The 55,426-nt window shown below is 70.8% G+C and carries 55 protein-coding genes and 2 rRNA genes (1 of these 57 cut by a window edge); 25 read left to right on the forward strand and 32 right to left on the reverse strand.

The features are described from left to right. Both DP939_RS35200 and rrf read left to right on the forward strand, forming a co-directional pair. Positions 1 to 241, forward strand: a 23S ribosomal RNA gene (locus DP939_RS35200); the annotation flags it as partial. Positions 242 to 355: 114 nt separating this feature from the next. Then, positions 356 to 472 (forward strand): 5S ribosomal RNA (gene rrf, locus DP939_RS35205). A 90-nt stretch (positions 473 to 562) separates the two neighbouring features. On the opposite strand, the gene DP939_RS35210 is transcribed toward rrf, so the two are convergent. After that, positions 563 to 2,101, reverse strand: a complete 1,539-nt coding sequence (locus tag DP939_RS35210; protein ID WP_225878692.1) for an alpha/beta hydrolase — start codon at positions 2,099 to 2,101, stop codon at positions 563 to 565. Between the two features lie 195 nt (positions 2,102 to 2,296). On the opposite strand from DP939_RS35210, the gene DP939_RS35215 reads away from it, so the two are divergent. Next, complete coding sequence (locus DP939_RS35215) at positions 2,297 to 3,223, forward strand: ABC transporter ATP-binding protein (RefSeq protein WP_113985173.1); 927 nt, start codon at positions 2,297 to 2,299, stop codon at positions 3,221 to 3,223. Next, on the forward strand, positions 3,220 to 3,993 hold the full coding sequence (locus DP939_RS35220) for a hypothetical protein (protein ID WP_113985174.1): 774 nt from the start codon (positions 3,220 to 3,222) through the stop codon (positions 3,991 to 3,993). Before DP939_RS35215 ends, DP939_RS35220 begins: the two co-directional genes overlap by 4 nt. Before the next feature lie 30 nt (positions 3,994 to 4,023). Here the strand turns inward: DP939_RS35220 and DP939_RS35225 are convergent, their stop codons facing one another. From DP939_RS35225 to DP939_RS35235, 3 genes are read right to left on the reverse strand one after another with little or no spacing between them, the layout of a single operon-like run. Beyond that, positions 4,024 to 4,620 (reverse strand): response regulator transcription factor, encoded by a 597-nt coding sequence (locus tag DP939_RS35225; protein ID WP_113985175.1) that lies wholly within the window; start codon positions 4,618 to 4,620, stop codon positions 4,024 to 4,026. Beyond that, positions 4,617 to 5,468, reverse strand: a complete 852-nt coding sequence (locus DP939_RS35230; protein ID WP_113985176.1) for a sensor histidine kinase — start codon at positions 5,466 to 5,468, stop codon at positions 4,617 to 4,619. The genes DP939_RS35225 and DP939_RS35230 overlap by 4 nt, the downstream gene beginning before the upstream one ends. After that, complete coding sequence (locus DP939_RS35235; RefSeq protein WP_113985177.1) at positions 5,465 to 5,761, reverse strand: hypothetical protein; 297 nt, start codon at positions 5,759 to 5,761, stop codon at positions 5,465 to 5,467. Before DP939_RS35235 ends, DP939_RS35230 begins: the two co-directional genes overlap by 4 nt. A gap of 150 nt (positions 5,762 to 5,911) precedes the next feature. Here DP939_RS35235 and DP939_RS35240 point away from each other — a divergent pair, with 150 nt between their 5' ends. Then, on the forward strand, positions 5,912 to 7,663 hold the full coding sequence (locus DP939_RS35240) for a substrate-binding and VWA domain-containing protein (RefSeq protein WP_158578882.1): 1,752 nt from the start codon (positions 5,912 to 5,914) through the stop codon (positions 7,661 to 7,663). 162 nt (positions 7,664 to 7,825) lie between these two features. Here DP939_RS35240 and DP939_RS35245 read toward each other — a convergent pair whose 3' ends face one another. From DP939_RS35245 to DP939_RS35265, 5 genes are read right to left on the reverse strand one after another with little or no spacing between them, the layout of a single operon-like run. Continuing rightward, entirely contained in the window at positions 7,826 to 8,557 is a 732-nt protein-coding gene (locus DP939_RS35245; RefSeq protein ID WP_113985179.1) for a response regulator transcription factor, read from the reverse strand. Between the two features lie 26 nt (positions 8,558 to 8,583). After that, positions 8,584 to 9,411, reverse strand: a complete 828-nt coding sequence (gene pstB, locus DP939_RS35250) for a phosphate ABC transporter ATP-binding protein PstB (protein WP_199565628.1) — start codon at positions 9,409 to 9,411, stop codon at positions 8,584 to 8,586. Positions 9,412 to 9,438: 27 nt separating this feature from the next. Then, positions 9,439 to 10,344 carry a phosphate ABC transporter permease PstA gene (pstA, locus tag DP939_RS35255; RefSeq protein ID WP_113985181.1) on the reverse strand — a complete coding sequence of 302 codons (906 nt, stop codon included), beginning with the start codon at positions 10,342 to 10,344 and terminating at the stop codon, positions 9,439 to 9,441. Next, positions 10,341 to 11,276, reverse strand: coding sequence for a phosphate ABC transporter permease subunit PstC (pstC, locus tag DP939_RS35260; protein ID WP_113985182.1), 936 nt, complete (start codon positions 11,274 to 11,276; stop codon positions 10,341 to 10,343). Before pstC ends, pstA begins: the two co-directional genes overlap by 4 nt. Positions 11,277 to 11,282: 6 nt before the next feature. After that, positions 11,283 to 12,281 carry a PstS family phosphate ABC transporter substrate-binding protein gene (locus DP939_RS35265; protein WP_199565629.1) on the reverse strand — a complete coding sequence of 333 codons (999 nt, stop codon included), beginning with the start codon at positions 12,279 to 12,281 and terminating at the stop codon, positions 11,283 to 11,285. 245 nt (positions 12,282 to 12,526) lie between these two features. On the opposite strand from DP939_RS35265, the gene DP939_RS35270 reads away from it, so the two are divergent. Both DP939_RS35270 and DP939_RS35275 read left to right on the forward strand, forming a co-directional pair. Further along, on the forward strand, positions 12,527 to 13,000 hold the full coding sequence (locus DP939_RS35270; protein WP_113985278.1) for a low molecular weight protein-tyrosine-phosphatase: 474 nt from the start codon (positions 12,527 to 12,529) through the stop codon (positions 12,998 to 13,000). Next, the gene (locus DP939_RS35275; RefSeq protein WP_113985183.1) at positions 12,997 to 13,812 is read left to right on the forward strand and encodes a fructosamine kinase family protein; all 816 of its coding nucleotides are present in this window, start codon (positions 12,997 to 12,999) and stop codon (positions 13,810 to 13,812) included. The genes DP939_RS35270 and DP939_RS35275 overlap by 4 nt, the downstream gene beginning before the upstream one ends. Before the next feature lie 4 nt (positions 13,813 to 13,816). Here the strand turns inward: DP939_RS35275 and hisN are convergent, their stop codons facing one another. From hisN to aroA, 3 genes are read right to left on the reverse strand one after another with little or no spacing between them, the layout of a single operon-like run. Further along, complete coding sequence (gene hisN, locus DP939_RS35280; protein WP_113985184.1) at positions 13,817 to 14,620, reverse strand: histidinol-phosphatase; 804 nt, start codon at positions 14,618 to 14,620, stop codon at positions 13,817 to 13,819. A gap of 57 nt (positions 14,621 to 14,677) precedes the next feature. Next, positions 14,678 to 15,694, reverse strand: a complete 1,017-nt coding sequence (gene rsgA, locus DP939_RS35285; RefSeq protein ID WP_113985279.1) for a ribosome small subunit-dependent GTPase A — start codon at positions 15,692 to 15,694, stop codon at positions 14,678 to 14,680. Further along, positions 15,691 to 16,977 carry a 3-phosphoshikimate 1-carboxyvinyltransferase gene (gene aroA / locus DP939_RS35290; protein ID WP_113985185.1) on the reverse strand — a complete coding sequence of 429 codons (1,287 nt, stop codon included), beginning with the start codon at positions 16,975 to 16,977 and terminating at the stop codon, positions 15,691 to 15,693. The genes rsgA and aroA overlap by 4 nt, the downstream gene beginning before the upstream one ends. 117 nt (positions 16,978 to 17,094) lie before the next feature. Between aroA and DP939_RS35295 the strand changes: the two genes are divergently transcribed. Together DP939_RS35295 and DP939_RS35300 are read left to right on the forward strand one after the other, a co-directional pair. Then, positions 17,095 to 17,835, forward strand: coding sequence for an SOS response-associated peptidase (locus tag DP939_RS35295; protein ID WP_113985186.1), 741 nt, complete (start codon positions 17,095 to 17,097; stop codon positions 17,833 to 17,835). A 214-nt stretch (positions 17,836 to 18,049) separates the two neighbouring features. Next, positions 18,050 to 18,382, forward strand: coding sequence for a TraR/DksA family transcriptional regulator (locus DP939_RS35300; RefSeq protein WP_113985187.1), 333 nt, complete (start codon positions 18,050 to 18,052; stop codon positions 18,380 to 18,382). On the opposite strand, the gene DP939_RS35305 is transcribed toward DP939_RS35300, so the two are convergent. Continuing rightward, complete coding sequence (locus tag DP939_RS35305; protein ID WP_111169441.1) at positions 18,379 to 19,125, reverse strand: class I SAM-dependent methyltransferase; 747 nt, start codon at positions 19,123 to 19,125, stop codon at positions 18,379 to 18,381. The two genes, DP939_RS35300 and DP939_RS35305, sit on opposite strands and share 4 nt — an antisense overlap. A gap of 293 nt (positions 19,126 to 19,418) precedes the next feature. Here DP939_RS35305 and DP939_RS35310 point away from each other — a divergent pair, with 293 nt between their 5' ends. The 7 genes from DP939_RS35310 (at position 19,419) to DP939_RS35340 (ending at position 26,433) form a co-directional block, all read left to right on the forward strand. Beyond that, positions 19,419 to 20,024, forward strand: coding sequence for a sigma-70 family RNA polymerase sigma factor (locus tag DP939_RS35310; RefSeq protein ID WP_113985188.1), 606 nt, complete (start codon positions 19,419 to 19,421; stop codon positions 20,022 to 20,024). Further along, a complete protein-coding gene (gene rsrA / locus DP939_RS35315) occupies positions 20,021 to 20,287 on the forward strand; it encodes a mycothiol system anti-sigma-R factor (protein ID WP_113985189.1) in 267 nt (88 codons plus the stop codon). The genes DP939_RS35310 and rsrA overlap by 4 nt, the downstream gene beginning before the upstream one ends. A 57-nt stretch (positions 20,288 to 20,344) precedes the next feature. Continuing rightward, complete coding sequence (locus DP939_RS35320; protein ID WP_113985190.1) at positions 20,345 to 21,286, forward strand: NAD-dependent epimerase/dehydratase family protein; 942 nt, start codon at positions 20,345 to 20,347, stop codon at positions 21,284 to 21,286. Positions 21,287 to 21,632: 346 nt separating this feature from the next. Then, complete coding sequence (locus tag DP939_RS35325) at positions 21,633 to 22,979, forward strand: HD-GYP domain-containing protein (protein WP_113985191.1); 1,347 nt, start codon at positions 21,633 to 21,635, stop codon at positions 22,977 to 22,979. Continuing rightward, entirely contained in the window at positions 22,976 to 24,259 is a 1,284-nt protein-coding gene (locus tag DP939_RS35330) for an HD-GYP domain-containing protein (protein WP_113985192.1), read from the forward strand. The genes DP939_RS35325 and DP939_RS35330 overlap by 4 nt, the downstream gene beginning before the upstream one ends. Positions 24,260 to 24,850: 591 nt before the next feature. Next, a complete protein-coding gene (locus tag DP939_RS35335) occupies positions 24,851 to 26,179 on the forward strand; it encodes an acetyl-CoA carboxylase biotin carboxylase subunit (RefSeq protein WP_113985193.1) in 1,329 nt (442 codons plus the stop codon). A 38-nt stretch (positions 26,180 to 26,217) separates the two neighbouring features. Then, positions 26,218 to 26,433, forward strand: a complete 216-nt coding sequence (locus tag DP939_RS35340) for a biotin/lipoyl-binding carrier protein (protein ID WP_146607828.1) — start codon at positions 26,218 to 26,220, stop codon at positions 26,431 to 26,433. Positions 26,434 to 26,442: 9 nt separating this feature from the next. Here the strand turns inward: DP939_RS35340 and DP939_RS35345 are convergent, their stop codons facing one another. After that, complete coding sequence (locus DP939_RS35345) at positions 26,443 to 26,832, reverse strand: thioesterase family protein (RefSeq protein ID WP_225878693.1); 390 nt, start codon at positions 26,830 to 26,832, stop codon at positions 26,443 to 26,445. A gap of 250 nt (positions 26,833 to 27,082) precedes the next feature. On the opposite strand from DP939_RS35345, the gene DP939_RS35350 reads away from it, so the two are divergent. Further along, positions 27,083 to 28,792: a serine/threonine-protein kinase gene (locus DP939_RS35350; protein WP_113985195.1), complete on the forward strand. Its 1,710-nt coding sequence runs from the start codon at positions 27,083 to 27,085 to the stop codon at positions 28,790 to 28,792. Positions 28,793 to 28,809: 17 nt separating this feature from the next. Here the strand turns inward: DP939_RS35350 and DP939_RS35355 are convergent, their stop codons facing one another. The 4 genes from DP939_RS35355 to DP939_RS35370 are packed head-to-tail and all read right to left on the reverse strand — an operon-like array spanning position 28,810 to position 33,093. After that, positions 28,810 to 30,456: an acetolactate synthase gene (locus DP939_RS35355; RefSeq protein ID WP_113985196.1), complete on the reverse strand. Its 1,647-nt coding sequence runs from the start codon at positions 30,454 to 30,456 to the stop codon at positions 28,810 to 28,812. A gap of 38 nt (positions 30,457 to 30,494) precedes the next feature. Next, positions 30,495 to 31,211 (reverse strand): dethiobiotin synthase, encoded by a 717-nt coding sequence (bioD, locus tag DP939_RS35360; protein ID WP_113985197.1) that lies wholly within the window; start codon positions 31,209 to 31,211, stop codon positions 30,495 to 30,497. After that, positions 31,211 to 31,930: a GntR family transcriptional regulator gene (locus tag DP939_RS35365; protein WP_113985198.1), complete on the reverse strand. Its 720-nt coding sequence runs from the start codon at positions 31,928 to 31,930 to the stop codon at positions 31,211 to 31,213. Before DP939_RS35365 ends, bioD begins: the two co-directional genes overlap by 1 nt. Then, entirely contained in the window at positions 31,927 to 33,093 is a 1,167-nt protein-coding gene (locus DP939_RS35370) for an 8-amino-7-oxononanoate synthase (protein WP_113985199.1), read from the reverse strand. Before DP939_RS35370 ends, DP939_RS35365 begins: the two co-directional genes overlap by 4 nt. A 104-nt stretch (positions 33,094 to 33,197) precedes the next feature. On the opposite strand from DP939_RS35370, the gene DP939_RS35375 reads away from it, so the two are divergent. Next, positions 33,198 to 34,703, forward strand: coding sequence for a sensor histidine kinase (locus DP939_RS35375; protein ID WP_113985200.1), 1,506 nt, complete (start codon positions 33,198 to 33,200; stop codon positions 34,701 to 34,703). 177 nt (positions 34,704 to 34,880) lie between these two features. Here DP939_RS35375 and DP939_RS35380 read toward each other — a convergent pair whose 3' ends face one another. After that, complete coding sequence (locus DP939_RS35380) at positions 34,881 to 35,135, reverse strand: WhiB family transcriptional regulator (protein ID WP_113985280.1); 255 nt, start codon at positions 35,133 to 35,135, stop codon at positions 34,881 to 34,883. A gap of 285 nt (positions 35,136 to 35,420) precedes the next feature. Further along, complete coding sequence (locus DP939_RS35385) at positions 35,421 to 36,374, reverse strand: diacylglycerol/lipid kinase family protein (protein WP_318656337.1); 954 nt, start codon at positions 36,372 to 36,374, stop codon at positions 35,421 to 35,423. A gap of 111 nt (positions 36,375 to 36,485) precedes the next feature. Here DP939_RS35385 and DP939_RS35390 point away from each other — a divergent pair, with 111 nt between their 5' ends. From DP939_RS35390 to DP939_RS35400, 3 genes are read left to right on the forward strand one after another with little or no spacing between them, the layout of a single operon-like run. Next, a complete protein-coding gene (locus tag DP939_RS35390; RefSeq protein WP_199565630.1) occupies positions 36,486 to 37,076 on the forward strand; it encodes an ArsR/SmtB family transcription factor in 591 nt (196 codons plus the stop codon). Further along, positions 37,073 to 37,813, forward strand: coding sequence for an SRPBCC family protein (locus tag DP939_RS35395; protein WP_113985203.1), 741 nt, complete (start codon positions 37,073 to 37,075; stop codon positions 37,811 to 37,813). The genes DP939_RS35390 and DP939_RS35395 overlap by 4 nt, the downstream gene beginning before the upstream one ends. Positions 37,814 to 37,822: 9 nt before the next feature. Continuing rightward, complete coding sequence (locus DP939_RS35400) at positions 37,823 to 38,206, forward strand: hypothetical protein (RefSeq protein ID WP_113985204.1); 384 nt, start codon at positions 37,823 to 37,825, stop codon at positions 38,204 to 38,206. Positions 38,207 to 38,242: 36 nt separating this feature from the next. Here the strand turns inward: DP939_RS35400 and DP939_RS35405 are convergent, their stop codons facing one another. The 3 genes from DP939_RS35405 to sodN form a co-directional block, all read right to left on the reverse strand. Next, positions 38,243 to 39,022, reverse strand: a complete 780-nt coding sequence (locus DP939_RS35405; protein ID WP_199537174.1) for an RNA polymerase sigma factor SigF — start codon at positions 39,020 to 39,022, stop codon at positions 38,243 to 38,245. Between the two features lie 17 nt (positions 39,023 to 39,039). Continuing rightward, on the reverse strand, positions 39,040 to 39,465 hold the full coding sequence (locus tag DP939_RS35410; RefSeq protein WP_113985281.1) for an ATP-binding protein: 426 nt from the start codon (positions 39,463 to 39,465) through the stop codon (positions 39,040 to 39,042). A gap of 175 nt (positions 39,466 to 39,640) precedes the next feature. Next, entirely contained in the window at positions 39,641 to 40,042 is a 402-nt protein-coding gene (gene sodN / locus DP939_RS35415) for a superoxide dismutase, Ni (RefSeq protein ID WP_111169730.1), read from the reverse strand. A 97-nt stretch (positions 40,043 to 40,139) separates the two neighbouring features. Here sodN and DP939_RS35420 point away from each other — a divergent pair, with 97 nt between their 5' ends. Then, positions 40,140 to 40,433 (forward strand): S24/S26 family peptidase, encoded by a 294-nt coding sequence (locus DP939_RS35420; RefSeq protein WP_225878701.1) that lies wholly within the window; start codon positions 40,140 to 40,142, stop codon positions 40,431 to 40,433. 24 nt (positions 40,434 to 40,457) lie between these two features. Here the strand turns inward: DP939_RS35420 and DP939_RS35425 are convergent, their stop codons facing one another. The 4 genes from DP939_RS35425 to DP939_RS35440 form a co-directional block, all read right to left on the reverse strand. Then, on the reverse strand, positions 40,458 to 40,991 hold the full coding sequence (locus tag DP939_RS35425) for a CGNR zinc finger domain-containing protein (RefSeq protein ID WP_113985206.1): 534 nt from the start codon (positions 40,989 to 40,991) through the stop codon (positions 40,458 to 40,460). A 71-nt stretch (positions 40,992 to 41,062) separates the two neighbouring features. Further along, a complete protein-coding gene (locus DP939_RS35430; protein WP_113985207.1) occupies positions 41,063 to 41,824 on the reverse strand; it encodes an amino acid ABC transporter ATP-binding protein in 762 nt (253 codons plus the stop codon). After that, a complete protein-coding gene (locus DP939_RS35435; protein WP_113985282.1) occupies positions 41,821 to 42,642 on the reverse strand; it encodes an amino acid ABC transporter permease in 822 nt (273 codons plus the stop codon). The genes DP939_RS35430 and DP939_RS35435 overlap by 4 nt, the downstream gene beginning before the upstream one ends. Beyond that, positions 42,639 to 43,499 (reverse strand): ABC transporter substrate-binding protein, encoded by an 861-nt coding sequence (locus DP939_RS35440; RefSeq protein ID WP_113985208.1) that lies wholly within the window; start codon positions 43,497 to 43,499, stop codon positions 42,639 to 42,641. The genes DP939_RS35435 and DP939_RS35440 overlap by 4 nt, the downstream gene beginning before the upstream one ends. Before the next feature lie 349 nt (positions 43,500 to 43,848). Between DP939_RS35440 and DP939_RS35445 the strand changes: the two genes are divergently transcribed. Both DP939_RS35445 and DP939_RS35450 read left to right on the forward strand, forming a co-directional pair. Continuing rightward, on the forward strand, positions 43,849 to 45,045 hold the full coding sequence (locus tag DP939_RS35445; RefSeq protein ID WP_113985283.1) for an NAD(P)-dependent malic enzyme: 1,197 nt from the start codon (positions 43,849 to 43,851) through the stop codon (positions 45,043 to 45,045). A gap of 1,076 nt (positions 45,046 to 46,121) precedes the next feature. Next, the gene (locus DP939_RS35450) at positions 46,122 to 47,480 is read left to right on the forward strand and encodes a hypothetical protein (protein WP_113985209.1); all 1,359 of its coding nucleotides are present in this window, start codon (positions 46,122 to 46,124) and stop codon (positions 47,478 to 47,480) included. A gap of 12 nt (positions 47,481 to 47,492) precedes the next feature. On the opposite strand, the gene DP939_RS35455 is transcribed toward DP939_RS35450, so the two are convergent. Continuing rightward, positions 47,493 to 48,140, reverse strand: coding sequence for a TetR/AcrR family transcriptional regulator (locus DP939_RS35455; protein WP_113985210.1), 648 nt, complete (start codon positions 48,138 to 48,140; stop codon positions 47,493 to 47,495). A gap of 64 nt (positions 48,141 to 48,204) precedes the next feature. On the opposite strand from DP939_RS35455, the gene DP939_RS35460 reads away from it, so the two are divergent. After that, positions 48,205 to 49,731: an MFS transporter gene (locus DP939_RS35460; RefSeq protein ID WP_113985211.1), complete on the forward strand. Its 1,527-nt coding sequence runs from the start codon at positions 48,205 to 48,207 to the stop codon at positions 49,729 to 49,731. Between the two features lie 59 nt (positions 49,732 to 49,790). Here DP939_RS35460 and DP939_RS35465 read toward each other — a convergent pair whose 3' ends face one another. From DP939_RS35465 to DP939_RS35480, 4 genes are all read right to left on the reverse strand, one after another. Then, positions 49,791 to 51,320, reverse strand: coding sequence for a trypsin-like serine peptidase (locus tag DP939_RS35465; protein ID WP_113985212.1), 1,530 nt, complete (start codon positions 51,318 to 51,320; stop codon positions 49,791 to 49,793). Positions 51,321 to 51,620: 300 nt separating this feature from the next. Continuing rightward, positions 51,621 to 53,132, reverse strand: coding sequence for a trypsin-like serine peptidase (locus tag DP939_RS35470; RefSeq protein ID WP_113985213.1), 1,512 nt, complete (start codon positions 53,130 to 53,132; stop codon positions 51,621 to 51,623). A gap of 419 nt (positions 53,133 to 53,551) precedes the next feature. Continuing rightward, a complete protein-coding gene (locus tag DP939_RS35475; protein WP_113985214.1) occupies positions 53,552 to 54,736 on the reverse strand; it encodes a trypsin-like serine peptidase in 1,185 nt (394 codons plus the stop codon). Positions 54,737 to 55,018: 282 nt separating this feature from the next. Further along, positions 55,019 to 55,426, reverse strand: the final stretch of a protein-coding gene (locus DP939_RS35480) for a trypsin-like serine peptidase (protein WP_113985215.1). 1,080 nt of this gene lie beyond the right edge of the window; only the last 408 of its 1,488 coding nucleotides appear in the window; its start codon lies beyond the right edge, outside the window — the gene reads right to left on this strand; the stop codon is at positions 55,019 to 55,021.

The following is a 55,426-nucleotide window of genomic DNA, read 5'->3' on the forward strand; positions in this document are numbered from 1 at the left end:
GAGGACCGGGACGGACGAACCTCTGGTGTGCCAGTTGTATCGCCAGGTGCATGGCTGGTTGGCTACGTTCGGGAAGGATAACCGCTGAAGGCATCTAAGCGGGAAGCTTGCCTTGAGATGAGGTCTCCCTCCCATTTTGGTGGGGTAAGGCTCCCGGTGGATGACCGGGTTGATAGGCTGGTGGTGGAAGCGTTGTGAGGCGTGGAGCTGACTGGTACTAATAGGCCGAGGACTTGACCACAACAAACATGTCTGTGCTGTGTGTGGTGCTCGCGTTCACTGTGTGATTCTGAGACTGCAACCAGGTCACGCCCATCGTTGTGGTGGGTTGTGCCGGTTGGTGGTTTCGATGTGTTGCGGTGGTTATTGCGGTGGGGAGACACCCGGTTACATTCCGAACCCGGAAGTTAAGCCTGCCTGCGCTGATGGTACTGCACTGGGGACGGTGTGGGAGAGTAGGTCGCTGCCGCACAATTTTTGAATATGGTGAGAGGTCTCTGGTCGAGACGTGTCCTTTTGAAGGACGTGCCTCGACCAGGGGCCTCTCTCTTTTTTTGCCCTCCTACACCGCGGGGCAGCGGCTGCCCTCCCGGGGAAGTTCCCCGTCAATGAGGTACCGGTCCACGGCGTCGTCCACGCAGTTCGAGCCGCCCAGCAGATAGGCCCCGTGCCCGTCGCCGTCGTATGTGAGCAGCCGGGCGTTGTCCAGGTGTCCCGTCAGTGCGACCGCCCAGGCGTGAGGCGTCGCCGGGTCGCGTAGGGTGCCGACGACCAGGATGGGTGCGGAGCCCTTGGCATGTGGGATCGAGCGAGGCCCCTTCGGCGGCTGTACCGGCCAGGACAGGCACTGTACCCACGCCAGAGCCAGATCCCCGCCGAACGTACGGTAGTCCCGGGTCCGCCGCGCCGCCTCCGCGGCGGCCTGCCGTGTGGTGCGTGGCCAGTCCGCGCAGCGGATGGCCAGGCCCGCGACCATCTGGTTGGTCCATGTCCCGTCTGGGCGGCGGCCCATCAGCCCTTCGCCGAGGTCGGCGAGGAGTTCGCCGTCCTTCTTCTGAAACGCCGCGCCGAGTGCCTTGCGCAGCAGCGGCCAGAGCTGCTTGGAGTACAGGCCGGCGGCGAGCCCCGTCAGCACCAGGTCGCCGTCGATCCGGCCGTTGAGCGGGCGGGCCTCGGCCGCCTCGACCAGGGCGGCGATCTCCGAAGCGGTCGGTTCCAGCGTCCGAGAGCGGAACGGACAGTCGTCCTGGGTGAGGCAGTCCTCGGTGAAGGCGCGTAGCGCGACCTCCAGGCTCTTCGCCTGGGCCACCGCCAGGTCCATCGGCTCGGCCGCCGGGTCCACCGCGCCGTCCAGTACCGCGACGCGGACCTTCGCCGGGAACAGGTCCGCGTAGGCCGCGCCCAGCTCGGTGCCGTAGGACCAGCCGAGGTAGTTCAGCCGCCGGTCCCCGAGCACGGCACGCAGTACGTCGATGTCGCGCGCCGCGTCGACCGTCCCGATGTGCGGTAGCAGCCACCCGGACGTCCGAGCGCATTCGGCGGCCAGCGCGCGCCACTCCGCCACCGCCTCCTTCTCGCCGTCTCCGAAGGAGAGCGGCGCCTGCCGCTTGGCGAACTCCGCCGGGTCCAGGCAGCGTACGGGGGTCGACTCGCCGACGCCGCGCGGGTCGAAGCCCACCACGTCGAACCGCTTGCGTACCTGCCGGTCGAAGATCGGCCCGGTGCCCCGGGCGTTGTCCAGGCCGGAACCACCGGGGCCGCCCGGGTTGAGGATCAGCGAGCCGATCCGCTCCCCGCCGGGCAGCGCGGGCAGCCGGTTGACCGCGAGCGTGATCTGCCGCCCGCCCGGATCGTCGTAGTCCAGCGGTACGCGCACCTTTGCGCACTGGAAACCCTGCCCGCAGTCCGTCCAGGAGGGACGCTGCGCGTAATAGGGCGCGAGCGCGGCCGATGGCGCGCTGCCCGCGTCCGGCGCGGGGGTGGCGGGCGCGGGGCGGGCCGTGGCGCAGCCGGTCAGCATCATGATGACCGCCGCCACCAGCAGCGCCACATGCATCACCAGGAACGCCGCTCGGGTCTTTCCAGGCCGTTGGAAAAGCATGCGACAAGGGTCCCCTGAATAACGCGGAACCGACAGTCGCGCGCATCATCGGCGGAACATGAGAAATGTCGGCCGGTTCATATGATGCCTGTCATGAAGGGCCGGTGATTCGCGCCACTATCCGGCATGCCGCCATTTCCGGCACGCTCGTGGTAGCGAAGGTGAGCTTTCCCAGGAGCATTCTGGAGGACGCGGATGATCGAGGTTGCCGGCCTCACCAAACATTTCGGGAAGACCCGTGCGGTGCATGGGCTGACCTTTCAGGTACGTCCCGGCGTCGTCACCGGATTTCTCGGTCCGAACGGCGCGGGCAAGACCACGACAATGCGGTTGATCTTGGGTTTGGACCGTCCGACGAGCGGCACGGCGACCGTCAACGGCATGCCGTACACCCGCCTGGACGCCCCGTTGCAGCAGGTCGGGGCCATGCTGGAGGCGCGTGGCGTTCACGGTGGCCGCACCGCGAAGGCGCATCTGCTGGCGCTCGCGCAGAGCAACGGCATTCCGCGCCGGCGGGTCGGCGAGGTCCTGGAGCTGACCGGGCTTTCCACGGTGGCCGGTAAGCGGGTGAAAGGCTTTTCGCTCGGCATGAGTCAGCGGCTGGGCATCGCGGCGGCGCTGCTCGGTGATCCGAAGGTGCTCATGTTCGACGAGCCCATCAACGGCCTGGACCCGGAGGGCATCAGGTGGATGCGCACCCTGCTGAGCGGGTTCGCCGCGCAGGGGCGCACGGTACTGGTGTCCAGCCACATCATGAGCGAGATGGAGGGCCTGGCGGATCAGCTCATCGTGATCGGGCGCGGCGAACTGGTCGCCGACACCACCACCAGAGAGCTGATCGAGCACAATGCCCGCGCTTACATCCGGGTCCGTACTCCGGAGCCCGCCCGGCTCACCGCCGTGCTCACCGCCGAGGGGGCGCAGGTCGCCGCGGCCGAGGGTGAGTTGCGGGTGACCGCGCTGGCCATCGAGCGGATCGCCGAGCTGGCCGCCCGCGAGGGCGTGCCGGTGCACGAGCTGGCCCCGCAGCGGGCCTCGCTGGAGACCGCCTTCATGGACCTGACGGCGGTGGACGTGGAGTTCAGCGGCGCACGGCACAACGGCAAGGAGGGCACCCGATGACCGCGATCGGCGTTTTCGCCTCGGAGGTCACCAAGGCGCGGTCGGTCCGCTCGACGTACTGGACATTGATCGTCGGCGTCCTCGGCTCGGTCGTCCTCGGCGCGCTGGTGTCCGCGACGATGGTGGCCGCCTGGGATCAGCTCCCCCGGATGCAGCGGGCGCTGATCGACCCGGTGACGTTGTCGCTCGGCGGGATGGACGTCGCGATCGTCGCGCTGGCGGTGTTCGGCGCGCTGGTGATCACCTCGGAGTACGGCAGCAGGCAGATCGTGGGCACGCTGACCGCGGTGCCCCGGCGGGGCCTGCTGCTGGGCGGCAAGGCCCTGGTCGTGGGGCTGTTCGGGCTGGTGGCCGGGGTGGTCACGGTCTTCGCGTCGTTCTTCGCGGGGCAGTCGCTGCTCGCCGCCAAGGATCTTCAGGCGAGTCTGGGCGATCCGGGGGTGTTCTGGACGGTGGCCCGGGGCGCGCTGCTGCTGCCGCTGGTCGCGCTGGTGGCACTGGCGGTGGGGACGCTGGTGCGCAGCTCCGCGGGCACGATCGCGATCATGATCGGCGGGATCTACCTGCCCGGGTTCGTGGCGATGGTGCTGCCGAAGTGGCCGCGGGAGAACATCTACCCGTTCTTCCCGGGCGCGGCGGTCACCAACATGATCAATCCGGGCGCGGAGTCGTGGGCGCGATCGGCCACGGGGGCCTCGGTGATCCTGGCCGGCTGGGTGGTCGTACTGCTGGCCGCCGCGGTCGTCGCGCTCGGCCGCCGCGACGCCTGACCGCCCGCGACCGCGCGGCCGCCCGGCGGGCTACAGCCAGCCCATCCGCTGGGCGGTGCGGATCGCCTCCAGCCGGTTGCCGGCGTTAAGCTTGGTCATCGCGCTGGACAGGTAGTTGCGCACGGTGCCCTCGGTGAGGTGCAGCTCGGCCGCGATCTCGCGTACGTCTGCGCCCCGGTCGGCCAGCTTCAGCGCGTCCCGTTCGCGCGCGGTGAGCGGGCTGTCCCCGGCGGCCATCGCGGCGGCGGCCAGCTCGGCGTCCAGGTACCGGCCGCCTGCGTGCACCTTGCGGATGGCGGTGGCCAGTTCCTCCGCCGAGGCGTCCTTGCCCAGGAAGCCGCTGACCCCCACGGCCATCGCCCGGCGCAGGTAGCCGGGGCGGCCGAGGCTGGTCAGGATCACGATCGCGCACTGCCCGCGGATGCGTTCGGCCGCGGTGAGGCCGTCGGCCCCCGGCATCTCGATGTCCAGTACGACGACGTCGGGCCGGTGTCGTTCGACGGCGGCCACGACCTCGTCGCCGCGGCCGACCTGGGCCACCACCTCAAGGCCCTCCTCCAGGCCGATCAGGGCGGCCAGCGCGCCGCGGACCAGGTGCTCGTCGTCGGCGAGCAGAACGCGGATCATGCCGGCATCGCCGCCCGCAGCAGGTATTCGCCGGTGTCGGTGGGGCCGGCGGACAGCGAGCCGCCCTCGGTGGAGATCCGTTCGGACAGCCCGTGCAGGCCGCTGCCCGTCGAGCCGGGCGAGCCGGTCACGCCGTTGTTGCGGATTTCCAGCACCCCTTCGTGAATCGTGATCGAGCATTGTGTCGCCGTACTGTGCTTGAGAATGTTAGTGACCCCCTCGCGTACCGCCCAGGCCAGCAGGGCGCGGCGCTCGGGGGACAGGTCGGCGGTCCGCGCGTCCACGGCGCAGCGGATGCCCGCCGCCTCAAGCACGGCGCGCACACTGGCCAGCTCGGCGTCCAGGTCGATGTCCCGATAGCCGCGTACGGCGGCGCGCACCTCCTTCAGCGAGTCCCTGGCCAGCCTGCGCACCTCGTGCATCTCCCCGGCGGCCTTGGCGGGGTCCTTCAGCGCCAGTTTGGCCGAAAGCTCGCTCTTCAGACTGATCACCGACAGGCTGTGCCCGAGCAGGTCGTGCAGGTCGCGGGAGAAGCGCAGCCGTTCCTCCGAGACCGCGAGCTGGGCCCTGGCCTCCTGGCCCGTCTGTAGCTCCTGCGTCGCCCCCCACAGCCAGCGCAGCATCAGCATCAGCCCGGACAGCACGCCCTCCCAGGCGAACATGATCAGCAGGTTGAGGGCCCAGAAGCCCACGCCGCCCGTGCCTTCGTCGCTGTAGATGATCGTCATGTACCAGAGCGGGACGACGGCGATGAAGACCCCTGCGGCGATGGCCGTCTTCAGCCGTATGTGCAGGACGGTCCCCATGAGCCACAGGATGGCGGCGAGTTCGCCGCCGTACGGGTTCATGCCAACGGCCGCCGCGGCGAACAGCCCGCAGACGACGATGTCGGTGGTCGGGCGGGGGCGTTCTCCCGGAAGACCGTGCGGTTCATCCGCCAGAAGCAGACGTAGACCGCGATCAGGCAGATCCCCGCGGCCGCCGAACGCCACCGCAGCGCGGCGTCAAGGTGGTCACCGGACGTGAGCACCAGGGTGGCGAGCTTCTGCAGGCCGACCAGCATGCCGAAGAACGCGCCGATGGTGTCGGCGGCGTAGGTGAAGATCCGCCGGGCCGTGTCCAGCCGTGGGATTCGGGTCATGCCGCTGGGCTCGTCCTTCTGCTGCGCGTGGGGTGACCATTCGATTCTGCTATGCCACCAGGTACGCCGACCACCCTCGGGCGGGCGGGGCGGGGCGCTAAGATCCCGACTGCATCGGGGTTCGGTCCGCGGCGACACAAGGTACGGGAATTGGTCAAGCGACAGCGTTCTACTCGGACTCCGGCACGCCGCCGTCGCCCGGACCCGCGTACCCAGTGGCCCGACCAGGTCCGGGTGTGGCCGCCGGACGACCGTGAGATCCGTCCGCCGCGGCCCCCGCAGGACCTGCCGATCCTCTCGCCCGAGGAGTTCCTGCCGCCACCGCGGCGTGGCCGGGGGCGGGCCGCGGTGGCCGCGTCCGTCGTGGTCATGGCGCTGACGCTGGCGACCGGCGGGGTGTGGGCGGTGATGGGCCCGGCCGACTGCGCCGCCGCCGACCGGGTGCGGGTCACCGCCGCCCCGGAGATCGCGCCGGTGCTGCGCGCGCTCGCCGAGCGCGACGCCGACCGTACCGGCTGCGCGCAGGTGTCGGTGCGGGCGGGCCGGTCGTACGACGTCGCCGCCGCGCTGGCCGCGGGCGAGCCGGGGCCCGACGTCTGGGTGCCCGAGTCCTCGGGCTGGGCCGGTCTGGCCGCCACGGGCGGCGCTCCCGCGCGGGTCGGCGGGGTGCGCGGTCCGTCGGTCGCGCGCACACCGGTGATCCTGGCCGTACGGCAGGCGCGGGCCGGTCGCCTGGCCGCCGCGGCAGGCCGTCCGACCTGGAACATGATGTCGGCGGGCGGCCGGCTCTCGCTGCGGGTCCCCGACCCCCGGCGGTGGGCCGTGGGCCAGGCTGTACTCGGGCTCGGCGACCTCGCCAAGGACGTCTCCGCGCTGCGCGCCGCGATCGTGCCCGACCCGGCCGCCGCACTGGAGGTGCTCGGCGGCGACGCCGGCGTCGCGGCGGTCACCACCGAGCAGCGGCTGTTCACGTACAACGCGGCCGAACCGGAGGTCCCGGCGTCCGGGATCTACCCGGAGGAGGGCGCGGTCAGCCTGGACCACCCGTACCTGGTGCTCACCGAGGACCGCACCCGGCGGGCCACGGCGCTGGTCTTCCAGGACACGGTCACCTCGGCGGAGGGCAGGCGGGCCGTACGGCAGGCCGGGTTCCGCGACGGCGAGGGGCGGGCCGGGGCGGGCGTGGACGAGGAGCGCGGCCTGCGCGCGCAGGAGCCGCCCAGGCTCGCGCCGCTGCCGGTGGCCAGGGCCGCCCGCGCGCTCGACGCGATCGGCGAGGTGACCGCGCCGGTGCGGGTGCTGATGCTGGTGGACACGTCGTGGTCGATGCGCAGGCGGGTGCCCGGTACGGCGGGCACGCGCGCCGCGCTGGCCGGGCGGCTGGTCCGGGAGGGCATCGGCGTGCTGCCGGAGGGCAGCTCCGTGGGCATCTGGCGGTTCGCGCACGGGCTGGACGGCGGGCGCCCCTACCGGGAGGTGCTGGAGATCGGGCCGGTCACGGGCAGGTCCGCGAAGATCCGCGCGGCGTCCGCCGGTCTGGCCACCGGCGTCGGCGGGCGGGCGGGGCTGCGCGAGTCGGTGCTGGCCGCGTACCGCGAGGCGGTCTCGCACGCCTCGGCGGACGAGCCCGGGCTGGTGGTGCTGATCACCGATGGCGGCCCGGACAGCGGCTCACTCGGTCTGGACGAGCTGGTCGCCGCGCTGGGGGAGGAGTCCGACGCCAAGCGTCCGGTGGCCATCGCGGCGGTCGGCTTCGGCCCGGACGCCGGCAGGGCGGAGCTGACCCGGATCGCCGCCGCCACCGGGGGCAGGGCGTACCTCGCCGGGACCGTGCCACGGGCCCGCCAGGCCATCCGCGACGCCGTCACCCGCCGCCCGTGCGCGGTGGAGTGCCGCGACTGAAGCCAAGAAAGAAGCATGCCGCCGGCACATCAGACCGTCAGCCGGCGTCCCTGCGCACACGGGCCGTTCGTGGCCTGTGGCCTGCGGCTGGGGCCGCGGGAGGTTCGGGTGGCCGCGGTGGCGCTTTGTGGGCGCGGCGGGCGGCCACCTTTCGCGGCGTGGCTACTGTTCGGGGGGCTGGGGTGTGACCAGGCGGTAGCCGACCCCGCGGACGGTCTGGATCAGGCGGTCCTCGTGGTCGCCCAGGCGGGCGCGGAGGCGTTTGACGTGGACCGCGATCGTGTTGGTGGACGTGCTGTCCGCGGAGTTCCAGACGTGCCGCATGATCTGCTCACGGGTCACCGTGCGGTCGGCGTTGCGCATCAGGTAGTACAGCAGCTCGAACTCGCGCAGCGGCAGATGGACCGCCTTGCCCGCGACGCGCACCTGATACGCGTGTACGTCCAGCTCCACACTGCCCACCGTCAGCAGCCGGCGCCCCCCCGAGTCGCCGCCGCTGAACGCGGCCTGGACCATCGGCAGCAGCTCGGGCACCCGGTACGGCCGGGCCACGCACGCCGTGGCCCCCGCCGCCAGTGCCTGCACGGCCTGCTCGGCGTGCCCCTCGCCCACACCGAGCAGCACCGGGACGGTACGCGAGCGGCGTACCGCCCGGACGAAGTCCACCGCCCCGATGACCGTGAGCGTCGCGCTGACCAGGACCACGTCGGGCCGGAGCGCGCCCGCCTGGATCAGCGCCTGCGCGCCGTCCGGAGCGCCGGCCACCTCCACGCCTTCGCGTTCGAGCGCCGACGCAAGTTCCCGGATCAGCGCCGAGTCCGGATCGGCCACCAGCAGCATGGGCGCCGTCCGGGTGTCCCCGTCCACCTCGGGTGCCGTCTGCGGCTGGATCACCCGGGTCCTCCAATTGGTCGGCCGAGCTAGCCGAAGCGTCCGGTGATGTAGTCCTCGGTGCGCTTGTCGCTCGGGTTGGTGAAGATGCGACTGGTTTCGTCGTACTCGACGAGGCGTCCGTGCCGTACTCCTGAGTCGTCCACCTCGGCGGTGAAGAAAGCGGTGCGGTCAGAGACCCGGGCGGCCTGTTGCATGTTGTGCGTGACGATCACGATCGTGTAGTCGCGCGACAGCTCCTGCATCAGGTCTTCGATCTTGGTGGTGGCGATGGGGTCGAGCGCGGAGCACGGCTCGTCCATCAGGATCACCTCGGGCTTGACCGCGATGGCGCGGGCGATGCACAGGCGTTGCTGCTGGCCGCCGGACAGGGACAGCGCGTTCTGCTTGAGCTTGTCCTTGACCTCGTCCCAGAGCGCCGCCTTGGTCAGCGCCTCCTCCACGATGCCGTCCATCCCCTTTTTGGTGCCGTTGACCCGGGGGCCGTAGGCGATGTTGTCGTAAATCGACTTGGGGAACGGATTGGGCTTCTGGAACACCATGCCGATCCGGCGGCGGACCTCGATGGGGTCGACGTGATCGCCGTACAGGTCCTCGCCGTGGTACGTGATCTTGCCGGCCGCGCGCGCCCCGGGGATGAGGTCGTTCATCCGGTTGAAGCAGCGCAGCACGGTGCTCTTGCCGCAGCCGGACGGGCCGATCATGGCGGTGATCTCGCGGTTGCCGATGATCATGTTGACGCCGCGCACCGCCTCGTAGTCGCCGTAGAAGACGCTGAGGCCGGAAACGTCGAAGACGGGATCGAGGGCTTGGATGTTGCGGGGGACCTCAGGGCCTCGGACCGTCACGTTCGGCATGGAGGTTCCTACCTCAGACATTCCTTCTCACCAGCGCTTCTGGTAGCGGTTGCGGAGCAGAATGGCCACCGAGTTCATCACCAGCAACAGAGCGAGCAGGATGACGATGGCGGACGAGGCCAGCACCCCGAACTCCGGCCGGGACTGGCCGATCCAGTTGTAGATCTGCAGGGGCAGGGCGGTGAAGCCGTCGGTGAGCGACTCGGGGTTGAACGCCACGAACGTCGCCGCGCCCAGCATGACCAGCGGGGCCGCCTCGCCGATGGCCCGGGACAGGGCCAGGATCGAGCCGGTCGCGATGCCGGGGATGGAGGAGGGCAGCACCTGCCGGTAGATCGTCTGCCACTGGGTCGCGCCCAGCGCCAGCGACCCCTCCCTGATCGACGGCGGTACGGCCCGGATCGCCTCCCGGGCGGAGATGATCACCACCGGCAGCACCAGCAGGGCCAGCGTGAGCGCCCCGGTGATCAGTCCGAAGCCGAGACCGATGACCCGGGCGATGATGCCGAGGCCGAGGATGCCGTAGACGATCGAGGGGATGCCGGCCAGGTTCTGGATGTTGAGCTCCAGCAGCCGGTTGTACCACTTGTTGCGGTCGGCGTACTCCTCCAGGTAGATCGCCGCCAGCACGCCCGTCGGGATGACGAACAGGGCGGTGAGGCCCATCAGGTAGATGGTGCCGACGATCGCCGACTGGGCCCCGGCGTTCTCCGGCCGCCGGATGGAGGGCATGTTCTCCCACAGCCGGGGGTCGAGCCTGGCCCAGCCCTTGCTGATCACGTACGCGAGCAGGACCGCCAGGAAGGCGATCGCGACGACCAGGCTGAGCTGCAGGGCGATCAGGAACACCGTCTCGCGTACCGGACGTCGCCGCCCGGCGAGCCGCCGCGGGCCGGGGCTCGCCGCCTTGCCGATGGAGGTGAGGACGGTCATTCGTAGGCCTCCCGGTAACGCCGTACGACCTTGGCGCTGACGTAGTTCATCAGGAAGGTCATGACGAACAGCAGCGCGCCCACCGCGAAGATGGTCTTGTACTCGATGGACCCGACCGGGACGTCACCCGACCCCGCGCGGGCGATGAACGAGGCCATGGTGTCCATCTCCCTGGCCGGGCTGAAGGTGAAGATCGACCGGCCGCCGGTGGCGATCACCACGATCATGGTCTCGCCGATGGCCCGGGAGAACGCCAGGATGACCGCGGCGATGATCCCGGACAGCGCGGCGGGCAGCACGACCCGCAGCGACACGATCATCCGTGAGGACGCCAGCGCGTAGGCCCCCTCGCGCAGCGAGTTGGGGACCGCGGACATCGCGTCCTCGGCCAGCGAGGCGACCGTCGGGATGATCATCACGCCGACCACCAGGCCACCGCTGAGCGCGTTGCGGTAGTCGAGGGTGAACGGCAGGAAGTCGCGCAGCAGCGGCGTGACGAAGGTGAGCGCGAAGAAGCCGAAGACCACCGTGGGGATGCCCGCCAGGACCTCAAGGACGGGCTTGATGACCTTGCGGACGCGCGGCTTCGCGTACTCCGACAGGTAGATCGCGGCGGCCAGCCCGAGCGGGATCGCGACGATCATCGCGATGATCGTGACCAGCAGGGTGGCCACCACGATGGGCAGCACCCCGAAGCTCGGCGGGTTGAACAGCGGTCCCCACTCGATCGAGGTGAAGAACTCCACCACGCTGACCGTGCCGAAGAACTCGATGGTGGGCTCCAGCAGCGCCGCCACGATACCGATCGTGGTCGCCACGGAGACGACGGCGGCGAGGACCAGGATCACCTTGATGATCAGCTCGCCGTAGCGCGGGCGCGACCGCCCCAGGGAGGGGCCTCCCGGGACGGTCGCCTTGCTGGTTGAGGCCATGGTGGGTCAGCTGCCGGACAGGGACTGGACGGCGGTCTTGAGCTTGCCCTCCTGCTCGGCGTTGAGCGGGATGAACTTCGCGTCGGTCGCGATCTTGTTGATGTTGCCGGAGTAGAAGTCGATGAACGCCTTCACCTCGGGGCGCTTGGCCGACTCGTTCTTGACGTAGACGAACAGCGGACGGGCCAGCGGCGTGTAGCTGCCGTCCTGGGCCGCCTCGACGCTGGGGGTCACGCAGCCCTTGCCCGAGTCGACCTGGACCGCGTTGAGCTTGTCCATGTTCTCCTCGTAGTAGGTGAACCCGAAGTAGCCGAGCCCGCCCTTGGCGCCGCTGACCGCCTGGACCACGTCGTTGTCGTTCTCCGACGCGCTGTAGTCCTTGCGGCTCGCGCCCTCCTCACCGTTGATCTCGTCGGTGAAGTAGTCGAAGGTGCCGGAGTCGGTGCCCGGACCGGCCAGCGCCAGCGGCTCCGCCGGGAACTTGGCGTCGACGTCCTTCCAGGTCTTCACCTTGCCCTGGGCGGCCGGCTCCCAGATCTTCTTGAGCTGGTCGGTGGTCAGGCACTTGGCCCAGTCGTTCTCCTTGTTCACCACCACGGTGAGCGCGTCGGTGGCGACCGTCAGCTCGGTGAACGCGACGCCCTTGGAGTCGCAGATCGCCTTCTCCTCGTCCTTGATCGGACGGGAGGCGTTGGAGATGTCGGTCTCCCCGTTGCAGAACTTCTCGAAGCCGCCGCCGGTGCCGGAGGTGCCCACCGACACCCGTACCTTGGGCTGCTCCTCGGCGAAGAACTCGGATGCGGCCGTGGTCAGCGGCCCGACGGTGCTGGAGCCGTCGGACTTGATGTCGCCGCTGAGCTGCTGCCCGGCCTGCTGCTCGCCGCCCCCCGAGGCGCCGGGGCTGGCGGACGTCTGGTTATTCCCACTGCCGCCGCAGGCCGCGACGAGAGCGATGAAGGCCGCCGATGCTGCCACCGCGCTCAGGCGGCGCTGTCCACTTGTCACGGTCAGTCGTCCTTTGGTCGTTAACTCTTCTCGATGCACCACCGATCCAACTGGCGCAAAGTGAACGACAGTGAAACGAGCCGTGACCGACGTTGAAAGAGGTATGCGGCGATGTGTGAATATGCCGTCAAAGGGCTTGAACCCGGTAAAGCGCAGGAGTCAGTTTGGGAAGCGCGGGCGAGGCCGGGTCAACGTAGGGCGGGCGGGAGACCGGGCCACCACCTGCGGCTGGCATGCTGGAGGCCATGAGCTACCACGTGTGTCTGGTCTGTATGGGCAACATCTGCCGGTCCCCGATGGCGGAGATCGTGCTCCGCCGCACCCTGGCGGAACACGGGCTTGACCGGCAGGTCACCGTGGACAGCGCCGGGACCGACAGCTGGCACCAGGGCGGCCCGATCGACGAGCGGGCCGGGCGGACCCTCGCCGCGCACGGCTACGACGGCTCCGCGCATCGGGCCAGGCAGTTCGAGTCCGCCTGGTTCGGCCAGGCGGATCTGGTACTGGCGATGGACGCCACCAACCTGCGCGCGCTGCGCGCCCTCGCCCCGCCCGGCGCCGAGGTGCGGCTGTTCCGCTCCTTCGACCCCAGCGCGCCGGAGAACGCCGAGGTCCCCGACCCCTACTACGGCGGCGACGAGGGGTTCGTCCAGGTGCTGGACATGGTCCGCGCCGCGTCCGAAGGGCTGGCCAAGCACCTCGCGGCGACCCTCCGGTGAGGATCGTGCGGGAGCTGGGCTCCTCACACGCCTGGAGGCTGAGCCAGGGCGAGCTTCCCGACGGCCGCGCCGTCTTCGTGAAATCGGCCGTGGCGACAGGCGGCGTTCCCCATCTGTTCACCTCCGAGGCGGCCGGGCTCGCCTGGCTGGCCGAGCCCGGCGCGATCGCCGTGCCCGAGGTGATCGAGGCCGGTGACGAACGGCTGGTGCTCACGTGGGTCGAGCCGGGCGATGCCACCGCGGAGGCCGCCGCGCGGCTCGGCCGGGAGCTGGCCCGCACGCACGCGGCCGGGGCCGCCGGTTTCGGCGCGTCCTGGCCCGGCTTCATCGCCGAACTGCCGATGGGCAACGAACCCGCGGACGGCTGGCCGGAGTTCTACGCCACCCGGCGGCTGCTGCCGTTCGTGCGCAGGGCGCGTGACGCGGGGCAGCTCTCCGCGGCCGACGCCGGGCTGGTCGAGCAGGTGGTCGAACGGCTGCCGGGGCTCGCGGGCCCGGCCGAGCCGCCCGCGCGGATCCACGGCGACCTGTGGGGCGGCAACGTGCTGTGGACGGGCGAGCGGGCCATGCTGATCGACCCGGCCGCGCACGGCGGGCACCGCGAGACCGACCTCGCCATGCTGGCGCTGTTCGGGGCGCCGCACCTGGCCACGATCCTGGCCGCCTACCACGAGGAGGCCCCGCTGGCCGACGGCTGGCGCGACCGGGTGCCGCTGCACCAGCTCCATCCGCTGCTGGTGCACGTCTGCCTGTTCGGCGAGGCGTACCGGGGCAGCCTGCTCGACGCCGCCGCCCGCACCCTCGCCCTGTAGCGGACTACACCGGGAGGGTGAGCGGCCCGCCGCCGAGCCGCTTCAGCACGTCTCCGTGCAGCGGGCCGTTAGAGCACACGAGGCTGCCGCCGTCCAGGCCCGGCACACCGGACAGATCAGTCCAGATGCCGCCGGCCTCCTCGACGATCACGGTCAGCGCCGCCATGTCCCACGGCGACAGCTCGGGCTCGGCGGAGACGTCCACCGCGCCCTCGGCGACCAGTACGTGCGACCAGAAGTCGCCGTAGGCGCGGGTGCGCCAGCACGAACGGGTCAGCTCGATGAACGCCGACAGGCGCCCGGCCTTCTCCCACTCCTCAAGGTCGGAGTAGGACAGCGAGGCGTCGCCCAGCCGGGCCACCGACGACACCCGGCAGCGGCTGGCCTTGGTCAGCCCGCGGCCGGTCCACGCGCCGCCGCCCCTGGCCGCCCACCAGCGGCGGCCCAGTGCCGGGGCCGACACCAGGCCGACGACCACCTGATCCCGGTCCAGCAGCGCGATCAGCGTGGCCCACACCGGGACCCCGCGCACGTAGTTCTTCGTGCCGTCGATGGGATCGACGATCCAGGACCGCGCGCCGTACCCCGTGGTGCCGAACTCCTCGCCGACCACAGCGTCGCGCGGGCGGGCCCTGCGCAGCGTGCCGCGGATCGCCTCCTCCACCGCGCGGTCGGCGTCGCTCACCGGCGTCAGGTCGGGTTTGGTCTCGACCTTCAGATCGACCGCCTTGAAGCGGCGCATCGTGAGGTCGTCGGCCGCGTCCGCCATGACGTGGGCGAGCCGCAGATCGTCGGTGTAGTCCGTCACGAGGGGACACGGTATCGCGTCAACGCCCGATCGCCGCTTTCTAGGGACATAGCGTGGTCAATCGGCGTGGCTCGCCTCGGGGTCGGGCTCGCCCTCGCGGCTGGCGAGCAGCCGTCGCAGCGAGGCCAGCCGGGCCGGGCCGGCGTGTCCCTGGCGCACCCACTCGTCCAGCGCGCAGCCGTCGGCCAGGTGGGTGCAGCCCTTGGGGCAGTGCACGGTGCCCTCGACCAGGTCGGGGAAGGCGTGCAGCACGTTGTCGGGGGAGACGTGGGCCAGCCCGAAGCTGCGCACCCCGGGCGTGTCGATGATCCAGCCGCCGCCGGGCAGCTCCAGCGCCACCGCCGAGGTGGAGGTGTGCCTGCCCCGCCCGGTGACCGGGTTGACGTGCGAGACGGCCCGCTCGGCGTCCGGGACCAGGGCGTTGACCAGCGTGGACTTGCCGACCCCCGAATGCCCGACGAGCACGCTGAGCCGGTCGGCCAGCCGTTCGCGCACTTCGTCCAGCTCGCCGCCCTTGTGCACCACGATGTACGGGACGCCCAGCGGGTCGTACAGTGCGACCAGCTCGTCGGGCGGGGCGAGGTCGGACTTGGTCAGGCACAGCAGCGGGTCGATCTCGGCGTCGTAGGCCGCCACCAGGATGCGGTCGATCATCCGCGGCCGGGGCGGCGGGTCGGCCAGCGCGGTCACGATCACGAGCTGGTCGGCGTTGGCGACGACCGGCCGCTCGATGCCGTCGGTGAACTCGGTGTCGTCGGCGGAGCGGCGGAGCATCGACCGGCGCGACTCCACGCGTACGATCCGGGCCAGCGTGTCGGGGCGCCCGCTGACATCGCCCACCAGGCGCACCCGGTCGCCCACCACGATGCCCTTGCGGCCCAGCTCACGGGCCTTCATCGCGGTGACGGTGGTGCGCTCGCCCGCCTCCACCAGGCAGGTGAACCGGCCGCGGTCGACGGCCACCACGAAGCCGGGCACCGCGTCCTCGTGCGCAGGGCGGATCCGCGTCCGTGGCCGGGAGCCCTTGCCCGGCCGTACGCGGACGTCGTCTTCGTCGTATTCCCGCTTCCTCAGCGGCCGTCCTCCAGCATCTCGGCCCACATCCCGGGGAACCGGGGAAGGGTCTTGGCGGTGGTCGCGATGTTCTCCACCCGGACGCCGGGGACGGCCAGGCCGATCACCGCGCCCGCCGTGGCCATCCGGTGGTCGTCGTAGGAGTGGAAGAGCCCGCCGTGCAGCGGCCGGGGCCGCACGGTGATGCCGTCGGGGGTCTCCTCCGCGTCGCCGCCCAGCCGGGTGATCTCGGTGACCAGCGCGGCCAGCCGGTCGGTCTCGTGGCCGCGCAGGTGGGCGATGCCGCGCAGGGTGCTCGGGCCGTCGGCCAGCGCGGCCAGCGCGGCGATGGCCGGGGTCAGCTCGCCCACGTCGCGCAGGTCGGCGTCGATGCCGTGCACCCGGCCGGTGCCGGTGACGGCGAGTCCGCCCTGGGTGCGCCGGACCTCCCCGCCCATCCGCGTCAGCAGGTCGCGCAGCACGTCGCCGGGCTGGGTGGTGTGCTCGGGCCACCCGGGGATCGTCACAGTGCCGCCCGTCACCAGGGCCGCCGCCAGGAACGGCGCGGCGTTGGAGAGGTCGGGCTCGACGGTCAGCTCGCGGGCCGCGATCGGGCCGGGCTCCACCCGCCAGACGTCGCGCTCGGTGTCATCGACCCGTACGCCCGCCGCGCGCAGCATCTCCACCGTCATCCGGATGTGCGGCGCGGACGGCACCGGCGGGCCGTCGTGGCGTACGGTGAGGCCCTTGTCGAAGCGCGGCGCGCACAGCAGCAGCCCCGAGACGAGCTGGGAGGAGGCCGACGCGTCGAGCGTCACCTCCCCGCCGCGCACCGGGCCGCGGATCGTGAACGGCAACGCGTCGCCGTCCACCTGCGCCCCGAGCGCCCGCAGCGCCCGCAGGATCGGCCCCATCGGCCGCTTGCGGGCGTGCGGATCGCCGTCGAAGAACACCTCGCCGCCGGCCAGTGCGGCCATCGGCGGCACGAACCGCATCACGGTGCCGGCCAGCCCCACGTCGATCCGCGCGCCGCCGCGCACCGGCCCCGGCGTGATGGCCCAGTCGACGCCGTCGGCGGAGGTCTCGCCGGCCGGCTCCATCGTCGCGCCGAGCTCGCGCAGCGCCGCCGCCATCAGATCGGCGTCGCGGCTGCGCAGCGCGCCCAGCACGGTGCCCGGGCCGTCGGCCAGCGCGGCGAGCAGCAGCGCGCGGTTGGTCACCGACTTGGAGCCGGGCAGTGGAACCGTCGCCACCACGGGCTCGCGCACGGTGGGCGCGGGCCACGGATCGGGATGCGCAGGCATGGGGCAACTCTACCGGGCGGCCCGCCGCAGGGCCCGCAGACGAATTGGCTGTGTCCTGCCGGATCGGTCCGCCCGGGAATCGCACATGAGAGCGAGTCCAGGTGGCACTCTGGTCTTATGTGCGGGAGATACGCCTCGGCGCGGAAGAAGCAGGAGCTGCTGGAAGAGTTCCGGGTGGAGCTGGACGGGGAGCCCGGGAAGGAGTTGCGGCCCGACTTCAACGTCGCGCCCACCAAAGAGGTCTACGCGGTGCTGAGCCGGGTGCCGAAGGGCGAGGAGCGGGCCGTACGCCAGTTGCGCGTGGTCAAGTGGGGGCTCGTGCCGTCCTGGGCGAAGGACCCCTCGATCGGGTCGCGCATGATCAACGCCCGGGTCGAGACGGTGGCCGAGAAGCCGTCCTACCGCAAGGCGTTCGCGCAGCGGCGCTGCCTGCTGCCCGCCGACGGCTACTTCGAGTGGTACAAGTTCGACGAGAAGCGCAAGCAGCCCTATTTCATCCACCCGGCCGACGGCGGCGTGATGGCGATGGCCGGGCTGTACGAGTTCTGGCGTGACCGGAACAAGCCCGACGACGACCCCACCGCCTGGCTGGTGACCTGCACGGTGATCACCACCACCGCGAAGGACAAGCTGGGCCGGATCCACGACCGGATGCCGATGCTGATCGAGCGCGAGCGGTGGTCGGAATGGCTCGACCCCGAGCTCACCGCCACCGACGACGCCCAGGCGCTGCTGGTCCCGGCCTCGCCGGACCGGCTGGAGGCGTACCCGGTGTCCACCGCGGTCAACAGCGTGCGCAACAACGGGCCGGAGCTGGTCGAGCGCATCGAGCCCGATGACGACAAGGCGATCGTCTGAGCGGCCGGATACGGCCCGTCACCCCCGCCAGGGGCGAAAAGGCCGGGTCACGGCGGTGTAAACGGCCGGTGAAGTGGGCATTCGATCAGGTAAGGGGAGGCTCGGCCGTACACCTTCCGTAGCGTGCCCCCGGACAGAGCGACCCCCAGCGCCCGGCGGGAAACTCGGGGGAGTTCCGCCGCGAGGCGCCCACCCGTCCCGGAGGTGGCCACTCGTGGACGACGCGACCGCGCGCATGCGGCTGCAGACCATGCTCGGCGATCTTGAGCGGTCCATCGCGGTGTTACGGGGCGACCCGGTCGCCGTACGCGAGCGTTCGGCCGCCGACGCCGGGTCCGACCTCACCGACGCCGACCGCACCCGCGCCATGCTGGACGTGGCGACCCGCCAGCGCAACGCCGTGCTCAGCGCGCTGAAGCGGCTGGAGGAGGGCAGCTACGGCCGCTGCCTGGACTGCGGCCGGATGGTGCCGGAGGGCCGCCTGGAGGCGCGGCCCGAGGCGTCGCGCTGCGTGCAGTGCCAGGCCAAGCGGGAGCGCCGCCGCTAACCGCTCTTGCGGGCGCTCGCCACCAGGTGGATGCCGACCGTGTCGTCGTCTTCGGGGTTGGCCTCCAGTTCGCTGCGCACCAGGTAGGCCAGCGCCCGCGAGTCGGAGGCCAGCACGTGATCGACCGTCGAGGGCGACAGCACCGTACGCGGACGCACCCACTCCACCTCCAGGCCCGCCCCCGTCAGCAGCTCGCGGAGCTGGGCGCTGGAAAAGCACCGGGTGATGCTGCCGTCGGGCCAGGGCACCAGCATGACCTCGCCCTTCTGGCGCAGATGGGCCCAGTAGTTCTGTTCGGCGAGGATCGCCATGCCGAGCACCAGCGAGTCGACGCACACCAGCGCCCGCCCGCCGGGCCGTAGCACTCTGGCCACGTCGCCCATCGCCGACTCGGCCATCAGCTCCACCGACATGGCCCGCTCCTCGGCGACCACCGCGTCGATGCTCTCGTCGGGCAGGAACCCGAGGTCGTCGGCCCGTATCTGACGCACCCGGTCGGCGTCGCGCAGCTTGCCCTGCGCGGCCACGCCGTCGATGCGGAAGTCGATGACCTCGATCACGCGGTGACCCGACCGCGCGGCCTGGGCGGCCCACTGCCCGCCGCCTCCGGACATGTCCAGCAGCACCGATGGCCGCTCGGGCAGCCACCGGCCGAGCTGCTCGGCGGCGACCGCGCGGTAAAACGTCCAGTACGGCCCCAGGGTCCCTGAGCCGTTCAGTTCTTCGGCCGGAATGGGCAGCACACGCGGCTCCTGGGCGTTCGGGGTTTCCGGGGATTGGGGCTACCAGCCGGTACGTATTCTTTTTCCCCGTACCGGGACTCTCGTCACCTTCTATCTTGCGGGAACAGACGATCGCACGCCGGTGTTGCTCGCTGATGACGCACGATCTTCTCCCGAGAGGTTGTCCGCGCATGCAGGCGCTGCTCGAACCAGACACCCGCTCCCGCCCCGGTCAGCGGCCGGACCCGGAGAAGCGGGTATCCTCCGCTGAGTACGGTATCCCGCTTCGGCCGGGCACCGGTGATCTTAAGGGGGTGGGTCCGGTCCCTGCGACAGACGCGGAGACTCTGGAACAGCGGAGTGAGCGGTTCGAGCGCGATGTCATGCCGTACCTCGACCAGCTCTACTCCGCCGCGCTCCGGATGACCCGGAATCCAGCGGACGCGGAGGACCTCCTGCAGGAGACGTTCGCCAAGGCCTTCGCGTCCTTCCACCAGTTCCAGGAGGGCACCAACCTCAAGGCCTGGCTGTACCGGATCCTGACCAACACCTTCATCAACAGCTACCGCAAGAAGCAGCGGGAGCCGAAGCAGGCCGGTACCGAGGAGATCGAGGACTGGCAGTTGCACCGGGCCGAGTCGCACACCTCGGCGGGCCTGAAGTCCGCGGAGATCGAGGCCCTGGACCACCTGCCGGACACCGACGTCAAGCAGGCGCTGGCCGCGCTGCCCGAGGAGTTCCGCATCGCCGTGTATCTGGCCGATGTGGAGGGCTTCCCCTACAAGGAGATCGCCGACATCATGGGCACTCCGATCGGGACTGTGATGTCGCGCCTCCATCGCGGCCGTCGCCAGCTCCGCGGGCTTCTTGAGGACTACGCGCGCGAGCGCGGTCTGGTCCCGGCGGAGGGATCCAAATGAGCTGCGGCGACCCGCACGACACCGACTGTCGTGACGTACTGGAGAAGGTCTACAGCTACATCGACGGTGAGCTGGACGCCTCCAACTGCACGGACATCCGCGTCCATCTCGACGAGTGCGGGCCGTGCCTGGCCGAGTACGGCCTGGAGGAGGCGGTCAAGCGGCTGATCGCCCGGCACTGCGGGTGCGACCCCGTGCCGGCCGATCTGCGGGCCAAAGTCCTCACCCGGATTCAGCAGGTCCGCGCCGACCTCGCGGAGTGACCTTCTACGATCGTCGCCAGACGGCAACGCAGGCGGCATCGTGGAAGGGGCACTTGGATGCGGATACTCGTCACCGGGGGAGCAGGGTTCATCGGCTCCCACCTGGTCGACCGGCTGCTCGGTGAGGGACACGAGGTCGCGGTGGTCGACGACCTGTCCGGCGGCGACCCGGCCAACCTGGCCGCGGCGGGCCATGACCCGAGGTTCGTCCTGCACGAGGGCGACATCCGTGACCCCGGGCTCGCCGCGCTGACCGCGCGGCTGCGGCCGGAGGTCGTCTGCCACCTCGCCGCGCAGATCAGCGTGCGCAAGAGCGTCGCCGACCCGATCCACGACGCGCGGCTGAACGTCGAGGGCACGGTGGCGGTCCTGGAGGCGGCGCGGGGCTGCGGGGCGCGCAAGGTGGTGTTCGCCTCGTCGGTGGCGGTGTACGGCAGGCCCGAGGCGCTCCCGGTGCCCGGCGACGCCCCGGCCGACCCGCGCTCGCCGTACGCGGCCTCCAAGCTCGGCGCGGAGACCTACCTGGCGACCTACCGCGCGCTGCACGGCATCGACCACACGACCCTGGTGCTGTCGAACGTCTACGGCCCGCGCCAGTCGCCCGACGGCGAGGCGGGCGTCGTGGCCATCTTCACCGACGCCCTCCTGAGCGGGTCGCCGACGGTCCTGTACGGCGACGGCACGCAGACCCGCGACTACGTCTACGTGGAGGACGTCGTGGACGGCTTCGCCCGCGCCTGCGGCGAGGCGGGCGGCGGGCGGCGGTTCAACCTGGGCACCGGCGTCCAGACCACCGACCGCCGGCTGCACACCCTGGTGGCCGAGGCCGCCGGCGCCCCCGACACCCCCGCGCTGGCCCCGGCCCGTCCCGGAGACCTCCCGGCCATGGCCGTCGATCCCGCCCCGGCCGCACACGGCCTCGGCTGGTCCCCGCGCACCGACCTGCCCACCGGCCTCAAGGCCACCGTCGAATGGGCCGCGGCCCGCGCCGTTTCCTGACTTCCCGCCGAAGTTGGCGGACAGGGCTGGTGTGCCGCGGCCAGGTGTTGTGACATGGGATCGGGCAAGTGGCCGCCGGGAGCCAAGAAGGTGGCGGGTGGTGACGGCTTGATTACGCTTTGCTTGCGATTCCCCGGGATTCCACCCCTCGGGGCCCTGTCTTTCTGTAGCCTGAAGTGCGAAATCGACGTGGAGGCGGGCGAATGTTGAAGGGTATGGCCACCTGGCTGGTCACAGCACTGGTGCTGTTCGCCCCGGTGGTGGTGGAGCCGAGCGCGAGCGCCGCTCCTCCGGGCATCTCCTGGACGTGAGCACGCGCCTGTAGCACCGGTTGGGTGGGGCAGCATTGCGTGGACTGCCGTGGCCGGCCAGGGTCCACCTGGTCGCCGTTATCGCGGGGGCGTTGGGCCTCTTCGGCCATGCGCTTCTGAGCGGGCGCTTCGCGCGCCCTGACTGGCCGGCACTTCTCGTGCTGGCCCTGTTGTTCCTGGTCTGTGAGTCGGTTCCGGCGCTGCTGCACGTGCGCCAGGCGGCCATCTCGGTCAGCTTCTCGGCCGCCCTGGCCGCCGTGGTGCTGGTCGGGCCGGAGGGCGCGGCGCTGGTCGGGATGACCGCGATCTTCAGCGTGCGACCCGGCCTGGCGCTGACCAAACGGCTCTACAACGGGGCGCAGTTCGCGATCTGCGGCTTCGCCGCCGGTGAGGCGTACCTCCGGCTCGGCGGCAAGCAGGGCGTCCCGGAGATCGCCGGGTTCGACGATCTGATCATGCCGTTCGCGGGGGCGGCGGCGGTGTACGTGCCGCTCAACTTCGCGCTGATCGCGATCATGCTGTCCCTGGCGGGCCAGGTCGAGCGGGTGCCGCTGCGCGGCATGGCCCAGCTCCTGGTCTCCTATCTCGGCTACGCCACCTTCGGCCTGCTGATCGCGGGCCTGTGGGCCACCGTCCAGTCGATCTCCGCGGTGCTGGTGCTGCTCCCGCTGTTCGTGGCGCGCTGGGCGTTCGGCCAGTACTGGGCGCAGCAGCGCTCCTACGACGCCACGATCGCCGCGCTCTGCCAGGCCGTGGAGACGAAGGACTACTACACCCGCGGCCACTGCACCCGCGTCTCGCTGGCCTCCACCCTGATCGCCGAGGAGATCGGCATGGGCCCCGAGCGGCTGCGCGCGATCCGCTACGCGGGCATGCTGCACGACGTGGGCAAGCTCGGCGTCCCCACCAAGGTGCTGCAGAAGGACGGGCCGCTCACCGAGGAGGAGTACGCGGCCATCCAGCTCCACCCGATGCGCGGCCTGGAGATCGTGCACGGCATCGACTTCCTCGACGAGGCGTTCGCCGGGATCATGCACCACCACGAGCGGCACGACGGCGGCGGTTACCCGATGGGCCTGGCCGCGGGCGAGATCCCGGAGTTCGCCCGGATCATCGCGGTGGCCGACGCCTTCGACTCCATCACCTCCGACCGCTGCTACCGGGTCGCCCGCACGGTGCCGGTGGCCATGGAGGAGTTGCGCAAGGGGGCCGGTACGCAGTTCGATCCGATCATGGTCAACGCTTTCGTCCGCGCCATCGAGCGCAAGGGCTGGCATCCCCCGCAGCGCGCCCCCGAGGCCCCGCCCGGCGACGACGCCGAGACCACGCTCAAGGACCACGACGACCCCACGACGCCCATCCAGGTGGTGTCGGAGCGGTGACCGACGCCGCGCAACCGCCCCCGGCCTGGCAACGGCTCGACACCGCCCAGTGGCTGCTCATCTGCGCGGCCGGGCTGCTCTCCGTCGTGGGGATCGCGCACACGGCCGCCGCCGGGCTGCTCGACCCGCCGATCGCGGTCGGCTTCGGCGCGCTGGTCGCCACCGGGGAGCTGGCCAGGCTCACCATGCCGGGCAACCGCGAGGTCGCGCCGATCGGCACCGCGGCGGCGCTCGGCTACACGCTGCTGCTCGACATGGGCGGGCGGCCGGTCCAGCACACGGCGCTCCAGGTGGTCGCGGTCCTCGCGGTGGGCATGGTGGCGGGCGCGCTGCCGCACCTGGCGGTCGGCCGCACCCCACGGCTCGACGCGGTGGCCAGGCGGCTGCTCACCGCGGCCCTCCTCGCGCTGGCCTTCCGCCCGCTGGCCGGGCCGCTCTACGACATGACCAAGGGCGACATCGGCACCTGGACCCCGGCGCTCGGCGTGATGGCCCTGATGATCCTCGGGACCATGCTGGCCGACATCGTGATCGCCGCGGTGCTGCGCGCGGTCCAGGTCCGCACCGCTTTGACCGTCGCCGTACGCGACGAACTCCGGATGGCCGCCCCCCTCGGCGCCGCCGTCGCCGCCTCCGGCATCCTGCTCGTCCTGGCCGCGCACAGCATGGACATGGCCGCCCTGCTGGTGTTCGCCGCGCCCCTGCTGGTCACCCAGGTCGCCTTCCGCAAGTACGCCGGGATCCGCGCCACCTACCTGCAGACCGTCCGTGCCCTGTCCCGGGTCACCGAGGTCGGCGGCTACGTCGAACCTGGCCACTCCCGCCGGGTCAGCCACCTCGCCGTGGCGGTCGGCCGCGAGCTGGGGATGGCCGAGTCGGAGTTACTCGACCTTGAGTACGCCGCCCTGATGCACGACATCGGCCAGCTCTCACTGCGCGACCCCATCCCGGGCGGCGCCACCGTGCTCACCGACCCCGAACAGGCGGCCAGGATCGCCGAACTCGGCGCCGAGGTCATCCGGCAGACGGGCGTCCTCGCCACGGTCGCCGAGGTCGTCCGCCGCCAGTGCGAGCCCTGCTCCGCAGGCCCACCACTGGCCAGCCGCATCATCAAGGCCGCCAACGACTACGACGACCTCGTCGGCGGCTCCACCGACCGCGACCGCGCCGCCGCCGCCCTCGACCGCCTCCGCCTCGGCTCCGGCACCGAATACGACCCCGCCATAGTCGACGCCATGTCCCACGTCATCACCCGCCTGTCTCCATTACCCCACCTCTGATGCCCCGAGCCCGCCATAGCGGGCCCCGCGACGCCCGGCACCGTGCTGAGTTCGCCCGAGCGCGGCGAGGCCCTTTGTGCGCGGAGCGCGTCCCCCGCCGGAGGCGGGGGAATGCGAGCGCAGCGAGCAAGAAGGGCGCCGTAGGCGCCTTGGCTATTTTTCAGTGACGCACTCCCCGTGACCAGGCACGGCCCGGGCGCGGTCGTGTCCGCAGCGACGAGCGATGGAGTGAGGGAGCGAGGAACGAGCGAGGGAGCGACTGAGCGAGGAGCGGAGGGCGCGACCTTGAGGGCGCCCGGGTCCCGCGCGAGCGAAGCGAGCGCCATGAGCAGGCCCGGGCGCGGTCGTGTCCGGAGTGACGAGCGATGGAGTGAGGGAGCGAGGGACGAGCGAGGGAGCGACTGAGTGAGGAGTGGAGGGCGCGGCCTTGAAGGCGCCCGGGCCCGCGCGAGCGAAGCGAGCGCCGTAAACGCTGTAGGAAAGCTACAGAAATGGGCCCGCCAGACAGTGGTTTCGGCGGAAAGGTTCCACAGGTCGGCGGTCTTAGGCTGGGAACCCGTTGTAGCCGTCCGAGTGTGAGGAGTCCGTCAGGTGTTCGAGTCCGTGTTGGTCGCCAACCGGGGTGAGATCGCCCGGCGGATCGTTCGCACGGTGCGGCGGATGGGCCTGCGGGCCGTGGCCGTGTACTCCGAGGCCGACGCCGACCTGCCGTACGTCCACGAGGCCGACGACGCGGTGCCGCTCGGCCTCGCCGACCCCCGGCAGAGCTATCTCGACGCCGCCAAGGTGCTTGAGGCCGCGCGGACCAGCGGGGCGCAGGCCGTGCACCCCGGCTACGGGTTCCTGTCGGAGCGCACCGATTTCGCGAGGGACGTCGTGGCCGCCGGGCTGACCTGGATCGGCCCGTCCCCCGAGGCGATCGAGCGGATGGGCGACAAGATCAACGCCCGTAACCTGATGGAACAGGCCGGAGTGCCCGTCGCGTCCGGCACGCGTACCCCGGTGACCGACGCCGAGCAGGCCGTGGCCGCCGCCGCCGAGATCGGCTACCCGGTGATGGTGAAGACCGCGGGCGGTGGCGGCGGGATCGGCATGGGCGTGGCCCGCGATGAGAAGGGCCTGGTGAAGGCGTTCGAGGCGGCGGCCAGGGCGGCGGCGCGGTCCGGTGGTGACCCGGCGATCCTGCTGGAGCGCTACATCGAGCGCGCCCGTCATGTGGAGGTGCAGATCCTCGGCCTGGCCGACGGCCGGGTGGTCGCGGTCGGTGAGCGGGACTGCTCGGTGCAGCGCCGTCACCAGAAGGTGGTGGAGGAGTCGCCGTCCCCGGGGATCACCGAGGACCTGCGCGAGCGCATGCTGAAGGCCGCGGTGCGCGCGGGGGAGGCGGTCGGCTACCGCGGGGCGGGCACGGTCGAGTGCCTGGTGGACGCCGAGAAGCAGGATTTCGTCTTCCTGGAGATGAACACCCGCCTGCAGGTCGAGCACCCGGTCACCGAGCTGGTCACCGGCATCGACCTGGTGGAGGCGCAGCTGCGGATCGCGGCGGGGGAGCCGGTCGGGCCGATCCCCGAGCCGCGCGGGCACGCCGTGGAGTTCCGGGTGTACGCCGAAGACCCCAAGCGCTTCCTGCCCGGCCCCGGCAAGATCGACGTCTGGGAGGAGCCGGCCGGCGAGGGCGTGCGCGTCGATTCCGGTTACACGGCGGGCAACACGGTGACGCCGTTCTACGACCCGCTGCTGGCCAAGTTGTGCGTGTACGGCGAGACCCGCGCCGAGGCCCTGGACCGCGCCCGCCGGGCGATCGCCGGGTTCACCGTGACCGGCCCCAAGAACAACCTCCCGTTCTGTGCCGAACTGCTCGACCGCCCCGAGTTCGCGGGCGGCGACTACGACACCGGTCTGGTTTCTCGGATGCGGTAGCGGCCTGACAGAGTTGGATCGAAGAAGGGAAGTGCGCCGTGGCAGAGATCCGCGCGGAGATGGTGGCGAACGTCTGGAAGATCATCGCCGCCGAGGGTGACACCGTCGAGGAGGGCGACACGATCGTCATCCTGGAGTCGATGAAGATGGAGATCCCGGTCCTGGCCGAAGATCCCGGCGTGGTCGCCCAGATCAAGGTGGCCGAAGGTGACGTGGTACAGGAAGGCGACCTCATCGCCCTGCTCGACGACTGAGCCGGCGGCTCACCGGCCGGGCCCGGCGAGCCGGGAGAGGAACCTCTCCCGATCCACCACGGCCCGCTCGATCGTGCCGGACCCGACCAGGGTCTCCCCGCTCCGGGCGGTGAAGTCGAAGACCAGCCGCCTGCCGTCCACCTCGGTCAGCTCCGCGCTCACCTCGACGTGCGCGCCGACCGGGCTCGCGGCCAGATGGTCGAGCGCCACGCGGGTGCCGACGCTGGTCTGGCCGGGCGCGAGGTGGCCGGCCACGGCCCGCACGGTCATGGCCTCGGCGATGGCGAGCAGCCGCGGGGTGCCGAGCACCGGCACGTCGCCGCTGCCCAGCTTCACCGCGGTGTCCTCGCGCTCGACCATGATGAGCGTCGTGGCGCGAAGTCCCGGAGCCGGTGTCATGGGGGCAAGTCTAGAGGCCGGTGTTTCGGAATGAGCCCACTGGGCTGCGCGGAGCAGGCGATGAGAGTAGGCTGATCGACGCCCTACCCTTTACCACCTATTGGGAAATTCGGCAGCCCCGCGGGTGACGACGGGTCGCCGGTTCACCGGGTTTCGTGACCCGGGCGTTATCTCCCTGCGATAGTAATCCGCTTTGTTGGACAGTCCTGGGGTGGGGGAGTTTGACGAGACAGGGGGTAACGGGGGAACCATGGTGGCCCAAGGTACGACGCTGGCGGGGCGCTATCGCCTAGACGCCCGCATCGGCGCCGGCGGCATGGGCGAGGTGTGGCGCGGGGAGGACGTGGTCCTCGCGCGGACGGTGGCCGTCAAGGTGCTGCTGCCGGTCCACACCGACGATCCGGGGTTCATGACGCGCTTCCGCAATGAGGCGCGGGCGATGGCCACGATCAACCATCCGGGTGTCGTCGATGTCTACGACTACGGCGTCGATCAGGTACCGGGCGCGGGGGCGCAGACGTACCTGGTGATGAAGTTCGTCGATGGCGAGCCGCTGGACCGGCTGCTGGCCCGGCTGGGCCGCATCCCGCCGGAGGCGGCGATGGAGCTGATCGCGCAGGCCGCGTCGGCGCTTTCCGCGGTGCACGCACAGGGGATCGTGCACCGTGACATCAAGCCGGGCAACCTGCTGGTGCGGGCGGATGGCACGCTCGTGCTCACCGACTTCGGGATCGCCCGCGCGGACACCGCGAGCCGGCTGACCGACGTCGGCATGGTCCTCGGCACCGCCGCCTACTGCGCGCCCGAGCAGGCGGAGGGCGCGCCGGTCACGCCCGCGGTCGACATCTACGCCCTCGGCGTGGTGGCCTACGAGTGCCTGGCGGGCAACCGGCCGTTCGACGGCGACACGCCGGTGACGATCGCGCTCAAGCACATCAGGGAGGCGCCGCCGCCGCTGCCCGCCGACATCCCCGCGCCGGTGCGGCGGCTGGTGGAGCAGGCCCTGTCGAAGGACCCGGCGCGCCGCTTCCGCGACGCGGCGGCGATGAGCGAGGCGGCGCGGCAGGCCGCGCTGGGCGTACCGGACGACGTGCGCGGCGCGCACGGCCCCCCGGCCGTCCCGGCGGAGCCGACCGGCCCCTACCACGACCATTACCCTGCCGAGACGGGCGGCTACCAGGAGGTCGCCCCCTACGGGCCTCCGTCCACCGGCGCGCGCCTCCCCGTCCCCGCGGACGTCCCCGGAGCGCCTCAGACGGCCGCTTCGGCCGCTCAGGCACCTTTGGGCCATGACGGCCCGCCAGGGCCGCCCACGGTCGCCTCAGGCGGGCGCAGGAGGGCCGCCCCCGCCAAGCGGCGGGTGGGCCTGCTGAGCACCTCGGTGGTCGCCGCCGTGCTGTGCGTCGGCGGGGTGTCGTTCGCGCTGGCCGACTTCGGTTCCCCCGAGACGCCGAAACAGAACGTCGTCTCGGCCGGAGCCGAGGAGGGCACCGAGCCCACCAAGGACCCACTGGCCTCGCCGACCAACACCATCAAGCCCCGCCCGACCAAGGACGAGCGCGAGGCCAGGGCGGTGGAGCCGGCCGAGGAGCCCACGCCGGAGACGACGCCGACGCCCACCGTCTCGTCCAGCCCGAGCCCGAGCCCCGTCAAGACCCCGACGCCCACGCCGAGCCCGACCCCGCGCCCGAAGAAGGCGGTGCCCGACGTCGGCGGGCTCACCCTCGCCCAGGCCCGCCCGATGATCAAGGCGGCGGGCTTCCGGGTGCAGGCCGAGCTGAACGGCGGCGGTCAGGTGCTCGCCTGCCACACCGTGGTCTACCAGGAGCCGGCGGCCGGAGAGAAGCTGGAGCTGGGCAAGTCGATGATGATCCTGTTCGACCCGGAGAACGGCTGCGAGTCGCCCTCGCCGCAGCCCACGCCGACCCCCTCGCTGTCCAAGGTGCCGGTGGGCCGCTGAGCACGCGCCGCGGGGCCTCACAGCCCCGTGGTGTTGCGCGGGTAGGCGACGTCGGGGTCGGTGGCCACGTTGACCAGGTACGGAACGCCCGAGTCGAACGCCCTGCGCAGCGCGGGCCCGATCTCCTCCGGCCTGGTGACCAGCTCGCCGCCCCCGCCGAGCGCGGTCACCACCTGGTCGTAGCGGCACTGCGGCTGGAGGTCGGCGGCCACGTCGTAGCCGTACAGCAGCCGCATCGGGTGCTTCTCCAGCCCCCAGGAGCCGTTGTTGCCGCAGATCATCACGACCGGCAGCCGGTGGCGGACCAGCGTGTCCACGTCCATCAGTGAGAATCCCGCGGCCCCGTCGCCGAGCAGCAGCACCACCTGGGAGGAGGGCCGCGACAGCCGGGCGGCGATGGCGTAGCCGAGGCCGGTGCCCAGGCAGCCGTAGGGGCCGGGGTCCAGCCAGCAGCCGGGCTGCCTGGACTCGACGTACTTGCCCGCGTACGACACGAAGTCGCCGCCGTCGCCGATCACCACGGCGTCGTCGGCGAGCAGCCGGGCCAGCTCGCCGTAGATCCGCACCGGGTGGATGGGGTCGGCGGAGGCGTTCAGCAGCTCCGCGTCGGCGGCGGTGGCGGCCTTGGCGGCCTCGGCCAGCCTGGTCGTCCAGGGGGCGTAGGAGGTGGGGTCGACCCCGGCGTTCTCACAGGCCGAACCGAGGCCCCACAGCACCAGCGACAGGTCGCCTGCGGCCGACCCCACCGTGCCGGTGTGGGTGGCGAGCTGGGACGGCGTGTCGGCGAGGTGGACGACCTTGGCCAGCGGCGCGCCCTCCTTGCCGCCGAACCAGCCGTACCCGAGCCGGAAGTCGAGTGGCGCGCCCACCACGATGACCAGGTCGGCCTGGCCGAACGCGATGCTCCTGGCCCGGGTGACCAGCAGCTCGTGCCCTGAGGGCAGGATGCCGCGGCCCTGGCCGTTGGGGATGACCGGCAGCCGCCACTGCTCGGCGAAGTCGCGGGCGGCCTCCTCGGCGCGGTCCATCCACACGTCGGAGCCGAACACCAGCACCGGCCGCTCGGCCTCCGCCAGGTGCCGGGCGATCCCGGCCAGGGCGTCGGTGTCGGGTTCGAGCGGCGAGGGGGTGGGGGTGCTCACCGCGTGCGCGGGGGCCGGGGAGAACAGGTGGTCCATGTAGAGGTCGAGGAACACCGGGCCGCGGTGCGGGGCGATGGCGGTGCGGAAGGCGCTCTCGACGTCCTGGCCGACGCTCTCGGCCGACGCGGCGGTGAAGGCCAGCTTGGTGACGGGGGCGAGCAGCGGCGGGTGGTCCAGCTCCTGCAGGGCCCCGGTGCCCCAGCGGGACTGCGGGGCCCGCCCGCCCAGCACGACCAGGGGAGAGCCGTTGAAACGCGCGGTGGTGATGCCGCTGACGCCGTTGGTGACGCCGGGGCCCGCGGTCAGCACCGCGAGCCCGGGTTTGCGGGTCAGCCGGGCGGTCGCCTCGGCGGCGAAGACCGCGCTCTGCTCGTGGCGCACGTCCACGATCGGCATCTTCTCGTGCACCGCGCCGTCGTACAGCGGGAAAACGTGCCCGCCGGACAGGGTGAACATGGCCTCCACGCCGTAGGAACCGGCGACGGCGACGGCGACGTCGCCCGCGTGTCTCGATGCCTCCATGCGGCCGAACCTACCAGTGAGTCACATAGCGAGGACAGTCATCGGGCGAGCCCGTCCCGGAACGCGGCGGGGTCGAAACACCCGCCCAGGGCGGGGGCGAGCCCGTCCCTGGCGGCCTCGGCGAACGCCGTGCGATCGAGCGCCCCGGCCCCCTCGGGCAGCGCCCCGGCGAGCGGACGGGCGGCCAGCATCTCCAGGTCAGGGACGTTCATCCGCTCGGCGAGCCCCGGCTCGGCCGGCCAGGATCCGATCACCACCCCGGCGGTCTCCAGCCCCCGTGCGGCCAGGGCCTCCAGCGTGAGCGCGGTGTGGTTGAGCGTGCCGAGCGAGGCCCGCGCGGTGATCAGCACCGGGGCGCGGAGCATCCGCGCGAGGTCGGCGATCGTGGTGCCGTCCTCGTCGAACCGGACCAGCAGCCCGCCCGCCCCCTCCACGATCACCAGCCGGTGCGTCTCGGTGAGTTCGAGGACGCGGTCGGCGGCCGTCCGCAGCGACACCGGGGGGAGCCCGGCCGCGCGGGCGGCGGCGGCCGGGGACAGCGGGTCGGGGAAACGGGCGAACTCGAACGTCGAGCGCGCCCCGGCGAGCCGGATCACCTCGTCCAGGTCACCCGGCTCCGTGGCGCTCACCCCGGTCTGCCCGGGTTTGACCACCGCCACCGAGACGCCGCGCGCCAGCGCCAGCGCGGCCACCGCCGCGCTGACCACCGTCTTGCCGACGCCGGTGTCGGTGCCCGAGACGACCAGTACGCTCATCACGGCCTCCGCAGCCGGGTGACGAACTTGTACCGGTCGCCCCGGTACAGGGACTGCGCCCACTCCACCGGGTTGCCGTCGGCGTCGAAGGCGTGCCGGGTGAGCATCAGCATCGGCAGCCCGACGTCCACCGCCAGCAACTGGGCGTCATACGGCGTGGCCAGCACGGTCTCGATTATCTCCTCCGCGTCGGTGAGCCGGACGCTGTAGGCGTTGTGCAGGGTCTCATACAGGGACGAGTGGCCCTCCAGCTCCCGGCGCAGCCGGGGGAACCTCCGCGCCGACAGGTGGGTCGTGTCCACCGACATCGGCTCGCCGTTCGCCAGCCGGAGCCGGTGGATGCGCAGCACCCGCCCGCCCGGGTTGATGGCCAGCCGCCGGGCCAGCGTCTCGTCGGCGCTGACGTAGCTGATGTCGAGGATCTTGGTGTCCGGTTCCAGGCCGACCGTGCGCAGATCGCCGGTGTAGGACGTGAGCTGGAGCACCTGGGCGACCTTGGGCTGCGCGACGAAGGTCCCCTTGCCCTGGATGCGCAGCAGCCGCCCTTCGACCACCAGCTCGGTCAGCGCCTGCCGCACGGTGGTGCGGGAGGTGGCGAAGCGCAGCGCGAGCGTGCGCTCCGGCGGCAGGGCGCTGCCCGGCGTCAGGCTCTTGGTCAGATCGAGCAGGCTCCGTTTCACGTCGTAGTACTTCGGAACCCGAGGGGAATCTTCTGTCACGCGTTCACCTTCAATTCGGCCACGGCGGTGAGCGCGCGTTTGATCACCGCGAGATCATCGCAACCCAGATCGGCCCGTGCGGTCAACCGCAGACACGAACGTCCTTCTGGAACGGACGGCGGCCGGAAGCATCCGGCGCGCACTCCGTGGTCCGCGCAGATCGCCACCGCCCGCAGCGCGGCCTGCGGACGGCCCAGTACGACCGGCACGACCGCTCCCGCGGGCAGGCCGGGATCGGGCAGGCCGAGCCCGGTGACCATGGCGGCCAGCTCCCGGGCCACGGACCCGGCCCGGGCGGGCAGCTCCGGCGTGTCCTCGACGATGCGCACGGCGGTCAGCGCCGCGGCGGCGCACGCGGGCGCGAGGCCGGTGTCGAAGATGAACGGCCGCCCGGTGTCCACCAGCGCGTCGATCACCTCGGGCGCGCCGAGCACCGCGCCGCCCTGCGAGCCGAACGACTTCGACAGCGTGAGCGTGCGCACCACCCTGGGGTCGCCGGCCAGCCCGGCGGCGTGTACCGCGCCCCTGCCGCCCTCGCCCACCACGCCCATCGCGTGCGCCTCGTCCACCAGGAGCAGCGCGTTCTGCCGTACCGCCGCCGCGTGCAGGGCGGCGATCGGCGCGAGGTCGCCGTCCACGGAGAACACCGAGTCGGTGACCACCAGGGCGTGCTCCTCGTCGCGATCGGCCAGCGCCTTCTCCACGGCCGTCACGTCGTTGTGCGGCGTCACCACGACCCGGGCCCGAGACAGGCGGCAGGCGTCCACGATCGAGGCGTGGTTGCCCTCGTCGGACACCACCAGCGTGCCGCGGCCCGCAAGGACGGTGACCGCCGCCAGGTTGGCCAGATAGCCGGAGGAGAACACCAGCGCGGCGGGCGCCCCCGCGAACCTCCGCAGCGCCTCCTCCAGCTCCGCGTGCAGCGTGGTGGACCCGGTGACCAGCCGGGAGCCGGTGGAGCCGGTGCCCCAGGCGAGGGCGGCCTCGGCCGCGGCCCGCGCCGGCCGCGGGTCCATGGCGAGGCCCAGGTAGTCGTTGGAGGCGACATCGATCACTGCGTCGCCGGGTGCGCGGGGCCGCAGCGCGCGTTTGAGCCCCGCCGCCGCACGGGCGGCGGCGGCGTCCCTGAAGCGCGCCAACGGGTCTGACCGGGTGGGGTGCATACCGCATTGTCGCAAGTACCGTGCGCGTGTTCGGCAACGGGTAGTGACATGGCGTGCGCGCGCCCGGTTTGGCCCAGGAGCGGTACAGCACGCATGATGCACAGGTGCCGACACTCAGCGACCTCGCGGTCAGCCACACCGCACTCGACGACGCCGACCTGGACTGGATGCACTCGCTGGTCTCCGACTGGCAGCTGCTCGCCGACCTGTCCTTCGCCGACCTCATCCTGTGGGTGCCGCTGCGCGACGGGTCCGGCTGGATCGCGGTCGCGCAGATGCGCCCGACCACGGGCCCGACCGTCTACCACGACGACGTCGTGGGGTCGGTGGTGACCAAGGGTGAGCGCCCACTGATCGACACGGCCTGGGACGAGCGGCGGATCTGCCGCGAGGGCGACCCCGACTGGTCCAGCGGCGTGCCGGTGCGCGAGGAGACCATCCCGGTACGCCGGGCGGCCGCCGAGGGCGGTTACGCGGCCGCGGTGCCCGACGGCCCCTTCGTCGGGGTGATCCAGCGCTCGACGAACCTCTCGTCGGCCCGTACGCCCTCCCGGCTGGAGCTGACGTACCTGCAAAGCGCCTCCGACCTCGCCCAGATGGTGGCCGAGGGCCGCTTCCCGTTCTCCGGCGACGAGCCGATCCTGGTGCGCTCGCCGCGCGTCGGTGACGGCCTGCTGCGGCTCGACCGCGCCGGCCGGGTCACCTACGCCTCGCCCAACGCCCTGTCGGCCTACCGCCGCCTCGGGCTCAACGCCGACCTGGTCGGGGCCGAGCTGGGCAAGGTCACGGCCGCGCTGTGCTACGGCGACGAGCCGGTGGACGAGTCCCTGATGATCGTGGCGGCCGGTCGCGCGCCACGGGAGACCGAGGTCGAGTCCGGCGGCACGATCGTGCAGCTGCGGGCCATCCCGCTGATCGTGGGCGGCGGCAGGATCGGCGCCCTGGTGCTGATCAGGGACGTCACCGAGCTGCGCAGGCGCGAGCGGGAGCTGATGACCAAGGACGCCACGATCCGCGAGATCCACCACCGGGTGAAGAACAACCTGCAGACCGTGGCCGCGCTGCTGCGCCTGCAGGCCAGGCGGCTTCAGGTGCGCGAGGGCCGGGAGGCGCTGGAGGAGGCGGTACGCCGGGTCGGCTCGATCGCCATCGTGCACGAGACGCTGTCGCACGCCCCCGAGGAGTTCGTCGACTTCGACGACATCGCCGACCGGGTGATCGCCATGACGGGGGAGGTCTCCTCGCCGGAGGCGCAGGTCACGCCGCGCCGCGAGGGGTCGTTCGGGGTGCTGCCCGCGGCGATCGCCACGCCGCTCGCGATGGTGCTCACCGAGCTGCTGCAAAACGCCATGCAGCACGGGTTCGCGCAGCGCAGCGGGCGGCTGTCGGTGGTGGTGTCGCGCGCGGCCGAGCGCCTGGACGTGCTGGTCGTGGACGACGGAAAGGGTCTGCCCGCCGATTTCGACCTGGAGACCTCGACCAGCCTGGGCCTGCAGATCGTGCGCACGCTGGTGGTGGGGGAGCTGTCCGGGCGGCTGCGCGTGGAGCCGCGCGAGGGCGGGGGCACCGAGGTCGGACTGTCCCTGCCGTTGCCGCCGCCGAGCCAGTGAGCGTCAGAGGGGCTTGGGGCGACCCGGTGTGATCCGGTATGGGCTCACGCGCATATACTGCGTCCCCGAGTGGCAATCAAGTGCCACAGGGGGACGTTGAGAGGTTCGTATCGTCTTTTGCGATGTTCGAGATGATGGCGGCGTGTGTACGGTCAGCGTTTGATGCCGGGGGGCCGGTCAGGCGTTGGCGCGAGCGCGGGCGCGGGCGGTGCGCCGCTTGAGCGCGCGGCGCTCGTCCTCGCTGAGTCCGCCCCAGACGCCGGCGTCCTGCCCGGACGACAGCGCCCACTGCAGACAGGCCTCGGAGACCGGACACTGACGACAGACCTGCTTCGCCTCTTCGATCTGCAGCAGAGCGGGCCCGGTGTTGCCGATGGGGAAGAACAACTCAGGGTCCACGTCACGGCAGGCAGCTACGTGGCGCCAGTCCATGCGGTCCACTCCTTCGTCAGGTGGAGCTTGGTCGCTCCGTCGTTTCGTGCTTTGTGAAGAGTTTCACTAACTCCTGCGAACGACCTCCCGGGCCTTGGTGGGCACACAGGTCGGCTGTTCAATGATCGCCGGTGGCCGGTCGAGCCGGGGTTTCCGCCTCAAACGTCCTACGTTCCGACGTCAACTTGAGATTGTCAGCCACGCTGAGTGCACGCAAGAGGTTTGGGGCGAAGTTTTGCTGGAAATAGCTGTCGGATGCGTCACACTGTGACGCAAAGTAGCCACTTAGAGCAGAACTTGTAACGCGGCAGGAACGGACCGGTAGGTGACCTGCTCGCGTTCCCCAAGGTAGTCGCCGTCGAGCTGGAATGCCACAGGGCGCGACGCGGTGAGAGTGAACTCCGCCTCGTCATGGAGCTGGGTGAGGTGCCCGCCGCTCGGCAGGCTGCGCGGCTCGCCCACGATCTGCTGCGCGGTACGCAGGATCGCCGCCATTCCGAGCCGGCGAAGACCCAGCAGATCGAGCCCGGTCTCGAAGCTCGCCCAGGGAGTGGGGCTGACGGGCTGGTCGCCGATGTAGGTCCAGGGTGTGGTATTGCAGATGATCGCCAGGAACACCCCGTCCACTTCCGGGATGCCGGGTCCGCGCAAAGTCATCGGGGGATTACGGCGATCTGTCATGAAATAGTGGCGCAGCATGGTGGTGACGTAGCGCGCCGGGGTCGCCCGGAAACCCGCCCCCCGCAACCCCTCCACCGCTCGGATGACCTCGGCGTCGAAGCCCATCCCTGAGCAGAACGTGAAGTACCGGCTCTGCTCCCCCCAGCTCGCCTGCCCCAGCCCGACCACGCGGCGGCGGCCCTCGCGCAGCGCCTCCAGCACCGCGCCGGTCGCCTGCACCGGGTCGTTGGGCAGGCCCAGGCCGCGCGCGAACACGTTGGCGCTGCCGCCGGGGATCACGATCAGGCCCGGCCGCTCGTCGGCGCCGCCACCGCCACTGCCGACCCGGCCGTTGACCGGGTTGAGCAGCCCGTTGACCGCCTCGTTGATCGTCCCGTCGCCGCCGAGCACGGCCACCGCGTCGAAGCCCTTGGCATGCGCGGTCGCGGCCAGCGTGGCCGCGTGCCCCCGGTAGCCGGTCTCCTCCACCGACAGGTCCACGGCCGCGCCCAGCGCCCGGATCAGCACATCGCGGGTGCGCGCGTTCGTGGTCGTGGCCTTGGGGTTCACCAGGAGCATGGCTCGCACCCCGCCAGCGTATCCATTTGCCGGGATATGTCGTCCGGCTACCCACGGCAGGCATGGGACATCGAATTGACAGAATTATTTGTCTAATGGACGATGGGCCGCGTGGCACGAAGGAGGCTGCTGGACGAGCCGGAGCGGTTGCGGCAGGCGCTCTCGCCGCTGCGGCGGCGGATCCTCGCGCGGCTGCGCACGCCGGGCTCGGCGGCGCAGCTCGCCGCCGAGTTCGAGCTGCCCCGCCAGCGGGTCGGCTACCACCTGCGCGAGCTGGAGGCGCAGGGCCTGGTCGAGCTGGTGGAGGAGCGGCGCAGGCGCGGGTTCGTGGAGCGGGTGCTGCGGGCGACCGCCGAGGCGTACGTCGTCGATCCCGACGTACTGGGCGGGCGCGGCGAGGACGCGGTGGCCGGGCTGGACCGGCACGCGGCCGAGCACCTGGTGGCGGTGGCGGCGCGGACCGTGCGCGACGTGACCCGCATGCAGACGGCGGCCGAGCAGGCGGACGTCCGGCTGCTGACGTTCACCCTGGAGACCGAAGTGCGGTTCGCCGCGCCGGGCGACGTCCACCGGTTCACCGACGCGCTGGCCGCCGCGATCGGCGAGGTCGTGGCGGCCTTCGACACACCGGGCGGCCGGCCGTACCGGATCATGGGCGCCGGTCACCCGGCGCCCGCCGACCCCGAAGGAGCGGGCACATGACAGTACGCATAGAGGTCACCATCGGCGCGCCGCCCGATGAGGTGTGGCGGGCGCTGCGCGATCCCGAGCTGATCCGGCGCTGGCATGGATGGCACTTCGGCGAGGCGGGGACCGGCCTGGACGAGGAGATCCGTTTCATCTACGTCGACCATGTCGCCGAAGAGGACCCGGAGGCGCGCGTGCTGGTCCTCCAGGAGAGCGACCGGTTCACCCTGCACGAGACGGCCGGCGGCGGCACGGTCGTGCGGATCACCCGCGCGCCGCGCGGCGCGAACCCCGACTGGGACGCCTACTACGACGACATCACCGAGGGCTGGACCGCGTTCTTGACCCAGCTCCGCTTCGGCGTCGAGCGGCACGGGCTGGCGGAGCGGCGCACGATCGCGCTGACCGGGGCGCTGCGCGACCCCGCCGCCTCGATGCTGGACGCGCTCGGGCTCGGCGCGGTGGCGGGCCTGCCCACGGGCTCGCCGTACAAGGCCGAGGCCGTGCCCGGTGACGTGCTGGAGGGCGAGGTCTACGCCGTGACCGGGCACCAGCGGGCGCTCACCGTCGCGGGCTTCGGCGACGGCCTGCTCCTGGTCGGCGGGCGCGGCGGCATCGGCGCGCTGCTCACCCTGTACGGCACGTCCGACGACACCTTCGGCGACATCGAACACCGCTGGACATCATGGTGGGAGACCGTGAAAACGCCGGAGGGCGGCGCTGAAGCGGGGAGCGGGGTGGGCGGGCAGTAAGCTCGGCGCGTGTCGAAGCGTCCGGTGAGCTTGGTGGTCGCCGCCGTCGTCGTGGCGGTGGAAGGGCTGGTCGCCCTGGTGCTCGGAGGTTACGTCGGCGTCATGACGGTGGTCGGCAAGCCGTCGGACCTGGTGACCTCGATCGTCGTCACGGCGTTCGGCCTGCTGGCCGGGGCCGGGCTGCTGTGGGTGGCCTGGGGACTGTTCACCGGGCAGCGGTGGGGACGGGCACCGGCGGTGCTCGCCCAGATCCTCGCGCTGCCCGTGGCGATCACGCTGATCCAGTCGGGGCAGGCCGCGCCGGGCATCCCGCTCGCCGCCGTGGCGGTGATCGGCCTCGGCGGTCTGTTCGCGCCGCCCACCACGCAGGCGCTGTTCGGCGACGACCGCTGAGGCCCCGGCGGCGGGCCGTTCAGCGGCACCGGTGGGTCAGTCGTCGGCGGTGAGCCCTTCGCGGAGCTGGGCCAGCGTACGGGCCAGCAGCCGCGAGACGTGCATCTGCGAGATGCCCAGCTCGGTGGCGATCTGCGACTGGGTCATGTTGCCGAAGAAGCGCAGCAGCAGGATGCGCTTCTCACGCGGCGGCAGCCGTTCGAGCAGCGGCTTCAGCGACTCGCGGTACTCGACGCCTTCGAGCGAGTCGTCCACGATGCCGAGCGAGTCGGCCACCGCGGGCGCGTCGTCGTCGCCGGAGTCGGGCGCGTCGAGGGAGACGGTGGAGTAGGCGTTGGCCGACTCCAGGCCCTCCAGCACCTCTTCCTCGCTCATCTGCAGGTGCGCGGCCAGCTCGCCGACGGTCGGCGCGCGGCCCTCACGCTGGGACAGCTCGCTGATCGCCTTGGTCAGCGACAGCTTCAGCTCCTGCAGGCGGCGCGGGACCCGCACCGCCCAGCCCTTGTCGCGGAAGTGCCGCTTGATCTCGCCCACGATCGTCGGCGTCGCGTAGGTGGAGAACTCCACGCCGCGGGCCAGGTCGAAGCGGTCGATCGACTTGATCAGCCCGATGGTGGCGACCTGCGTCAGGTCGTCCAGCCACTCGCCGCGGTTGCGAAAGCGCCTGGCCAGGTACTCCACCAACGGCAGGTGCAACTCCACCAGCTCGTCGCGGATGCGCTGCCGGCGCGGCTCCTCCGGAGCCAGCTCGGCCAGCTCGGCGAAGAGGGTCCGGGCACGGACCCTGTCGGGCACCGCGTCCTCTCCGGCGGCCATGGCACGTGTCCTTTCCGTCACGCCGGCCTCGCCGCGCCTCGGCGTTTACGCAGCACGATGGCCATGCGGTCGGGGAAGTCGGTCACCGCGTCGACGTCGTCGGCCAGCGCCGTGAGCACCATCCAGGCGAAGTCATCGCGCTTGGGCGCCGTGCTGCCGACCGTGTTGACCTCGACGCGGACCTGCATCTCCTGCCCCGTCAGCTCGAACTCCGCGGTCAGGTCGGTGCCGGGCACGGCCTGGCTGAGCAGCATGGCGCACGCCTCATCGACCGCTATGCGGAGATCTTCGATCTCATCGAGCGTGAAGTCAAGCCGCGCGGCCAGCCCGGCGGTCGCGGTACGCAGAACGGACAGGTAGGCACTCGCGGCGGGCAGCCGGACACTGACCACGTCGCGAATCCCGGACCTGCCTTCCACACGCGTCTCGGTTTCCTCTGTCACGTTCCTCCTCACGCCGGTGGCGTGCATTGCCGCTGACTGCAACTTACCGCCCCTGGAGACCACTTGGCGGCCTGAGACTCGCGATCATGGGAAAATGCTGAGGCCCCGTGTGATGTCTCATCACACGGGGCCCATCTGCCCATGATCAGGCATTGTCCTAGCAGATCACCGCAACTCAGGCGGCCTTGGTCTCCCAGAAGATCTTCGAGATGTCGTCGATCTTACCGAGCAGGTCCTCGGCCTTGGACACCTCAACGGTGCCCTTGGCGCCCGCGGCCCCGGCGAGCTTGGTGGCCTCCCAGAAAAGCTGGTGCAACTGCGGGTAGGCCTCCAGGTGCGGCGGCTTGAAGTAGTCGGTCCACAGCACCCACAGGTGGTGCTTGACCAGCTCGGCCCGCTCCTCCTTGATGGTCAGCGCGCGGGCGCGGAAGACCGGGTCGTCGTTGGCCGCGTACTTCTCCATGATCGCCTTGACCGACTCGGCCTCGATACGGGCCTGCGCCGGGTCATAGACCCCGCACGGCAGGTCGCAGTGCGCGGATGCCACGTGCTTGGGTCGCAGCAGTCGTGCGAGCATCGGAATTTCCTTCCTCGATGCTGATATCAGCATGGTCCGGTTACCGACCTTACTCGGCTAGATTCACCCCGCGCGGGAGGGGGTTGGCGTCGTGAGAGTGCGTGTCGAAGGCGATTCCATGCTGCCGGGACTGCGCCCGGGAGACTGGTTGCTGGTACGGCGGGGCGCCGCCGTACGTCCGGGCGACGTGGTCGTCGCCCGGCTCCCCGGCGACGAGACGCGGCTGATCGTGAAACGGGCGGCCTGGCGCGAGAAGGACGGCGGCTGGTGGCTGGAGAGCGACAACCAGCGCGCCTCCGGCCGCCGCGACAGCTGGGACTTCGGGCCGCTGCCGCCCGGGTCGCTGGTCGGGCGCGTCGTGCTGCGCTACTGGCCGCCGGGACGCCGATGATCCCGCCGGGGCCCTCAGGGCGGCTCAGACGGCCACGCGGCGCTTGCGGGCCCGGTAGGCCGCGACGTTCGCGCGGCTGGCGCAGCGTTCGGAACAGTAGCGCCTGGAGCGGTTGGAGGAGGTGTCCAGGAAGGCCCGGCGGCACGGCGCCGCGTCGCACAGCCCCAGCCGGTCCACGCCCAGGTCGGTCACCAGCGCGGCCAGGCCCATGACGCAGCCCACGGCGTACTGGTCGGCGATCCCGCCGTCCTCGTTGAGGTGCAGGTGCCAGCGCTGGCCGTCGTGCCCGGAGATCTGCGGGTGGACCGGATGGCGGATCAGCAGCGCGTTGAGCCGCGCCACGGCGTCGTCCTCATCGCCCGCGTCGGCGGACTCGAAGACGGCCAGCAGCTCGGCGCGCAGCGCGCGCATCGCCTCCAGATCGGCGCGGGTGGCCCGCGCGGCCCGGGCCCCGCGCCCGGACTCGCCCAGCAGCAGGCGCAGGCCCGCGATGCCCTCCAGCCGGTCGGCCCCGTTGACGAGAAGCACGGCCAGCTCGGCGTACGTGGTCAGATCCACAGTGACCCTGATGGTTGACGGTAATAGACGATGGACCAGTCGAGTATTACACGCCTACCGGAGGCCGTTGGTCATCGAGCGCCGTCGGTGTCCACGTGGGTCGGGTTGAGCACCCGCCGCAGGAACGTACGTGTGCGCTCGTGCCGCGGCGCGCCGATGACCTGTCCGGGCGGGCCCTCCTCCACGATCGTCCCGCCGTCCATGAACACCACCCGGTCGGCGACCTCACGGGCGAAGGCCATCTCGTGGGTCACCACCAGCATGGTCATGCCCTCCTCCGCCAGCTGGCGCATCACCGTCAGCACGTCGCCGACCAGCTCCGGGTCCAGCGCGGAGGTCGGCTCGTCGAACAGCATCAGCGCGGGATTCATCGCCAGCGCCCGCGCGATGGCCACCCGCTGCTGCTGCCCGCCGGAGAGCTGCGCCGGGTAGGCGTCGGCCTTGTCGGCCAGCCCGACCCGCGCGAGTTCGGTCCGGGCCACGGACTCGGCCTCGGCACGGCCGCGGCGCAGCACCCGTTCCTGGGCGATCGTCACGTTGCGCAGCGCCGTCAGGTGCGGGAACAGGTTGAACTGCTGGAACACCATCCCGACCCGGCGGCGGGCCGCGTCGATGTCGACGTCGGGGTCGGTCAGCTCCACGCCGTCCACGAGGACCTTCCCGGACGTCGGCCGCTCCAGCAGGTTCACGCACCGCAGCAGCGTGGACTTGCCCGACCCGGACGGGCCGATCACGCACACCACCTGCCCGGACTCCACGGTGAAGTCGATCCCTCGCAGTACTTCGAGCTTGCCGAAGCACTTGTGCAGGTCGCGGATCTCCACGTCGCTCATCGGCCGTCCCGCCTCGCTTCCAGCCGCCGCGCGAGGTACCCGAGCGGGATGGTGATGATCAGGTACGTGATCCCCGAGACCAGGATCGGCGTCGGGCTGGCGAACGTCGAGGACTGGTCATTGCCGAACTTCGCCAGCTCCACCTGCCCCGCCGTGACGCCCAGGAAGAGCACCAGCGAGGAGTCCTTGAACAGCAGGACCAGCTCGTTGGTGAGCGGCGGGATGACGATCCTGATCGCCTGCGGGATGACGATGCTGGACATCGCCCGCATGTACGGCATGCCGAGCGAGCGCGCCGCCTCCATCTGCCCCTTCGGCACCGCCTGGATCCCGGCGCGGAAGGTCTCGGCCATGTACGACGCCGAGACCAGGCCCAGGCCGAGCGCGGCCATGCCGTACACGCCGCCGGGCAGCCAGAAGCTCGGGAAGGCCAGTGGCAACGCGCTGATCATCAGAAAGATGACCAGCGCGGGCAGTCCGCGGAAGACCTCGATGTAGACCGCCGAGATCCACCGGTAGGGGGCGACCGGCGACAGGCGCATCAGCGCGAGCAGCAGGCCGAGCGCGAACCCCAGCGCGAACCCGGTGAACGTGTAGATCACCGTGTTCTTCAGCGCGACCGTGAACAGCTCCGGCAGGCCCTCAGCGGCCACCTCGGTGTTCAGGAACGCCTGCCGGATGGCCGGCCAGTCGGCGAGCAGGGCCAGCGCGATGAGCGCCGCGACCAGGATCGCGTACTGGGCGCCGCGGCTGATCCGCTGCCGCTCGCGGGGGCTGAGCCGGGTCCGTGCCGCCTTCTCCGCCCCTGGGGTCGTCATGTGCCGGCCGGAGACGGCGTGGGCACGGCGGTACCGATCCACTTCTGGTAGATCTTGTCGTACGTGCCGTCGGTCCTCGCCTGCTGGATGACCTCGTCCACGACCTTCTTCAGGGCGGTGTTGCCCTTCTTCATCCCGATGCCGTACTGCTCACCGGTGTTCAGGTTGGCGACCAGCTCGAACTTCGCCGCGACCTCCGGCTTCTTCAGCCAGGTCGCCACCACCGCGTGATCCTGGATGATCACGTCGGCCTGGCCGGTCTGCAGGCCCAGCAGTTCCTTGGGGGAGTCGGCGAACTCGATCGGGTCGAACTCCTGCTGCCTGGCGTACTCCAGGCCCGTGGTGGACGCCTGCGCGCCCAGCGTCAGGCCCTTGGTCTTGACGTCGGCGAGCGATGTCACCCCGCTGCCCTTCTTGGCCATCAGCGCCTGGGTGGCGTCGAAGTAGGGCGCAGAGAAGGTCAGGTTCTTCTCCCGGTCGGGGGTGATCGTCATGCCGGCCGCGGCCAGGTCGCACCGGTTGGAGTTGAGCGCCGAGCCGCTCTTGATGGCGGCGAAGTCGATGTCGATGATCTCCTGGGTCACCCCGAGCCGCTTGGCCGCCAGGTCGACGATGTCCACGTCGAAGCCGACCACCTTTTGGCCCTGCTTGAACTGGAATGGTTCGTAAGGCACGTTCGTACAGGTGGTGAGCTTGCCCTGGGACACGAGCCGGACCCCCTCCGGCCCGCTGGCGCCGCCGCCTCCGTCCGACGAGCCGCACGCTGCCAGCAGCAACGCGGACGCGAGCGCCGCGGCACCGGCGGCCGTGGTACGGCGGCGCGTGGCCGCCCAGGGGCGCGAGGGCCGATAGGCCATGAGCGGCCTCCTCCGTGGTTGACCGGTTTTAGGTAATAAGGGCAGGTCAAAGCTCTTTCGGGAAATTCCTACTGTTCGGTTGGTTTGTTGTCAACTGTCCCAGGTCAACGCAACAGTCAAGCCTTACCTCCCGGTTCGGACTCATGCCCCCTGCGACGGTCCGGCTCACAACGTGTGGCACAATCGAGCGACGGGTGACCCCCGTGCCCCCTCCACGAGACCACCGCGACCGAGCGGCCCTTTCCCCGGCGCCCACCAAGCCAGGGGATCCTCGCTCCGCGGTGCCCATCGAAGACCTGTCCGTCTGACTCCAGGGGTCGCAGTGGCCGTCACGCCATCCTCCGTTTCCATGACCACCTCACCCGCACCGTCAACGCCGAGCCTCGACGCGCTCGACGCCGACCCGGCCTTCGCGCTGCACCGCGGCGGCAAGCTGGAGGTCCGCTCCTCCGTGCCGGTCCGCGACGCCGACGACCTCTCGCTCGCGTACACGCCGGGCGTCGCCAGGGTCTGCTCCGCGATCGCCGACACCCCCGCGCTGGCCGCCGACTACACCTGGGTCTCCCGGGTGGTCGCCGTCGTGTCCGACGGCACCGCGGTGCTCGGGCTGGGCGACATCGGCCCGGCCGCCGCCATGCCGGTGATGGAGGGCAAGGCGCTGCTGTTCAAGGAGTTCGCCGGGGTCGACGCGGTGCCGATCTGCCTCGACTGCACGGGCGTGGAGGAGCTGGTCGAGACCGTCGCACGGCTCGCGCCGTCCTTCGGCGGGATCAACCTTGAGGACATCAGCGCCCCCCGCTGCTTCGAGGTCGAGGACCGGCTGCGCGAGCGGCTGGACATCCCGGTCTTCCACGACGACCAGCACGGCACCGCCATCGTCGTGCTCGCCGCCCTCCAGAACGCCGCCCGCCTCACCGGGCGCTCGCTCGGCGACCTGCGCGCGGTCGTGGCCGGGGCCGGCGCGTCCGGGGTCGCGGTCACCCGCATCCTGCTCAACGCGGGCATCGGCGACATCGCGGTCGCCGACTCCAAGGGCCTGATCCACGAGGGCCGCGCCGGGCTCAACTCGGTCAAGACCGCGCTGGCCGCCGACACCAACCGCGCGGGCCTGCGCGGCACGACCGAAGACGCCCTGGCCGGGGCCGACGTCTTCATCGGCCTGTCCGGCTCGACGGTCGCCGAGCAGTCCATCGCGACCATGGCGGCCGACTCCATCGTCTTCGCGCTCTCCAACCCGACGCCCGAGGTCCACCCGGACGCCGCCCGCCGGCACGCCCGCGTCGTCGCCACCGGCCGCTCCGACTTCCCCAACCAGATCAACAACGTGCTGGCCTTCCCCGGCGTCTTCCGCGGCGCGCTCGACGTCCGGGCCGGCACCATCACCGAGAACATGAAGGTGGCCGCGGCCGACGCCCTGGCCGCCGTCGTCGGCGACGCCCTGTCCGCCGACTACGTCATCCCCAGCCCCTTCGACAAGCGCGTCGCCCCGGCCGTCACCGCCGCCGTGGCAACCCAGGCCCGCCACGACGGCGTCGCCCGAGCCTGACCCGCCCCCCAACCCGGTAGAAGCCGTACCCCGGCGAGCCGGCCTGTCCGTCTTCTTCGCGTAGTCCTCTTGGGCATCCGCGTACACGAGACCGAACGGCGAGCGGCCCAGGCAGGCCGTATCGCCGCGTGCCGCGAAGCACCACCGGTACTTCGCGGCACAGGCGTCAACACTCCACCACTTCGGCACCTGGGCGGCCACCCCTCCGAACGGCCCGGCACGGCCCGGGGGCGATCCGGTAGCCGGCGTACTCCAGCGGGCCAGGCAGTCCGTATCGCACATGGCGCAGCACATGCCACGGATGTATCGGGGCGAAGCGTCGACACTCCACCGCCCCGGCACCCGGGCGGCCACCCTTTCGAGCGGTCCGGCGCGGCCCGGTAGAAGACGTACTGCGGTGAGCCGGCCTGTTCGTCTCTTTCGTGTGGTCGTCGTGGTCTCCGCGTGCGTGAGGCCGGGCGGCGACCGAACGCGGCTCGGGGTGAGCCGGTTGCAGACGTACTCCGGTGGGCCGGGCAGGCGCAGTGCCGCCAGTGTTTCGCGGCGAAGCGTCGGTGATCCGCCGCCCCCGCACCGAGGCGGCGATTCCTCCGAGCGGTCCGGCGTGGCGGCGGCGAGCACGCAGGGCCTTCGCCGCCGAGGTTCCGCGGCTTGTGCGAGGCCGAGCGGGTCGGCGAAGCACGCCGCCCGCACCGGCATGGCATACCGCATGCCGGAGGCGTGGCCGTCCACCCTGCACCGCTCAGCCCGGGCCCACGGTCTCGCCGGTCGTGCGCCTGGGGTCTGGGGCGGCGGAGGCCGGTGGTCGGATGGGGCGGATTCGCATGATCCTGGCCGATCCCCCACGATGTGGCTCCACCTCGGACGATCAACGATCGTTTACTTGTTTCACCTTGATTTCAGGGAACGCGGCCAACTTGATGACTCTCCGTGCTATATTCAAAGCAATCCGTTACTTTGACGGCCTCGGAGTATGACGAGGCGGATCGTCAGTCGGCGTTGACCTCACCTGCCCATGGTGTAAGCGGCTTGCCCGTGGGCAGTACAGGCCAACGGCCATGGCCGGAAGGAGACCCATGGAGCGTGAGCCCAACCGCGTTCTACAGCGGCTCATCGCCGAGTCCGGGTTCTCCCATAAGGGCCTGGCCCGCCACCTCAACGACCTGGGTACGGCCCGCGGTCTCGCCGGGCTGAAGTACGACCATAGTTCAGTGCTGCGATGGCTCGGGGGGCAGCGCCCGCGTGACCCGGTTCCCGGTCTGCTGGCGGAGATCTTCGCCGCGCGGCTCGGCCGTGCAATGACCTCGGAGGATCTCGGCATGCCCGCTGTGTGCACCTCCCTTGACCTTGGGCAGGAGTTTTCCCTTAGTTGGCGGGAGGGTGTGGCGACCGTGACGGCACTCTGGCGGGCGGATGTGGAGAGGCGGAGGTTCCTCGTCGAGTCGACCTTCGCCGTCGGGGCCGGTTCGGCGGGCGCGCTGCGCTGGCTGACCGTCCCGGCGGAGGGCCGCCCGACGGGCATGGGCGGCCGGGCCGTGGGCGCGGCCGACATCGCCTCGGTCCGCGAGGTGACCCGGGCGTTCGGCGAGCTGGACAACCGGTTCGGCGGCGGCCGGGTGCGCGCCGCCGTGGTCAAGTACCTCGACAGCGCGGTGACGCCGCTGCTCAAGGAGGGCTCATACGGCGAGGCCACCGGCCGGGAGCTGGCCTCCGCCGTCGCCGAGCTGACCCGCCTGGCCGGCTGGATGGCCTACGACCTCGAACAGCACGGCCTGGCCCAGCGCTACCTCATCCAGGCGCTGCGGCTGGCCCGCGACGCCGAGGACCACGGCCTCGGCGGCGAGATCCTCGCCGGGCTCGGCCACCAGGCCGTCTACATCGGCCGCCCCGGCCACGCGCTCGACCTCGCCAGGGCCGCCCAGCTCGCCGCCCGCCGCGCCGGCCTCGGCACGCTGCTCGCCGAGGCCCATGTGCTGGAGGCCCACGCGCACGCCCTGCTCGGCGACCGCGCCGCCTGCGGCGGCAGTCTCAACAACGCCGAGCAGGCGTTCGGCCGCCGTTCCCCGGGCGCCGAGCCCGAATGGCTGGCCTACTTCGACGAGGCCTACCTCGCGGCCAAGTTCGCGCACTGCTTCCGCGAGCTGGGCGACGGCCCGCAGACGGTCCGCCACGCCCGCCGTTCACTGGAGATGGACGACCGCTACGTCAGGGGCAAGATGTTCAACCTCTCGCTGCTGTCGGCCGGCCTGGTCGACTGCGGCGACGTCGAGCAGGCGTGCGCCGTCGCGCAGAACGCCCTCGACCTGGCCGACGGCCTCACCTCCACGCGCACCCGCACCTACATGTCCGACGTCCGCAGACGCCTGACCCCCTACGCCGACACCCCGGCCGTCAAGTCATTCACCGCCCGCACCAACGAGCTGGCCGCGGTCTAGTCGCCCCCGCCGTCATGGGTGCAGATGGTCGCCGCTCATCACGTCCTGGCTGTGCGCGACCAGCGCCGGATAGTCGGCGGCGATACCGCCCAGCAGCGCCTCCACCGCGTGCTGCACGTCGTCCGCGGTGATCGGCGCGTGCCCGAACAGTACCCGGTAGTGCACGAGTGATCCGAGCATGTCCAGGGCCAGGTCCCGGTCGATGTCGCCGCGCAGGTCGCCGCGGGCCTGCGCGTTGTCGAGCATCCGCGCCACCGCCGCGCGCGGTGGGTCGAACAGGGTCCGCATGAAGGCGTCCCGCAGCTCCGGTACCGCCGAGCAGTCCGCGAACAGCGGCGCGAGCACCCCCGGCGGAATGCGGCGGAAGGCCGCCACGAAGACGTTGATCCCCTCGTTGAGGTCGCACAGCGTGCAGCCGGTGTCGGGGGCCTCCGCCCCGCCGAGCCGGGAGGCGAGCGCGTCGAGCACCAGGTGCTGGCGGGTGCGCCAGCGGCGGTAGATCGCCGGTTTGGTGGTGTCGGCCCGCCTGGCGACCTCTTCGAGGGTCAGCCGGCCGTACCCGATGTCGTCCAGCACGGCGAGGGTGGCCCGCAGCACGGAGGCGTCGATGTGCGGGTCGCGGGGCCGCCCGGCGCGCGCCGACGCAGGATCTGACTTCACGTCGCACCATCCTATGTATATATTACGTTCCGACTCGTAACGTTATGGAAGGCATGTGGCTTCGATGACCACGACAGAACGTGACGGCGGCACGCTCCCCGGCGACCCGTCGCCGCGGGCGGGACGGCGGGAGTGGATCGCGCTCGCCGGGCTGGCCCTGCCCACCTTGCTCATCTCGATGGACCTGTCCGTCCTGATCCTCGCCACCCCGGCACTGAGCGCGGACCTCCAGCCGTCCGCCGCCCAGCTCCTGTGGATCACCGACATATACGGCTTCCTGATCGCCGGGTCCCTGATCACCATGGGCACCCTCGGCGACCGGATCGGCCGCCGCAGGTTGCTGATGATCGGCGCGGCGGCGTTCGGCCTGGCCAGCATGGTCGCCGCGTTCGCACCCACGCCGGACCTGCTGATCCTGGCCCGTGCCGTCCAGGGCGTGGCCGGAGCGACGTTGATGCCCTCGACGTTGTCCCTGTTGCGCCACCTGTTCCGAGACGAGAACCAGCGCACGGTCGCGATCAGCGTGTGGGCGACGACCTTCCAGGTCGGCGTGGTCCTCGGCCCGCTGCTGGGCGGCGTGCTGCTGGAACACTTCTGGTGGGGCGCGGTCTTCCTGCCCAACCTGCCGGTGATGGCCGTCCTGCTGCTGGCCGCGCCCAAGCTGCTCCCCGAGACGCGCGATCCGGCCCCTGGGAAGTTCGACCTGGTCAGCGCCGCCCTGTCGATCGTCGCCATGCTGGCCGCGATCTACGGGATCAAGCGGATCGCCGAGTCCGGCGCGGACGTCCCCGCCCTACTGGCCCTGGCCGCCGGCATCGCCGTCGGCGTGGTGTTCGTCCGGCGACAGCACGCCCTGCCCGCCCCCCTCCTTGACCTGCGGCTCTTCCGCTCGGCCGCCTTCACCACGTCGGTCACCGTGAACATCATGATCGGCACGCTGATGGCGGGCACCTTCTTCCTGCTGGCCCAGTACCTGCAACTGGTGCTCGGCATCGGGCCGTTCGAGGCGGGCCTGTGGATGCTTCCCCAGTCGGCGGTCATCATCGTCGCCTCGATGCTGGCCGCCGTCGCGGTCCGCAGGATCCGGCCCGCCTACATCGTGAGCGGCGGCCTCGCGGTGACCGCCGCGGGCCTGTTCGTCCTCGCCCAGATGGACGCCACCTCAGGGATCCTCTTCGTGATGGCCGCCTGGGTGATCGTCGGCCTCGGCGTCGCGCCCAGCTCCACGCTGAGCGTCGACCTCATCGTCGGCTCCGCGCCGACCGAACGCGCCGGCGCCGCCTCGGCCATCTCCGAGACCGGCGGCGAACTGGGCAACGCCCTCGGCATCGCCTTGATCGGCAGCCTCGGCGTCGCGGTGTACCGCGGTGCCATGTCCGACGTCGCCGTTCCCAGCGAGGCGGCCCGCGAATCTTTGAGCGGAGCCATGGCCGCCGCCACCGAACTCCCCGCCCGCCTCGGCGCCGACCTCGTCGCCCAGGCCCAGGCCGCCTTCGCCTCCGGCCTGCAACTGGCCGCCACGGCCGGAGCCCTCGCCGCCCTCATCGGCGCGGTCGCCGCCGCCGTCCTGCTCCGCCACGTCCGCCGCTGACCTGTACGGAAAGAGGCCCGGCGCTCGAACGCGCCGGGCCCCTTCACGTGCCGTACGACCTACTTGAGCAGTTCGCCCTTGGGCCCGACGACCTTGAGCGGCAGCGCGCCCTGCGCCTGGTTGTAGATCGCGCCGGTCTCGCCGTTGAAGTACGGCGTGCTGACGTGGTCCACCCGCTGGTTGGCGTCCTGGTCGTGGAAGAGGCTGATCACACCGTTGATGTAGCCGGTGCGCGTCTTGTTGTCGTACTTCATGATCAGCGGCCCACCGTCCGCGCCACCGGTCATGCTGCACTTCAGCGCGATGTGCTCACCCACCTTGAAGGCGTTGGCCACGATCGGCTTCTTCCCGGTACGCCCGGCGCACCACTTCGGCGTGAGCCCGGTGAACGCCTTGTTCCCATCCGGATGCCGGTCACCCGGGTACCCGAACGCGTACACCGGCTGCCCGGGAAGCTGGTTCCACGCGAGCCCCTGCCCGCCCACCACATCCGTCAGCCGCCCCAGATCCTTGGCGAGCACGACGTAGAAGGTGTCCCTGTAGTACTTCTTGGCGGTCCCGGGCTTGAGCCACCGCTGCACGTAGTAGTGCGTGACGAAGTGGTTGCCGTACTTGTCCACGGACTTGGTGCCCGGGCCCTTGTACGCGTCGTACTCGGGCTTGGTCACCGGCTCGACCACGGGCTCGCCGAACTTGCGGCCCTGGCCCTTGCCGACGCCCGCCTTGTCGTACTCCTGCTTGCCGACCTCACGCCGGTCCAGGATCGCGCCCGGGTAGTCCGGCCCGACCAGGTCATCGTCGGTCTCGGTGCCCGAGGTCCAGCAGTGCCCCAGGTTGAGGATGCACTTCTGGTAGGTCTCCTTGTCGATCTCGACCGGCTTGACGAACTTGTCGCCCTTCCACGCCTGGTACTCCTCGAAGGTGACCTCCTTGGAGGAGCCGAGCCCGATTCCGTTGGTGACGGACACGAACGCGTAGTCGCCGTCGAAGTCCTCGAAGTTGACCAGGTCGTAGTGGGTGTACGCGGTCACGCCGACGTAGATGCCCCAGGTGGCCTTGCCCTCGTAGTAGCCGGGCACGAAGACCCACTTGTCCATGACGTCCTTGTTGCCGTCGATGTCATAGACGCAGTGCGCCGCGGTGGCCACCAGGTTGCGGTGGCGCGACTGCACGGAGGAGGCGGAGCACCAGCGGTACTCGCCCTTGGTGTTCACGAAGAAGACCTTGCCGAGCGTCCGCGGCAGGTTGATGTTCTTGATCTTCGCGGAGGTGCCCTTCTTCGACCCGGTCGGCGCCACGAGCCCGGCCTTACCGTCGTCGGGCAGGCCGTTCTGTCCGTGGGTGACCAGGTTGGGCACGTCCTTGGCGTCCCAGTCGTACTCCTTGGCCTTCTTCAGGGCCGCGCCGTTGGCGTCCAGCCAGAACTTCGCGATGGCGTACGCCTCCGGCGCGCTGGTCACCAGCTTCTCCGAGGCGGCCGTCGGGGCCGTCCGCGCGGGGGCGGGCGTCGCCATCGCGGCCGTGATCAGGCCGCTGGTCACGAGAGCGCCGGCCAGGGGGAGGGCGAGGCGCTTGGCGGGGGTGTTCAAGGAAGACTCCTTGCGCTGTAGCGGGCGGTATGGCGCCCCAAAGCGTCAGAAAAGGGGATGACAGGACCCTACCGAGCTGAAGCATCCGATCTTGGGTGCTTCAGGGAGATGCCGATCACTTGATACTTGATCGTGACCGCGAGTCAGTAGACCCCTTGCGACGTGCGGAAAGCCTCTCGCCGTAGTGCCGTGCGCGAGTAAAGGAGGGGAAAACGGCACGAGGCCCGGCTGGAAGCCGGGCCTCGTGGTGAAGCGCGATGAGTTCGGGAGGGTTAGTCCCGCGCTCTGGTGAGCCTCAGACTACTTGAGGGCCTCACCGTTCGGGCCAACGATCTTGCCCGACCACTGGTTGGCGGCGTAGGCGTAGATCTGCTGGGTCTCACCGTCGAAGTACGGCGAGGTCAGGGTGTCGTAGCGGCCGTTCTTGTCCTGGTCGGACACGAGGGACGCGACACCGTTGACGTAACCGATGCGCTTGGTGTTGCTGTACTTCAGCAGCCAAGGACCACCGGAGACGCCCGGGGTCATGGCGCACTTGATCCAGATGTGCTCCTCAGCCTTGAACGCCGGGGCCTGGTAGACCTTGCCGCTCGGCTTCTTGCTGTAGCACCACTTCATGGTGACACCGGTGTACGGCTTGTCGCCGTCCGGGTGCGCGCCCGCGGGGTAGCCGAACACGAAGACCGGCTGACCCGGCTTCTGGTTCCACGCGAAGCCCTGGCCACCAACGTTGTCGCCGAGACGGCCACGGTTGACGACGCCGCCCACGAGGTACACACGCTGGTAGTACTTCTTGACGGTGGCCGGCTTCACCCACTTCTGCACGTAGTAGTGGGTGATGATGTAGTTGCCGTTCGCGTCCTTCGACTTCTCGCCCGGGCCCTTGTACTTCAGCCACTCGGACTGCGTGACCTGCTCGACCTCAGGCTCGCCGAGCTTGTTCTTGTTGCCCTTGCCGGTCGGGCGGCTGTCGTAGTACTTCTTGGTGACTTCCACCTTCTGCAGGACAGCACCCGGGTAGTCGGGGCCGACCACGTCGTCCGGCTTGTCGTCACCCTCGGTGAAGCAGTCACCAAGGTTGAGGTTGCACTTCTCGTACTCCTCCTTGGTGATCTCCTTCTTGTCGGTCCACTTGTCCCCGACCCACTTGTCGTAGTCGGTCTTGGAGACTTCCTTGGCGCCGCCGAGGGAGATGCCGTCGTAGACGGTCACGAACGCGTAGTCGCGGTCGAAGTCCTCGAAGTTGGCGAAGTCGTAGTGGGTGTGAGCGGTCTTACCCACGTACACGCCCCAGGTGGCCTTGCCCTGGTGGTAGCCGGGGACGAAGACCCACTTGTCGAGGACGTCGCCGTTGGTCGCGGTGTCGTAGACACAGTGAGCAGCGGTCGCGACCAGGTTGCGGTACTTGGCGTCGATCGAGGTCGCCGAGCACCAGGCCAGGCCGCCGCCGGCCGTCTGGAAGAACACCTTGCCGACGGTCTTCGGCAGGTTGATGTTCTTGACGATCTGCGGGGTGACCTTCTTGTAGCCGGTGGGCGGCACGAGGCCGGCCTTGCCGTCGTCACCAGCGGAGCCACCGATGGTCAGCTTCGGAGCCGCGTTGGAGTCCCACTTGTACTGCTGGGCAGCCTTCAGCGTCGCGCCATTGGCGTCGAGCCAGAACTTGGCCACCGAGTACGCCTGGGTGGCGCTGGCCAGGTTGTCGCTGGCCTTCTTCGGCGCGGCGTTGGCAGTGGAGGCGCTGGCCAGACCGGCGGCCAGCAGACCAGTGGCGAGGATGGCGCCACCGGCCGGGAGGAGGATGCGCTTCAAGGTGACTCCTTGCGCTGTCGTGGAACGCTTCTTGCGTCCCATGCGTCAGTAAAGGGATAGCCAGGAACATACAGTGCTGATCTTGAACGCGGGTAGCCGTTTGGGGGGAAAGATCGGCACATGGCGGGGCGTGACCTTTTCGTGATGTTTATGCGTGCGAAGCGTGCAGGGCGGCACTTCCGCAGGCCGGAGTCGTTTCCGCAGATCACCATAAGGTTGGTGTTAGTGTGACCAAAGTGGATCGCGTGCCCCGATACGGTGCGTAACCGGACTACTGTGACGCAGATCACATATCAAAAATGGCACCGATTCGGCGCGGCTTACGTCTAACGCCCCCAAACGGGCGAGGCCCCGGCGAATCGCCGGGGCCTCGCGTCATGTCTGAGTCGGACAAATATCCCTAAAACGCCTACTGTGCGTCACCCTGCCTTCAGGCTGGACGCGTAGCCGTAGACGACTCGCACGTGCGGGCCGAAGTACGACGAGGAGATGTGATCGTTCTTCCCGTCCACCTTGCGGTTCCAGCTGAGGCTGTTGATCCCCACGAGCAGCCCCGTGCCCTTGGTCGCGCTGTAGGAAGCCAGCCAGGGCCCGCCGCTCGCGCCCGCGGTGAAGTCACAGTCCTTGATGGCGATGCCGTGCTCCAGCTGATACGTAGGCGACTTCACGGCGGAGGTCAGCCCGGAGCAGGTCTTGAGCGTGTGCCCGTTGTAGGGCTTGCTGCCGTCCGGCTGGGGCCCTCCGGGGTAGCCGAAGGCCGTGGCGTTGACCGCCACCGGCCTGCTGGTCGTGATGCCCTGCCCGCCCACGTTGTCCTGCAACAGCCCCTTGTCGACGCGGCGGAAGGCGGGCTGCCCCTTCGTGTCCTTTGTCTGCTGCCAGGTGAAGCCGCGATGGACCGTCACGAACGCGTAGTCGTAGTCGTAGTCGCCCTGGCTGTACCGCATGTCCAGGGCGACCGTGTGGCCGACGTAGATGCCGGCCTCCTGCGCGCCCTGCCGGTAGGCGGGCACGAAGATCCAGTTTTCCATCGGCTCGTTGGTGCGCAGATCGAACGCGCAGTGCGCGGCCGTGGCCACCAGGCTGCGGTTCTTGGCCCGTACGGCCGACGCCGAGCACCAGTAGTCCTTGCCGCCGGAACGGAAGTAGACCTTGCCGACCGTCGCAGGCCGGACGCTCGTCAGGCCGCTCTTGGCCGGGGCGGCCGGGGGCACCGTCCAGGGCAGCGTGCGGGTCGTACCGCTCGAACCGCCCACGCGGGCGGGCCCGGCGTTCGACGCGATGGTGGGAAGGCCGCTCATGGCCTTGGCGGCGGCCTCGCCCGCCGACGCTGAACTCGGGGAACTCGGGGAGGAGACCTTGGGATCGGCGGTCCTGGGCGTCGAGTCATCGGCGCGCTTGAGCCGGTCGGGCTTCCAGTACTCCTCGACCTTCTCCGCCGCGCTCGCCGTCGCCGCCATCTTCCCGGAGAGCACGCTCTCGGGAATCGAGCCGTACGACGTGACCGTGGCGTGCGCGATCCCCTGACTGGTGGGCACGACCAATGCGCCCGCGGCCGCGAGGCCGCCGAGCGCGGCCATGAGCCGCCGGGCGTGGGGGGACATCTGAGCCGGGCCTTTCTGCTGTCGTGGGGGGCGACGAGAGCTTTATCGAATAATTGTTCCAGATCATCGGGGTGCTGGGCGGTTCGTCCCGGCGACCTGATAGAAGGTGCTGTGCGTCAAGTGTGCCAACGGGCGGGTAAGAGCCGCGTCAACGGGTCGTGCATGAGCCCGGGTGTACGCACCGGACGGGGGTTCCAGTACGAGGATGCAGGATCAGGGGCCGAATAGGCAACGAAGGGGCCCGGTGTGAACCGAGCCCCTTCGCCGTCACCTGAGTGATCCTCAGCTTCCGAGCTTGCCGGTCCAGAGGTTCGCGGCGTACCTGTAGACGCTGTTGGTGTCACCGTCGAAGTACGGCGAGGAGATGCGGTCGTACCGCCGGTTGCCGTCGGTGTCGAGGGTGAGGCTCACGACACCGTTGACGTAACCGACCCGCTTGCTGCTCTTGTACTGCAAGACCAGCGGCCCGCCGCTGCTGCCGGGAGTGAAGGCGCACTTGATCGCGACCTGCTCCTCGACCTTGTACTTCGACACCCGCGGGGCCGGGTAGGTCTTGTTGTAGCACCACTTCATGGTCTCGCCGGAGTAGACCTTGTCACCGTCGGCGTGCGCCGCCGTCGGGTAACCGAAGGCGAAGACCTTCTTGTAGAGCTTCTGGTTCCAGGCGAAGCCCTGGCCACCGACGTTGTC

Source organism: Spongiactinospora rosea, from assembly GCF_003315795.1.
Taxonomy (GTDB): Bacteria; Actinomycetota; Actinomycetes; order Streptosporangiales; family Streptosporangiaceae; genus Spongiactinospora; species Spongiactinospora rosea.

What these genes read in the sequence shown, in the direction of transcription:
- DP939_RS35210 (WP_225878692.1), bottom strand. Translation starts at nt 2,101, where the DNA reads ATGCTTTTCCAACGGCCTGGAAAGACCCGAGCGGCGTTCCTGGTGATG.
- DP939_RS35215 (WP_113985173.1), top strand. Translation starts at nt 2,297, where the DNA reads ATGATCGAGGTTGCCGGCCTCACCAAACATTTCGGGAAGACCCGTGCG.
- DP939_RS35220 (WP_113985174.1), top strand. Translation starts at nt 3,220, where the DNA reads ATGACCGCGATCGGCGTTTTCGCCTCGGAGGTCACCAAGGCGCGGTCG.
- DP939_RS35225 (WP_113985175.1), bottom strand. Translation starts at nt 4,620, where the DNA reads ATGATCCGCGTTCTGCTCGCCGACGACGAGCACCTGGTCCGCGGCGCG.
- DP939_RS35230 (WP_113985176.1), bottom strand. Translation starts at nt 5,468, where the DNA reads ATGAACCCGTACGGCGGCGAACTCGCCGCCATCCTGTGGCTCATGGGG.
- DP939_RS35235 (WP_113985177.1), bottom strand. Translation starts at nt 5,761, where the DNA reads ATGACCCGAATCCCACGGCTGGACACGGCCCGGCGGATCTTCACCTAC.
- pstB (WP_199565628.1), bottom strand. Translation starts at nt 9,411, where the DNA reads ATGCCGAACGTGACGGTCCGAGGCCCTGAGGTCCCCCGCAACATCCAA.
- pstA (WP_113985181.1), bottom strand. Translation starts at nt 10,344, where the DNA reads ATGACCGTCCTCACCTCCATCGGCAAGGCGGCGAGCCCCGGCCCGCGG.
- pstC (WP_113985182.1), bottom strand. Translation starts at nt 11,276, where the DNA reads ATGGCCTCAACCAGCAAGGCGACCGTCCCGGGAGGCCCCTCCCTGGGG.
- DP939_RS35270 (WP_113985278.1), top strand. Translation starts at nt 12,527, where the DNA reads ATGAGCTACCACGTGTGTCTGGTCTGTATGGGCAACATCTGCCGGTCC.
- aroA (WP_113985185.1), bottom strand. Translation starts at nt 16,977, where the DNA reads ATGCCTGCGCATCCCGATCCGTGGCCCGCGCCCACCGTGCGCGAGCCC.
- DP939_RS35295 (WP_113985186.1), top strand. Translation starts at nt 17,095, where the DNA reads ATGTGCGGGAGATACGCCTCGGCGCGGAAGAAGCAGGAGCTGCTGGAA.
- rsrA (WP_113985189.1), top strand. Translation starts at nt 20,021, where the DNA reads ATGAGCTGCGGCGACCCGCACGACACCGACTGTCGTGACGTACTGGAG.
- DP939_RS35320 (WP_113985190.1), top strand. Translation starts at nt 20,345, where the DNA reads ATGCGGATACTCGTCACCGGGGGAGCAGGGTTCATCGGCTCCCACCTG.
- DP939_RS35345 (WP_225878693.1), bottom strand. Translation starts at nt 26,832, where the DNA reads ATGACACCGGCTCCGGGACTTCGCGCCACGACGCTCATCATGGTCGAG.
- DP939_RS35350 (WP_113985195.1), top strand. Translation starts at nt 27,083, where the DNA reads ATGGTGGCCCAAGGTACGACGCTGGCGGGGCGCTATCGCCTAGACGCC.
- DP939_RS35355 (WP_113985196.1), bottom strand. Translation starts at nt 30,456, where the DNA reads ATGGAGGCATCGAGACACGCGGGCGACGTCGCCGTCGCCGTCGCCGGT.
- bioD (WP_113985197.1), bottom strand. Translation starts at nt 31,211, where the DNA reads ATGAGCGTACTGGTCGTCTCGGGCACCGACACCGGCGTCGGCAAGACG.
- DP939_RS35370 (WP_113985199.1), bottom strand. Translation starts at nt 33,093, where the DNA reads ATGCACCCCACCCGGTCAGACCCGTTGGCGCGCTTCAGGGACGCCGCC.
- DP939_RS35380 (WP_113985280.1), bottom strand. Translation starts at nt 35,135, where the DNA reads ATGGACTGGCGCCACGTAGCTGCCTGCCGTGACGTGGACCCTGAGTTG.
- DP939_RS35385 (WP_318656337.1), bottom strand. Translation starts at nt 36,374, where the DNA reads ATGCTCCTGGTGAACCCCAAGGCCACGACCACGAACGCGCGCACCCGC.
- DP939_RS35395 (WP_113985203.1), top strand. Translation starts at nt 37,073, where the DNA reads ATGACAGTACGCATAGAGGTCACCATCGGCGCGCCGCCCGATGAGGTG.
- DP939_RS35405 (WP_199537174.1), bottom strand. Translation starts at nt 39,022, where the DNA reads ATGGCCGCCGGAGAGGACGCGGTGCCCGACAGGGTCCGTGCCCGGACC.
- sodN (WP_111169730.1), bottom strand. Translation starts at nt 40,042, where the DNA reads ATGCTCGCACGACTGCTGCGACCCAAGCACGTGGCATCCGCGCACTGC.
- DP939_RS35430 (WP_113985207.1), bottom strand. Translation starts at nt 41,824, where the DNA reads ATGAGCGACGTGGAGATCCGCGACCTGCACAAGTGCTTCGGCAAGCTC.
- DP939_RS35435 (WP_113985282.1), bottom strand. Translation starts at nt 42,642, where the DNA reads ATGACGACCCCAGGGGCGGAGAAGGCGGCACGGACCCGGCTCAGCCCC.
- DP939_RS35440 (WP_113985208.1), bottom strand. Translation starts at nt 43,499, where the DNA reads ATGGCCTATCGGCCCTCGCGCCCCTGGGCGGCCACGCGCCGCCGTACC.
- DP939_RS35445 (WP_113985283.1), top strand. Translation starts at nt 43,849, where the DNA reads ATGACCACCTCACCCGCACCGTCAACGCCGAGCCTCGACGCGCTCGAC.
- DP939_RS35450 (WP_113985209.1), top strand. Translation starts at nt 46,122, where the DNA reads ATGGAGCGTGAGCCCAACCGCGTTCTACAGCGGCTCATCGCCGAGTCC.
- DP939_RS35460 (WP_113985211.1), top strand. Translation starts at nt 48,205, where the DNA reads ATGACCACGACAGAACGTGACGGCGGCACGCTCCCCGGCGACCCGTCG.
- DP939_RS35475 (WP_113985214.1), bottom strand. Translation starts at nt 54,736, where the DNA reads ATGTCCCCCCACGCCCGGCGGCTCATGGCCGCGCTCGGCGGCCTCGCG.